Source organism: Stenotrophomonas sp. Ste86 (assembly GCF_024519465.1).
Classification (GTDB): Bacteria; Pseudomonadota; Gammaproteobacteria; order Xanthomonadales; family Xanthomonadaceae; genus Stenotrophomonas.
Map to the genome: position 1 here is coordinate 1 of NZ_JALJRW010000008.1, position 57,671 is coordinate 57,671.

General features: G+C 67.6%; 47 protein-coding genes (1 of these 47 running past the window's edge). 31 read left to right on the plus strand and 16 right to left on the minus strand.

Going from position 1 to position 57,671, the window contains the following annotated elements; translation table 11 throughout:
- Positions 1 to 121 precede the first annotated feature (121 nt).
- The 6 genes from NR101_RS09365 to NR101_RS09390 all read left to right on the plus strand — a co-directional run bounded on the left by NR101_RS09365 (position 122) and on the right by NR101_RS09390 (position 5,777).
- A protein-coding gene (locus NR101_RS09365) for an IS3 family transposase (RefSeq protein ID WP_256776599.1) occupies positions 122 to 1,356 on the plus strand; the annotation gives its coding sequence in 2 pieces (ribosomal slippage) (positions 122 to 473 and positions 473 to 1,356; 1,236 coding nt in all).
- A gap of 109 nt (positions 1,357 to 1,465) precedes the next feature.
- Positions 1,466 to 2,926, plus strand: coding sequence for a cardiolipin synthase (gene cls / locus NR101_RS09370; protein WP_256776600.1), 1,461 nt, complete (start codon positions 1,466 to 1,468; stop codon positions 2,924 to 2,926).
- 64 nt (positions 2,927 to 2,990) lie between these two features.
- Positions 2,991 to 3,248: a hypothetical protein gene (locus tag NR101_RS09375; protein ID WP_256776601.1), complete on the plus strand. Its 258-nt coding sequence runs from the start codon at positions 2,991 to 2,993 to the stop codon at positions 3,246 to 3,248.
- A 4-nt stretch (positions 3,249 to 3,252) separates the two neighbouring features.
- Positions 3,253 to 3,996, plus strand: a complete 744-nt coding sequence (locus NR101_RS09380) for a pyridoxine 5'-phosphate synthase (protein ID WP_256776602.1) — start codon at positions 3,253 to 3,255, stop codon at positions 3,994 to 3,996.
- Between the two features lie 281 nt (positions 3,997 to 4,277).
- Positions 4,278 to 5,369: a PA0069 family radical SAM protein gene (locus NR101_RS09385; RefSeq protein ID WP_256776603.1), complete on the plus strand. Its 1,092-nt coding sequence runs from the start codon at positions 4,278 to 4,280 to the stop codon at positions 5,367 to 5,369.
- A 117-nt stretch (positions 5,370 to 5,486) separates the two neighbouring features.
- Positions 5,487 to 5,777: a hypothetical protein gene (locus NR101_RS09390; RefSeq protein ID WP_256777730.1), complete on the plus strand. Its 291-nt coding sequence runs from the start codon at positions 5,487 to 5,489 to the stop codon at positions 5,775 to 5,777.
- A 124-nt stretch (positions 5,778 to 5,901) separates the two neighbouring features.
- Here NR101_RS09390 and NR101_RS09395 read toward each other — a convergent pair whose 3' ends face one another.
- From NR101_RS09395 to NR101_RS09405, 3 genes are all read right to left on the minus strand, one after another.
- Positions 5,902 to 6,612 carry a 2OG-Fe(II) oxygenase gene (locus NR101_RS09395; protein ID WP_256776605.1) on the minus strand — a complete coding sequence of 237 codons (711 nt, stop codon included), beginning with the start codon at positions 6,610 to 6,612 and terminating at the stop codon, positions 5,902 to 5,904.
- 124 nt (positions 6,613 to 6,736) lie between these two features.
- Positions 6,737 to 7,753, minus strand: coding sequence for a class 1 fructose-bisphosphatase (locus NR101_RS09400; protein ID WP_256776607.1), 1,017 nt, complete (start codon positions 7,751 to 7,753; stop codon positions 6,737 to 6,739).
- A gap of 280 nt (positions 7,754 to 8,033) precedes the next feature.
- Positions 8,034 to 9,236, minus strand: a complete 1,203-nt coding sequence (locus NR101_RS09405; RefSeq protein ID WP_256776609.1) for an amino acid aminotransferase — start codon at positions 9,234 to 9,236, stop codon at positions 8,034 to 8,036.
- A 175-nt stretch (positions 9,237 to 9,411) separates the two neighbouring features.
- Between NR101_RS09405 and NR101_RS09410 the strand changes: the two genes are divergently transcribed.
- Positions 9,412 to 11,526 (plus strand): TonB-dependent receptor, encoded by a 2,115-nt coding sequence (locus NR101_RS09410; RefSeq protein ID WP_256777731.1) that lies wholly within the window; start codon positions 9,412 to 9,414, stop codon positions 11,524 to 11,526.
- A gap of 47 nt (positions 11,527 to 11,573) precedes the next feature.
- Here NR101_RS09410 and NR101_RS09415 read toward each other — a convergent pair whose 3' ends face one another.
- The gene (locus NR101_RS09415) at positions 11,574 to 11,912 is read right to left on the minus strand and encodes a hypothetical protein (RefSeq protein WP_256776655.1); all 339 of its coding nucleotides are present in this window, start codon (positions 11,910 to 11,912) and stop codon (positions 11,574 to 11,576) included.
- A 143-nt stretch (positions 11,913 to 12,055) separates the two neighbouring features.
- On the opposite strand from NR101_RS09415, the gene NR101_RS09420 reads away from it, so the two are divergent.
- From NR101_RS09420 to ligD, 3 genes are all read left to right on the plus strand, one after another.
- Positions 12,056 to 12,454 (plus strand): hypothetical protein, encoded by a 399-nt coding sequence (locus tag NR101_RS09420; protein WP_256776611.1) that lies wholly within the window; start codon positions 12,056 to 12,058, stop codon positions 12,452 to 12,454.
- A 93-nt stretch (positions 12,455 to 12,547) separates the two neighbouring features.
- The gene (locus NR101_RS09425) at positions 12,548 to 13,480 is read left to right on the plus strand and encodes a Ku protein (RefSeq protein WP_256776612.1); all 933 of its coding nucleotides are present in this window, start codon (positions 12,548 to 12,550) and stop codon (positions 13,478 to 13,480) included.
- A 6-nt stretch (positions 13,481 to 13,486) separates the two neighbouring features.
- Positions 13,487 to 16,042 (plus strand): DNA ligase D, encoded by a 2,556-nt coding sequence (gene ligD, locus NR101_RS09430; RefSeq protein WP_256776613.1) that lies wholly within the window; start codon positions 13,487 to 13,489, stop codon positions 16,040 to 16,042.
- 77 nt (positions 16,043 to 16,119) lie between these two features.
- Here the strand turns inward: ligD and NR101_RS09435 are convergent, their stop codons facing one another.
- The 3 genes from NR101_RS09435 to NR101_RS09445 all read right to left on the minus strand — a co-directional run bounded on the left by NR101_RS09435 (position 16,120) and on the right by NR101_RS09445 (position 18,279).
- Positions 16,120 to 16,506, minus strand: coding sequence for a hypothetical protein (locus NR101_RS09435; RefSeq protein ID WP_256776614.1), 387 nt, complete (start codon positions 16,504 to 16,506; stop codon positions 16,120 to 16,122).
- A 125-nt stretch (positions 16,507 to 16,631) separates the two neighbouring features.
- Positions 16,632 to 17,270: a bifunctional 4-hydroxy-2-oxoglutarate aldolase/2-dehydro-3-deoxy-phosphogluconate aldolase gene (eda, locus tag NR101_RS09440; protein ID WP_256776615.1), complete on the minus strand. Its 639-nt coding sequence runs from the start codon at positions 17,268 to 17,270 to the stop codon at positions 16,632 to 16,634.
- Entirely contained in the window at positions 17,257 to 18,279 is a 1,023-nt protein-coding gene (locus tag NR101_RS09445; RefSeq protein WP_256776616.1) for a sugar kinase, read from the minus strand. Before NR101_RS09445 ends, eda begins: the two co-directional genes overlap by 14 nt.
- A gap of 264 nt (positions 18,280 to 18,543) precedes the next feature.
- Here NR101_RS09445 and NR101_RS09450 point away from each other — a divergent pair, with 264 nt between their 5' ends.
- Both NR101_RS09450 and NR101_RS09455 read left to right on the plus strand, forming a co-directional pair.
- The gene (locus NR101_RS09450) at positions 18,544 to 21,303 is read left to right on the plus strand and encodes a TonB-dependent receptor (protein ID WP_256776617.1); all 2,760 of its coding nucleotides are present in this window, start codon (positions 18,544 to 18,546) and stop codon (positions 21,301 to 21,303) included.
- A 264-nt stretch (positions 21,304 to 21,567) separates the two neighbouring features.
- Positions 21,568 to 25,323, plus strand: a complete 3,756-nt coding sequence (locus tag NR101_RS09455; RefSeq protein ID WP_256776651.1) for a LamG domain-containing protein — start codon at positions 21,568 to 21,570, stop codon at positions 25,321 to 25,323.
- A 360-nt stretch (positions 25,324 to 25,683) separates the two neighbouring features.
- On the opposite strand, the gene NR101_RS09460 is transcribed toward NR101_RS09455, so the two are convergent.
- The 4 genes from NR101_RS09460 to NR101_RS09475 all read right to left on the minus strand — a co-directional run bounded on the left by NR101_RS09460 (position 25,684) and on the right by NR101_RS09475 (position 29,991).
- On the minus strand, positions 25,684 to 26,523 hold the full coding sequence (locus tag NR101_RS09460) for a PhzF family phenazine biosynthesis protein (protein WP_256776618.1): 840 nt from the start codon (positions 26,521 to 26,523) through the stop codon (positions 25,684 to 25,686).
- 156 nt (positions 26,524 to 26,679) lie between these two features.
- Complete coding sequence (locus tag NR101_RS09465) at positions 26,680 to 27,270, minus strand: cysteine dioxygenase family protein (RefSeq protein ID WP_256776619.1); 591 nt, start codon at positions 27,268 to 27,270, stop codon at positions 26,680 to 26,682.
- Positions 27,271 to 27,424: 154 nt separating this feature from the next.
- Entirely contained in the window at positions 27,425 to 29,053 is a 1,629-nt protein-coding gene (locus NR101_RS09470; protein WP_256776620.1) for a carboxylesterase/lipase family protein, read from the minus strand.
- Positions 29,050 to 29,991 (minus strand): alpha/beta hydrolase, encoded by a 942-nt coding sequence (locus NR101_RS09475; RefSeq protein ID WP_256776652.1) that lies wholly within the window; start codon positions 29,989 to 29,991, stop codon positions 29,050 to 29,052. The genes NR101_RS09470 and NR101_RS09475 overlap by 4 nt, the downstream gene beginning before the upstream one ends.
- Before the next feature lie 210 nt (positions 29,992 to 30,201).
- Here NR101_RS09475 and NR101_RS09480 point away from each other — a divergent pair, with 210 nt between their 5' ends.
- The 9 genes from NR101_RS09480 to NR101_RS09520 all read left to right on the plus strand — a co-directional run bounded on the left by NR101_RS09480 (position 30,202) and on the right by NR101_RS09520 (position 39,770).
- Positions 30,202 to 31,023: a 2-keto-4-pentenoate hydratase gene (locus NR101_RS09480; protein ID WP_256776621.1), complete on the plus strand. Its 822-nt coding sequence runs from the start codon at positions 30,202 to 30,204 to the stop codon at positions 31,021 to 31,023.
- Positions 31,024 to 31,060: 37 nt separating this feature from the next.
- Complete coding sequence (locus NR101_RS09485; RefSeq protein WP_256776622.1) at positions 31,061 to 32,065, plus strand: TRAP transporter substrate-binding protein; 1,005 nt, start codon at positions 31,061 to 31,063, stop codon at positions 32,063 to 32,065.
- An 11-nt stretch (positions 32,066 to 32,076) separates the two neighbouring features.
- Complete coding sequence (locus NR101_RS09490; RefSeq protein ID WP_256776623.1) at positions 32,077 to 32,610, plus strand: TRAP transporter small permease; 534 nt, start codon at positions 32,077 to 32,079, stop codon at positions 32,608 to 32,610.
- Between the two features lie 3 nt (positions 32,611 to 32,613).
- Positions 32,614 to 33,897: a TRAP transporter large permease gene (locus tag NR101_RS09495; protein WP_256776624.1), complete on the plus strand. Its 1,284-nt coding sequence runs from the start codon at positions 32,614 to 32,616 to the stop codon at positions 33,895 to 33,897.
- Positions 33,898 to 33,961: 64 nt separating this feature from the next.
- Positions 33,962 to 35,542: a family 43 glycosylhydrolase gene (locus NR101_RS09500; RefSeq protein WP_256776625.1), complete on the plus strand. Its 1,581-nt coding sequence runs from the start codon at positions 33,962 to 33,964 to the stop codon at positions 35,540 to 35,542.
- Between the two features lie 70 nt (positions 35,543 to 35,612).
- Complete coding sequence (locus NR101_RS09505; protein WP_256776653.1) at positions 35,613 to 36,647, plus strand: LacI family DNA-binding transcriptional regulator; 1,035 nt, start codon at positions 35,613 to 35,615, stop codon at positions 36,645 to 36,647.
- 219 nt (positions 36,648 to 36,866) lie between these two features.
- Positions 36,867 to 37,715, plus strand: a complete 849-nt coding sequence (gene kduI / locus NR101_RS09510; protein WP_256776626.1) for a 5-dehydro-4-deoxy-D-glucuronate isomerase — start codon at positions 36,867 to 36,869, stop codon at positions 37,713 to 37,715.
- A 66-nt stretch (positions 37,716 to 37,781) separates the two neighbouring features.
- Positions 37,782 to 38,537, plus strand: coding sequence for a 2-dehydro-3-deoxy-D-gluconate 5-dehydrogenase KduD (kduD, locus tag NR101_RS09515; RefSeq protein WP_256776627.1), 756 nt, complete (start codon positions 37,782 to 37,784; stop codon positions 38,535 to 38,537).
- Between the two features lie 132 nt (positions 38,538 to 38,669).
- Positions 38,670 to 39,770: a GDSL-type esterase/lipase family protein gene (locus NR101_RS09520; RefSeq protein WP_256776628.1), complete on the plus strand. Its 1,101-nt coding sequence runs from the start codon at positions 38,670 to 38,672 to the stop codon at positions 39,768 to 39,770.
- Positions 39,771 to 39,800: 30 nt separating this feature from the next.
- On the opposite strand, the gene NR101_RS09525 is transcribed toward NR101_RS09520, so the two are convergent.
- Both NR101_RS09525 and phhA read right to left on the minus strand, forming a co-directional pair.
- Complete coding sequence (locus NR101_RS09525; RefSeq protein ID WP_256777732.1) at positions 39,801 to 40,508, minus strand: DUF4375 domain-containing protein; 708 nt, start codon at positions 40,506 to 40,508, stop codon at positions 39,801 to 39,803.
- Between the two features lie 102 nt (positions 40,509 to 40,610).
- Positions 40,611 to 41,507, minus strand: a complete 897-nt coding sequence (gene phhA, locus NR101_RS09530) for a phenylalanine 4-monooxygenase (protein ID WP_256776654.1) — start codon at positions 41,505 to 41,507, stop codon at positions 40,611 to 40,613.
- Positions 41,508 to 41,634: 127 nt separating this feature from the next.
- Here phhA and NR101_RS09535 point away from each other — a divergent pair, with 127 nt between their 5' ends.
- The gene (locus NR101_RS09535) at positions 41,635 to 42,117 is read left to right on the plus strand and encodes an Lrp/AsnC family transcriptional regulator (RefSeq protein ID WP_256776630.1); all 483 of its coding nucleotides are present in this window, start codon (positions 41,635 to 41,637) and stop codon (positions 42,115 to 42,117) included.
- A 275-nt stretch (positions 42,118 to 42,392) separates the two neighbouring features.
- On the opposite strand, the gene NR101_RS09540 is transcribed toward NR101_RS09535, so the two are convergent.
- Positions 42,393 to 43,391: a patatin-like phospholipase family protein gene (locus NR101_RS09540; protein WP_256776631.1), complete on the minus strand. Its 999-nt coding sequence runs from the start codon at positions 43,389 to 43,391 to the stop codon at positions 42,393 to 42,395.
- Between the two features lie 298 nt (positions 43,392 to 43,689).
- Between NR101_RS09540 and NR101_RS09545 the strand changes: the two genes are divergently transcribed.
- Entirely contained in the window at positions 43,690 to 45,957 is a 2,268-nt protein-coding gene (locus NR101_RS09545) for a TonB-dependent receptor (protein WP_256776632.1), read from the plus strand.
- A 147-nt stretch (positions 45,958 to 46,104) separates the two neighbouring features.
- Here NR101_RS09545 and NR101_RS09550 read toward each other — a convergent pair whose 3' ends face one another.
- Positions 46,105 to 46,956 (minus strand): phosphatase PAP2 family protein, encoded by an 852-nt coding sequence (locus NR101_RS09550; RefSeq protein WP_256776633.1) that lies wholly within the window; start codon positions 46,954 to 46,956, stop codon positions 46,105 to 46,107.
- A 259-nt stretch (positions 46,957 to 47,215) separates the two neighbouring features.
- Here NR101_RS09550 and NR101_RS09555 point away from each other — a divergent pair, with 259 nt between their 5' ends.
- Together NR101_RS09555 and NR101_RS09560 are read left to right on the plus strand one after the other, a co-directional pair.
- Entirely contained in the window at positions 47,216 to 48,097 is an 882-nt protein-coding gene (locus NR101_RS09555) for a hypothetical protein (protein WP_256776634.1), read from the plus strand.
- 10 nt (positions 48,098 to 48,107) lie between these two features.
- A complete protein-coding gene (locus NR101_RS09560; RefSeq protein WP_256776635.1) occupies positions 48,108 to 49,316 on the plus strand; it encodes a DUF4785 family protein in 1,209 nt (402 codons plus the stop codon).
- A 161-nt stretch (positions 49,317 to 49,477) separates the two neighbouring features.
- Here the strand turns inward: NR101_RS09560 and NR101_RS09565 are convergent, their stop codons facing one another.
- Positions 49,478 to 50,263 (minus strand): ATP-binding cassette domain-containing protein, encoded by a 786-nt coding sequence (locus NR101_RS09565; RefSeq protein WP_306175482.1) that lies wholly within the window; start codon positions 50,261 to 50,263, stop codon positions 49,478 to 49,480.
- A 194-nt stretch (positions 50,264 to 50,457) separates the two neighbouring features.
- Between NR101_RS09565 and NR101_RS09570 the strand changes: the two genes are divergently transcribed.
- The 6 genes from NR101_RS09570 to NR101_RS09595 form a co-directional block, all read left to right on the plus strand.
- Complete coding sequence (locus tag NR101_RS09570) at positions 50,458 to 51,660, plus strand: fatty acid desaturase (RefSeq protein ID WP_256776637.1); 1,203 nt, start codon at positions 50,458 to 50,460, stop codon at positions 51,658 to 51,660.
- 45 nt (positions 51,661 to 51,705) lie between these two features.
- Positions 51,706 to 52,035 (plus strand): EF-hand domain-containing protein, encoded by a 330-nt coding sequence (locus tag NR101_RS09575; RefSeq protein ID WP_256776638.1) that lies wholly within the window; start codon positions 51,706 to 51,708, stop codon positions 52,033 to 52,035.
- Positions 52,036 to 52,078: 43 nt separating this feature from the next.
- Positions 52,079 to 52,891, plus strand: coding sequence for a bifunctional DNA-formamidopyrimidine glycosylase/DNA-(apurinic or apyrimidinic site) lyase (mutM, locus tag NR101_RS09580; protein WP_256776639.1), 813 nt, complete (start codon positions 52,079 to 52,081; stop codon positions 52,889 to 52,891).
- A gap of 65 nt (positions 52,892 to 52,956) precedes the next feature.
- Positions 52,957 to 53,523, plus strand: coding sequence for an ECF-type sigma factor (locus NR101_RS09585; RefSeq protein ID WP_256776640.1), 567 nt, complete (start codon positions 52,957 to 52,959; stop codon positions 53,521 to 53,523).
- Between the two features lie 65 nt (positions 53,524 to 53,588).
- Positions 53,589 to 56,420 (plus strand): serine/threonine-protein kinase, encoded by a 2,832-nt coding sequence (locus NR101_RS09590; protein WP_256776641.1) that lies wholly within the window; start codon positions 53,589 to 53,591, stop codon positions 56,418 to 56,420.
- Positions 56,421 to 56,515: 95 nt separating this feature from the next.
- Positions 56,516 to 57,671, plus strand: the 5' portion of a protein-coding gene (locus tag NR101_RS09595) for a glucan biosynthesis protein D (RefSeq protein ID WP_256776642.1). The gene runs 446 nt beyond the window's last position; 1,156 of the gene's 1,602 nt are visible here — the first part of the coding sequence; it begins with the start codon at positions 56,516 to 56,518; the stop codon falls past the right edge of the window.

The following is a 57,671-nucleotide window of genomic DNA, read 5'->3' on the forward strand; positions in this document are numbered from 1 at the left end:
ACCACAATCTAGCTGGCCGGCCGTGCGCCTTCTCCCCTCAGATGGGAGAAGAACCTTTTTTTTGCCCCTGACCCGTCCTGAATTGGGTTGACACCTTTTCCCACAGGAAGAGGAATGTTCAATGGATTCAACACTCAGGCGCAGCCAGCGGGATTACTCGCTGGCCTTCAAATTGTCGGTGGTCGACCAGGTCGAGCGCGGGGAACTGACCTACAAAAAGGCCCAGGAGCGATACGGGATCCAAGGACGGAGCACTGTGCTTGGCTGGCTTCGCCGCCATGGTCGGCAGGACTGGTCAGGTGGTGCATCATCTGCCCCCATGACCACTTCACCCAAAAGCGCGGCGGCCAAGCCGCTGACGCCGGAACAGCAGATCAAGGCTTTGCAGGTGCAACTGCGGGAAGCCAACGAGAAAGCGCAGCTTTTCGAAGCCATCGTCGATGTTCTCAAAGAGGACTACGGGGTACGCATCGTAAAAAAGCCTTCCGGCAAGTCCTCACGCAAGGGCGCCTCCAAGGCGTAAGCGTGGCAAGGGCTTGCCGACATTTCGGCATCAGTCGGCAGGCGTACTACCAAGGTGGCTATCGCCAGCAACGGCAGTTGGCCGAGCGCGCGCGGGCGATCGCTTTAGTGGGTGGCTATCGGGCGCGTCAGCCACGCATCGGCACTCGCAAGCTGCACGGTCTGATCAGGCCGGCACTGCAGGCATCAGGGATCGCCATGGGGCGGGACCGCCTGTTTGGCGTTCTTCGTGATGCTCGGCTCCTGGTTCCGATGCGGCGGGCATATCACAAGACCACCGACAGCCATCACCGCTTCCGACGGCACCCCAACCTGCTCAAGGCTGGCGAGGGGCGCGTGGTGCCTACCGGTAGCGAACAGGTTTGGGTAGCCGACATTACCTATCTGCCGACGCAGGGAAAGTTCGTGTACTTGAGCCTGATTACCGATGCGTGGTCACGCAAGATCGTTGGCTGGAGCGTGCATGACACGTTGCAGACAGAGCAGGTCGCTCAGGCGTTGCAGATGGCGCTGAAAGGACGAAAAACGCGCCAACGTCTGGTCCACCATTCCGACCGAGGCATCCAATACTGCTCGGATTATTACCAGAAGATCCACACCACGCACGGTGTGACCTGCTCGATGACCGACGGCTACGATTGCTACCAGAATGCGCTGGCAGAACGGGTAAATGGGATCTTGAAAGGCGAATTCCTGCTGCATCGCCCTCGGGACCTGGCGCAGGCACGGCAGATGGTGGCCGAGTCGGTGGCGATCTATAACGCCGAGCGACCGCACCTGTCCCTTAAAATGCAGACGCCCGATGCAGTCCATCGGGCGTCCTTGGCCGCCTGATGGCGGCCGCTACATCCGCCATAGGTGTCAACCTATGGCAGGACGGGTCACCCGCCACTGGCCAACGCCGCGCGCCCACGGGACGCGCGCGGCCCGCTATCATCCGCGCATGCTCGCCACCTACCCTGCCCTCGCGGCCTGGCTCGACGCCGTCCCGCACCTTCGTCCGTTGCTGGTGGCGGCCTACATCCTCTACCTGCTCTGGCTGACCGGCTGGATCATGCTGCAGAAGCGCGAGCCGGTAGCCACGCTTAGCTGGATCCTGTCGATGGCCGCCCTGCCCTACCTGGGGTTGTTCATCTATTACCTGCTGGGCCCGCAGAAAGTGAAGCGGCAGCGCCTGCGTCGCGGTCGCGCGCGCTCGGGCATGGAGCACTACAGCAGCGTGTGCCCGCCCGATGCGGACTGCACCGAGCTGTCCAAGATCGCCCAGGCCACTACCGGGCTGGCGCCCAGCTCGGCCACCGAGGTGGAGTGGCTGGTCGACGGTGCGGCGACTTACCGCACATTGCTGGCGGCGGTGGCGACTGCCCAGGACCACCTGCACGTGGAGTACTACATCTTCAACCCGGACCACGCCGGTATCGCGTTGCGCGACGCGCTGGTCGAGCGCGCCCAGGCCGGCGTGCGCGTGCGCCTGCTGCTGGACGCAGTGGGTTCCTCGGGCATCCGCAAGCGCTTCCTGCAGCCGCTGCTGGACGCCGGCGGCGAGGTGGCCTGGTTCCATCCGCGGCAGCTGCTCAAGCCGTTCAAGCGGCCGTGGTTGAACATGCGCACCCACCGCAAGCTGGTGGTGATCGACGGCCGCATGGCCTTCACCGGCGGCATCAACATCACCGACGAGGAGGACGAAAGCCGTCGTCCCGACGCCTATCGCGACCTGCACATGCGCGTGGTCGGGCACGTGGTGCGCAGCCTGCAGTTGGTCTTCGTGGAGGACTGGATCTATGCCACCGGGCAGGAGCCGGCACGCTTCAACATCGCCCAGCTCTGGCCGCATGACATGCCCAGCCGCCAGGACGGGCGCATCGACGCGCAGGTGCTGGTGTCCGGGCCGGACTCGGCCTGGGAAACCATCCACCGGCTGCAGGTGGCGGCCATCCACGAGGCGCGTGAGCGGGTCTGGCTGGTGACCCCCTACTTCGTCCCCGGCGAAGCGGCCCGCATGGCGCTCACCTCGGCCGCGCTCGGCGGGTTGGACGTGCGCCTGCTGGTGCCCAAGATGAGCGATTCCTGGTTCGTCACCCAGGCCGCGCGGTCCTACTTCGACGAACTGCTGCTGGCCGGGGTGAAGATCTACGAATACGGCCCGCGCATGCTGCACACCAAGGCCTTCATCGCCGACCAGGACGTGTGCATCGTCGGCAGTGCCAACTTCGACCACCGCAGCTTCCGGCTCAACTTCGAGCTGTCGATGATGTTCGTCGATGCCGATCGCGTGGCCGCGCTGGAGCGCATTCTGGCCGCCGAGTTCGACGCCGCCGTGCGCGTGCAGAACGACCGCAAGCGCTCGCTGTGGCGGCACCGGGTGCCCGAGGCGTTCGCCCGGCTGGCCTCGCCGCTGTTGTGACCGGCCACGTGGAACCGCAGCGGCCGGCGGCGCTACACTTGCCCGGTCAACGGGGAGAATGACGATGCATTGGCTGTTCCTGCTGCTGGCGCTGGGCGCATTCGCGCTGGCGCTGAAGACGCCCCACGATGGGGTGATGCTGCTGTCCCTGCTGGGGACGCTGGTGTTCCTGCTGGTCTGGGTGCGCGGGCTGTACGTCGCGCGTTTCGGCAACCTGCAGCGCGACATCTCCAGCGTGATCGATCCCGCCGAACTGCGCCGGCTGCGCGAACTGGGCCAGGCCCGCCGCCAGGCCGCCACCGAAGATACCGACACCCCGTAGTGCCATGACCCAGCTCAGCGTCAACGTCAACAAGATCGCCGTGCTGCGCAATTCGCGCGGCGGCACCGACCCGGATGTGCTGCAGGCCGCGACGGCCTGCCTGGACGCGGGCGCGCACGGCATCACCGTGCATCCGCGCCCGGACCGCCGGCACATCCATGCCGAAGACGTTGTCGCGCTGTCGTCGCTCACCGCCCGGCGTGGCGTCGAGTTCAACATCGAAGGCAACCCGTTCGCGCCGCCACGCGAGGGCTACCCCGGCCTGCTGCCGCTGTGCGCGCAGACCCGGCCTGCCCAGGCCACCCTGGTGCCAGACGGCGACGGCCAGCTCACCTCCGACCACGGGTTCGACTTCGCCCGCGACGGGGAGCGGCTGCGCCCGCTGATCGCCGAGCTCCGGTCCTACGGTTGCCGCGTCAGCCTGTTCGTCGATGCCGGCAACCCGGATATCGCCCAGGCCGCGGCGATCGGCGCCCATCGCGTCGAGCTCTATACCGGCCCCTATGCCGAAGCACATGCCGCCGGTGACGCCAGCGCGATGCTGGCCCTGTTCGCCGATGCCGCGCGTCGTGCCCAGGCCGCCGGGCTGGGCGTGAACGCCGGCCATGACCTGTCGCAGGACAACCTACGCGACTTCCTGCAGGCCGTGCCGGACGTGCTGGAAGTCTCGATCGGCCATGCGCTGATCAGTGAGGCCTTGTATGCCGGGCTGGACGCCACGGTGAAGGGATATCTGGCGTTACTGTAAGGCGCTCACCGACCGTTGACTGGCGCCATGACCGACGATGTCCTGCCCGTGTGGCCTGTGGACAAGTTTGGGGACGAATTCGTACCTGTACCGCCAGAGGCCCGTCGTAGCGGGACTTTCGGGATATAGTGGGGTTGTGGTTAGTAATACTGCTAACCAAAGATTAACCTCTGCGGCCCGCCTGCCATGAACACCCCGCTCCCCGCCGTCCAAACCACTGTTCCCGGAAGCATCGGCCGTACGTCTCAACCCCTGAGATCGCCCGGCGATAGCCTTTGACCATGGGTATCGCGATCAAAGGCCGAGGTTCCACCACGCATCTGGCGGGCCGTTTCGAGGCCACCGTCAGCGAAGTCGTGTACGACGGTTGGGACGCCGAGGAGAGCGAGGAGTTCGCCGCGCCGCGGCTGCGTACCGAAGTGCGTGCCGAGACCGCGCGCAGCATCATCAGCCGCAACAAGTCGCCGGACGTGGGCTTCAGTCAGTCGGTCAATCCGTACCGGGGCTGCGAACACGGCTGCTCGTACTGCTTCGCGCGCCCCTCCCATGCCTACCTCAATCTGTCGCCCGGCCTGGACTTCGAGACCAAGCTGTTCGCCAAGACCAACGCGCCGCAGCTGCTGCGCAAGGAATTCTCGCGCCCGGGCTACGTGCCGCAGCCGATCGCGCTGGGCATCAACACCGATGCCTACCAGCCGATAGAGCGCAAGCTCAAACTGACCCGCCAGCTGATCGAGGTGATGCTGGAAACCCGGCATCCGTTCTCGCTGATCACCAAGAACGCATTGGTCGAGCGTGACATCGACCTGCTCGCGCCCCTTGCCGAGCAGAACCTGGTCAGCGTGCACTTCTCGGTGACCTCCCTGGACCCGCACCTGTCGGCAAAACTGGAACCGCGTGCCTCGGCACCACACGCCCGCCTGCGCGCGATGCGCCGCCTGCATGACGCCGGCATCCCGGTCGGGGTGATGGTGGCGCCGGTGATTCCCTGGATCAACGATGCCGAGCTGGAAGCGGTGCTGGAAGCCGCACGCGATGCTGGTGCATCCACCGCCGGCTACGTGCTGCTGCGCCTGCCGCTGGAAGTGGCGCCGCTGTTCCGCGACTGGCTGGACACCCACCATCCGGACCGCGCCACGCACGTGATGAGCACCATCAACCAGCTGCGCGGTGGCAAGGACTACAACAGCGAATTCGGCAGTCGCATGCGCGGCGAAGGTGTGTACGCCGACCTGCTGTCGAGCCGCTTCAAGCTGGCGCGCAAGCGGCTCGGATTCGACGCGCAGAACAGCCATTGGCCGAAGCTGGATTGCGACAAATTTTTGCGACCGTTGCCGCCGCGGGTGGATTCCCCGCAGGGCAGCCTGTTCTGACCCCACTGGACGATGGGCCCGATGCCGACCACTATCGGAAGCACCGAAGGCACGTAGGGAAAGCGGGTGAATGTTGCGGCAGTTACCACGGCGGCCAACGCGACGATCCTCGTCGTAATGAACGAGCAGCGCCGCAGGGTGCTGGCCCACTTCAACGCGCACAAGGCGCTCTCGCCCGAGCGCGCGATCGCGCGTGATGCGTTGGAACCTGCGTTGCAGGCCACGCTCGATCAGCTGCGTGCGCAGGGCATCATCAAGGATAGCGGGGATGCACTCAGCTATCTGGATGCCGATGCGCTGCTGACGTATGAGAAGAAGATGGCCAAGAGTGGACGTATCGCCGTAATGGCGATGGTGCCGGTGTTGGTTGCGGTTGCCGTTGTCGTGGCGATTACATTCTCGCGTTGAGGTTGGCCGGCTTCAGCCAGGTGTGGCAGGAGCCGGCCAGCGGCCGGCACTACCGGGGCGTGCGTCGTCTATCCAATGGGTGCGTGGCGCGGTTCAAGCAGCTGGATATGGCCCGCCGCCGCCTTCAGTTCCCGCCGAACAGCTTCTGCGCGTTCTGGAACAGCACCCAGCTGGTGGCGATGAACTTGTCGCCGCCGTGCGGACGATTGCCGCGGTGGGTGTGGGTAAACGCGGTCGGCGCGATCAGCAGGCTGCCGGTGCGTGGGGCGATCTTGCGGTCCTGGAACAGGAACTCGGTTTCGCCCTGCTCGAAATCATCGTTGAGGTAGAGCGTCCACAGCAGGTGGCGATGCAGGGTCTCGGCGGCGGGATCGCGCGGGTACAGTTCGCAATGCCAATAGGGATAACCGCCCTCGCCTGCGGCATACCATTGCAGATTGATGGCACCGGGACGCAGGCAGGTGCGGGCCAGGTCGGACAGCGTTGCATCGTCCATGCCTACGAAATCATCGGCGGCCAATCGACGTGGGCTACCGTCGCTGTCCTGGATCTGCAACATCAACGGCGAGATCAGTGCCTGTGGATAACGGCGTAGATAACTCATCACGCCGCGAAACACCGCCTGCTGCAACTGCATGTCCACATCGCGCCACGCGGCATCGCCGCTGATGCGGAGATCCTTGCTGTGCTTGAGTTCCGGGAACACACCGCTGCCTACTTCACCGGGCCGCAACTGCGCACTGGTTCGCATCCTGGCCTGGATGGCGGCACACATCCCGGCGGGGATGGCGTTGTGGATTACTTCGATGAAGTCGGGCGGAGCGTGGGCCGTCATGGGGTCATCCGTGGGCATCTGACCCCGATGGTGACCGCTGCGCTGGCCGATGTCACGCCGTTGCCATGTAGGCATTTCCCTGCCGAAAACGGGACCGGTATCGCACCGGCCCCGTGCTGCGCCCTCAGCCCTGCGCGTCGTCGTGCGCGCGGTGGTAGCGGGTGGCTTCGGCCACTTCATTGCGCGAGCCGAGGAACACCGGCACGCGCTGGTGCAGGTGGTCGGGCTGGATGTCGAGGATGCGCTCGCGCCCGGTGGTGGCCGCGCCGCCCGCCTGTTCGACCAGCAGGCCCATCGGGTTGGCTTCGTACATCAGGCGCAGCTTGCCGGCCTTGGTCGGATCCTTCTGGTCCCACGGGTAGATGAAGATGCCACCGCGGGTGAGGATGCGATGCACGTCGGCGACCATGCTGGCGATCCAGCGCATGTTGAAGTTCTTGCCGCGCGCGCCTTCCTTGCCGGCCAGCAGGTCCTGCACGTAGCCCTGCATCGGGGTTTCCCAATGGCGCTGGTTGGACATGTTGATCGCAAATTCCTGGGTCTCGGCCGGGATCTGCATGTCCGCGGTGGTCAGGACGAACTCGCCCTTCTCGCGGTCCAGGGTGAAGGCATGGGTCCCGTGGCCGACGGTGAGCACCATCTGCGTGCTGGGGCCGTAGATGCAGTAGCCGGCAGCGACCTGGCTGGTGCCGGGTTGCAGGAAGCTGTCGTCGTTGGGCTGTTCGGTGCCGGGCGGGCAACGCAGCACGGAGAAGATGGTGCCGACGGACACGTTGACGTCGATGTTGGAGCTGCCGTCGAGGGGATCGAACAGCAGCAGGAAATCGCCGCGCGGGTAGGTGTCCGGGACCGGCTGGCAGTGGTCCATTTCTTCCGAGGCGCAGGCGGCGAGGTGACCGCCCCAGGCGTTCGCTTCGAGCAGGATCTCGTTGCTGATGACGTCGAGTTTCTTCTGGGCCTCGCCCTGTACGTTGCCGGTGCCGGCTTCGCCGAGCACGCCACCGAGTGCACCCTTGCTGACGGCGATGGAGATGCTGGTGCAGGCGCGTGCGACGACGGCGATCAGCTGGCGCAGGTCGGCATTGATGCGGCCTGCGTGCTGCTCTTCGATCAGGTACCGGGTAAGCGACGAACGGGACATGGACTGTGGCTGCCAAAGACGTTTGGGGGCCATATTGTCGCCGGTCGTCCATGGCATTACGAGGCAGGCGGGGGACACCGCACCAGACCCGGTAGAGCCGAGCGATGCTCGGCTGCCTTTGGCGCAGTCTCCGGCGGGGCGAGCAGCCGAGCATGGCTCGGCTCTACCGGGGTCTGGTGGCACCGCGGCAACAGGAAGGACGTCGGCAGCGCGATGGGTACGCCGCCAACAGCAGAACGGCCGCACAAGGCGGCCGTTCTTCATTGCACTGTCGCGTGCGTCAGCCCTTGGCGACGGTCGACACGGCCTTGGCCACGTATTCCAGGTTGCCCTGGTTGAGCGCGGCCACGCAGATGCGGCCGGTGCCGACGGCGTAGATGCCGAACTCGTCGCGCAGGCGGTCCACCTGCGGGCGGGTCAGGCCGGAGTAGGAGAACATGCCGGCCTGGTCGTTGATGAAGGCGAACTCCGGCGCGCCGGCGGCGACCAGCTTGTCCACCAGGCCATGACGCAGGGCGTGGATGCGCTCGCGCATCTCGGTCAGTTCCGCTTCCCATACCTGGCGCAGTTCCACGCTGTTGAGCACGCCGGCCACCAGCGCCGCGCCGTGGTTGGACGGGCTGGAGTAGATGGTGCGGATGATGCGCTTGACCTGCGACTGCACGGCCTTGGCCGCATTCGCGTCCGGGGCCACCACCGACAGCGCGCCGATGCGCTCGCCATACAGCGAGAACGACTTGGAGTACGAGTTGGCGACCACGAAGCTGTCGATGCCGGCCTCGGCGATGATGCGCACCGCAGCGCCGTCTTCGCTGATGCCCTTGTCGAAGCCCTGGTAGGCCATGTCGATGAATGGGAACAGCTGGCGGTCCTTCAGCAGTTCGGCCACCTGCTTCCACTGCGCGACGGTGAGGTCGGCACCGGTCGGGTTGTGGCAGCACGCGTGCAGCAGCACCACCGTGCCCGGCTGCAGCTTGCCCAGGTCGGCGAGCATCGCCTCGAAGTCCACGCCGTGGGTGGCCGGGTCGAAGTAGCTGTATTCGACGACCTCGAAACCGGCGGCGCCGAATACGGCGCGGTGGTTTTCCCAGCTCGGGTTGCTGATGGCGATGGTGGCGTGCGGCAGCAGCCGGTGCAGCAGGTCCGCGCCCACGCGCAGCGCGCCGCTGCCGCCGATGGTCTGCGAGGTGGCGACGCGGCCGGCGGCCAGCAGCGGCGAATCCTTGCCGAACACCAGTTCGCGGGTGGCCTGGTTGTAGGCCGGCAGCCCGTCGATCGGCAGGTAGCCGCGCGGTTTGGCTTCGTTGGCCAACTGCTGTTCGATCTGCTTGACGGCGCGAAGCAGCGGAATGCGGCCGCTCTCGTCGTAGTAGATGCCCACACCCAGGTTGACCTTGGTCGAGCGGCTGTCGGCGTTGTATGCCTCGGTCAGGCCCAGGATCGGGTCGCCTGGGACCAGTTCCACATTTGCAAAGAAGGACACGGCGGTACTCATTCGGATGACGGAAGGGGGGAGGATGTCGCGACGCGCGGTGCGGCCGGTCCGGCCACAACCGGGCCATCGTAACAAAGCCACGCCGAGGGCGCGGCGGCCACCGTCACGTTGGCTTCCGTACCATGGCGTGCGGCGCCCCACATCGCCGAGGACCCCAGATCGCATGTTCCGCTTATCCCCGTTTGTCCCGTCCTGCGCGCTGCTTTCGGCAGTGTTGCTGCCGAACCCGGCACAGGCCGCATCCACGCCCGATCAGTCCCCCGAGGTAGCGCGGCTGCCCACGGTTCAGGTGCAGGCCGCGCGGGTGCAACAGGTGGACGATGCCGACCTGCCGGCCTCGATCAGCACGGTGTGGCTGGACGACGAGGCCAACGGCGCCCTGGCGCAGGTATCCGAGGCGCTGGGCGGCATCCCCGGCGTGGTCGCCCGCGACCGCCAGAACTACGCACAGGACACCCAGCTGTCGATCCGCGGCTTTGGCGCGCGCTCGACCTTCGGGGTGCGCGGGGTGCGGGTGCTGGTCGATGGCGTGCCGGCGACCATGCCCGACGGCCAGGGCCAGCTCTCGCATGCGAGCCTGCTCTCAGCCCAGCGCGTGGACGTGCTGCGCGGGCCGTTCTCGGCGCTGTACGGCAATTCCTCCGGCGGCGTGGTGCAGGTGTGGAGTGCCGAGGGTGCGCCGGGCGATCCCTGGCGGTTGCGACTGGATACCGGCAGCGACAACACGCTCAGCGCCGGCGCGCAGCTGCGCGGCCAGCAGGGGCCGATCCGCTACAACGTGGCCGCCAACCACTTCCGCACCGATGGCTGGCGCGAGCACAGCGCCGCGCGCCGCGAGTCGGTCAATGCGCGGTTGGGGACCGACGTGGGCGGTGGCCAGCTTGATCTGGTGCTGAACTACTTCGACTCGCCCGATGCGCAGGATCCCCTCGGGCTGAGCCGCGCGCAGGTCAATGCCGATCCGCGCCAGGCCACGGCGGTGGCCGAGCAGTACAACACGCGCAAATCCGTTCGCCAGGCCCAAGCCGGGCTGGTGTTCACCCGTACCTATGGGGCGCACACGTGGCGGGCCATGGGCTATGCCGGGCAGCGCAGCGTGGAGCAGTACCTGGCGATTCCGCCGACGCCGCAGGCCAACCCACTGCATGCCGGCGGGGTGATCGACCTGGACGGCGACTACGGCGGGGGGGACGCGCGCTGGAGCTGGCACGGTGACTGGGCCGGGCGACCCCTGGATCTGGTGATCGGCGCCAATGCCGACCGTCAGGCGCAGGATCGCCGGGGTTACGAGAATTTCGTCGGCGATCAGGTCGGCATCAAGGGCCGGCTGCGGCGCAACCAGGCCGACCGTGTCGAGAACGTGGACCAGTTTGCCCAAGCCTGGTGGCAGTGGTCACCGCGCTGGTCGCTGCTGCTCGGCGTGCGCCACAGCACGGTACGGTTCCGCTCCAACGACCACTTCATCACCGCCACCAACCCCGACGACAGCGGCTCGCGCCGCTACGACGCCACCACGCCGGTGGCCGGAATAGTGTTTCGCGCGACCGATGCCTGGCGGTTGTACGCCTCGGCCGGGCGCGGCTTCGAGACCCCCACCTTCAACGAGCTGGGCTACCGCGCCGATGGCCAGGCCGGGCTGGCGCTGGACCTGTCGGCGGCCCGCAGCCGTAACCTGGAAGTAGGCAGCAAATGGCACGCGCAGACCGGGGCAAGGCTGGAGGCGGCGCTGTTCCGCGCCGACACCGATGACGAACTGGCGGTGGCCAGCAACACCGGTGGCCGTGCCACCTACCGCAACATCGGCCGCACCCGCCGCCAGGGCCTGGAGGCAAGCTACGTGCAGCCGCTGGGCGCGCAGATGGAACTCGCGCTGGCATACACCTACCTGGAAGCGACCGTGCGCGACCCCTACGTGCTGTCCGGTGCGACCGTCGTTGCCGGTTCGAGGCTGCCCGGCGTGCCGGAGCACCAGTGGAACGCGCGCCTGCAGTACCGCCCGGGCGCGTGGCAGTGGGCGGCCGAGGTGGTGGCCTCCGGCGACACGGTGGTCAATGACCTGGCCACCGACAAAGCGGCCGGCTACGCACTGTTGAACCTCGAGGCGGCGCGCCGCTGGCAGCTGGCCCAGGGCACGTTGCGGGCCTTCGCGCGCCTGGACAACGTGCTGGACCAGCGCTACATCGGCTCGGTGATCGTCAACGACGGCAATCAGCGTTATTTCGAGCCGGGCCCGGATCGCCGGGTCAGCGTGGGCCTGCAGTGGCAGTGGGCGCCGTAAGGATCATTCAGGCGCCCGTTTGAACCGTCCCAACCGACGGTTGGCACCTACTTCGGCACCTTGGCCGGGACGAACGGCGAGGTCGGATCGCTGGCCGGGAAGGTTTCTTCCAGTGCCTGGTCCTGGTTGTCGCTGGCGTGCTGCTTGCGCTGCAGGCGCTGGTGCTCGTCTTCGCGGCGATGGTGACCGGCCGGACCTTCGCTGCCGGGGGTGAGGTCCTTGCGGTCGCGCGAGGGGGCTACCGGGGCCACCGCCACCGGCAGATGGTCCGGCTCGGGCGGCGCGGGCATGCCGGCGCCGCGGTCTTCGGCATCCTGGTTGTCATGTTTGGCGTGTTGTTCGCCAGGCACCGGGGTGCTGGCTTCGCGCAGGGGATCGCGTGGCATGGAAATAACTCCGGAACGGGAGCACTACTACAGCGCGATGGCGGTGAAGTCGCTGCGAATCCGCAGCACTGAACGGATCTGTCACGGCTGGCTAACGGGGGCGGGACTATTCCTGCCTGCCCCAGTACCGCCGGAGTCGTGTCATGCCCCGCCTGGACCGTCGTGCCGCCCCCGCGTTGTTCAGCGCCTACCCGCAGCCGCCCCGGACCACGCGCCGCGTGCGTCGCGAGCGCACCGAGGAAGCCCAGGCGGTCGCACAGGACTACCTGCAGTACATGCGCAGCGACTACGAACGGCGGCGCGGCCATGGCCACCGCAGTTGGCGCGACCTGTACCCGGCCTATGCCTTCGCGCTGACCACCCATTACGCCGATTGGCCACGCGGCAACGATGAAGACACCGCCGGTGAGCTGGCCGAGCACTGGGAGCAGATGCGCGGGCAGTCGCGGCTGGGCTGGGCGCAGGCGCGCAGCATCGTCGAGGACGCTTGGCTGGCACTGGACCACATGCCGCCGACCGCCGTGCACGGGTTGCTGCAGTAACGCGTAAAGGGCGCCTGCACGAGGCGGACACGGGCGTTTCACGTGGGCGGGGGTACAGCTTGCCGTTCTCTTCCACGCTGGAGCAGCACCGCCATGGCCCGACCGATCTGGACCGGAACCTTGTCCTTTGGGTTGCTCAATGTCCCGGTGTCGCTGATGTCCGGCGAACGCAAGGTGGACCTGCAGTTCCGCATGCTCGACTCGCGCGATCGCAAGCCGATCCGCTTCGAGCGGGTCAACGCCGATACCGGCGAAGAAGTGCCGTGGAAAGACATCGTCAAGGCCTACGAGTACGACAAGGGCAGCTACGTGGTGCTGGAAGAGGACGACATCCGCTCGGCCGCGCCGGAAAGCCATGAGGCGGTGGAGGTGGAGACCTTCGTCGACGCCTCCACCATCGACCCGCGTTACTACGAGAAGCCCTACCTGCTGGTACCGGCCAAGAAGGCCGAGAAGGGCTACGTTCTCCTGCGCGAAACCCTGCGCAAGACCGGCAAGGTCGGCATTGCGCGGGTGGTAGTGCGGACCCGCGAGTACCTGTGCGCGGTGATGCCGCACGGCGACGGGTTGGTGCTGATGATCCTGCGCTACCCGCAGGAACTGGTCGATCCGGAAGACTACAAGCTGCCCGCCGGCAGCCTGGCCGAGTACCGCATCAGCAGCAAGGAAACGGCCATGGCCGAACAACTGATCGATTCGATGTCCGGTGAGTGGAAGCCGGATGACTACCACGACGAGTTCCGCGAGCGTCTGCAGACGCTGCTGACCAAGCGGATCAAGTCCAAGGGGGGCACCACCAAGGTGGAGGATGAACCCGCGCCGCGCGAGGACGATGCCACCAACGTGGTGGACTTCATGTCGCTGCTGCAGAAGAGCCTGGATGCGAAGAAGCGCACGCCGCCGAAGAAGACGGCCGTGACGGCGGCGCCGAAGAAGTCGGCGGCGAAGAAAGCCAAACCCGCCAAAAAAGCCACGAAGGCGACCAAGAAGACCGCCACGCGCAGCACCACGCGCAAGGCCGGGTAAGCGCTGATGTCACTGCAGGAATACCGCCGCAAACGCCGCTTTGATGGCACCCCCGAACCCGATGCCGAGCGCACCGGTGCACCGGCGCGACGCCCGATCTTCGTGGTGCAGCTGCATCACGCCAGTTCCCGTCACTACGATTTCCGTCTGGAAGCCGATGGCGTACTCAAGAGCTGGGCGGTGCCGAAGGGGCCGTCGCTGCGCGTGGGCGAGAAGCGCCTGGCGGTGGAAGTGGAAGACCATCCGCTGTCCTATGCGACGTTTGAAGGCGATATCCCTAGCGGCCATTACGGCGCCGGACATGTGGATGTGTACGACCACGGCACCTGGGCGTGCGACGGCGATCCGCTCGAGGCGATCGCCGCCGGCAAGCTCGACTTCGTCCTGCACGGCGAGCGGCTCAAGGGCGGCTGGAAGCTGGTGCGTACCGCGATGAAAGGCAAGCAGCACCAGTGGCTGCTGATCAAGCGCGACGATGACGATGCACGCGATGCGGAGGCCGATGACATGCTCGATACAGCGCCTGCTCGGCGTACGACTGGCAAGCGTACTGCTGCCTCGACAACCCGCACCGGCACCGGCAAGGCAGTGAAGACGGTCGCCAAGGCGCCGGCGGCACGCAAGGCCGACGCACGTTGGCACAAGCGCGCGCTGGCGCTGCCGGAGGCACGCGACACGCCTTATCCGCAGAGCTTCAAACCACAGTTGACCGACCACCGTGCCACCGCACCGGAGGGCGATGGCTGGTTGCACGAGATCAAATGGGACGGCTACCGTCTGCTGGCCGAGGTCAGCGACGGTGTGGTGTCTTTGCGCTCGCGCGGTGGACTGAACTGGACCGATGACTTCCCCGAAGTGGTACAGGCGATTGCCGCGCTGCCGGTGCGCGACCTGCGACTGGATGGCGAGCTGGTGGTACTGGACGCGCAGGGCCGCAGCGACTTCACCGCGTTGCAGAAGGTGATTGATGGCACGGCCAGACAACCCTTGCGCTACGTGGTGTTCGACATGCCCGGTATTGCCGGCGTCGACATCAGCCGCGCGCCCTTGCTGGCCCGCAAGGCGCTGCTCAAGGACCTGATCGGCCCCGCGCCGGGCACCGTGGCCTACAGCGAGCACGTGCTCGATCATGGTCCGCAGGTGTTCGCCGCCAGTGGCGATGCGGGCTACGAGGGCATCATCAGCAAGCGGGTGGATGCGGTCTACGTCAACACGCGATCGCCGACCTGGATCAAGATCAAGCATGAAAATACCGATGAATTCCTGATCGTCGGCTACACCGAACCCAAGGGATCGCGCACCGGCTTCGGATCGCTGTTGATGGCCACCCCGGACAAGGGCGGCCTGCGCTATGTGGGCCGTGTCGGCACCGGTTTCGACGATGCGTTGCTGCGTGCGCTGACCCGCCAGCTCAGCGCGCTGGCGGTGAAAGACGCGGTGGTCGCCCTGCCCGCGCATGTGCCCTTCCCGGCGCGCAGCGTGCACTGGGTGAAACCGGTGGTGGTGGCCGAGGTTGCTTTCCGCGGCTGGGCCAAGGAAGGGTTGCTGCGCCAAGCCAGTTTCAAGCGGCTGCGCGAGGACAAGGCCGCGAAGGATCTGGGCGGTGCGGCGAAGGTGCCAGCCAAGGAAAAAAAGACCACCGCCAGCAAGATCACGACGAAGGCAGGCGCTGCGGCCAAAACGCGCGCTGTCGCCGAAAACGCTGGCGACGTGAACATCAGTCACCCCGAACGCGTGGTGTTCGCCAAGGCGAAGATCACCAAGGGCGAGGTGGCCGACTACTACCGGCAGATGGCGCGCTGGGTGCTGCCCGAAGTTGCCCGGCGGCCGCTGTCGCTGCTGCGTTGTCCGGATGGCGTGGACAAGCCGTGCTTCTTCCAGAAGCACCATGGCACGGGCTTGGGCGAGGCCGTAGGGGCCATTCCGCTGGAACAGAAGAGCGGGCGCGAAGACTACCTCTACATCGAGGACGTAACGGGCCTGCTGCAGCTGGTGCAGATGAACACGCTCGAGCTGCACCCGTGGGGTGCCACGGTGGCCGATCCCGAGCACCCGGACCGGCTGGTGTTTGATCTGGATCCCGGCGAGGGCGTCAGCTGGGCGCAGGTCAAGACCGCCGCGCGCGATGTGCGCGACCGGTTGCTGGAGACCGGGCTGCAGAGCTTTGTGCGGCTGTCCGGTGGCAAGGGCGTGCATGTGGTGGTGCCGCTGCAGCCCAGGGCCGACTGGGCGCAGGCCAAGGACTTCTGCGAGGCGTTCGCGCAGGCCATGGCCGAGCACGCGCCGGAGCGCTACGTGGCCACCATGAGCAAGGCCAAGCGTACCGGCGTGATCTTCATCGACTGGCTGCGCAACGCACGCGGTGCCACCAGTGTGTGCTCCTGGTCGCTGCGGGCGCGCCCGGGTGCGGGCGTGGCAGTGCCGTTGCGCTGGGAAGAACTGGGCCGGGTGACCGCTGCCGACGCGTTCCCGTTGGCCAAGGCGCTGCAGCGGGCGCAGCGGTTGAAGCAGGATCCGTGGGACGGAATCGATGCGGTGAAGCAGGTGCTGCCGGGCGCGTGACGCAGGGGCGCTTCATCGCCATTGCGCGGCCCGCCCGGCCCGCACTGCATGCCGCCGCGCCTCGTCGCACGCTCCCGTCAACGCGGCCGGTAGCGCGCGCCCAGCCAGATACCGGCCGCCTGGAACGGCAGCGCGATGAGCAGCACGGTGACGAACCAGAACGGGAAATCGCTGCCCAGGTCCCAGGCAGCATAGACCGACGCGGCGGCGATCACCGCCCAGACCACCCCGCCGTGCACGTAGGGCGCGTTTGGCGCGTAGCGCGCCGCGAAGGCCGTGGCGGCCACGCCGCCAAGGATCGTCCAGGCCAGGTCCCACGCCAGCCGCGCCTGCCCGCCTTCGCCCAGCCCGATCCACGGTGCGATCCAGCCGGCGGCGCCGCTGACCATGCCCAGTACGAACACTGCCACGACCACGCACAGGATGGAGAGCACGACGGTCTTGGCAAGCGACAGCGGGGACATGGGGATTCCGGAGACGACGAACGTGCGCCCATTATGGACGCACGCCATGCCTCAGACCCTGCCGGTCGGCCTCAACGACGCCCTCTGGGCCAAGCCGCGCACCGGCACCGAGCCTGCGCCCGGTGTCAGCCGACCAGCGCGGCCGAATCGCGGGCCAGCTGCTCGATCCCGGCCCAGTCGCGCGCCTGCAGCAGCGCACGCGTGGTCAGCCAGGAACCGCCCACGCACAGCACGTTGGGCAGGTGCAGGAAATCGCGCGCGGTCTGCGCGGTGATCCCACCGGTCGGGCAGAAGCGCACGTCGCCGAATGGCCCGTTCCACGCCGACAGCATTGCCGCGCCGCCGGCCTGCACCGCCGGGAAGAACTTGAAGGTATCCAGCCCGTGTTCCAGGCCGAGCACCAGCTCGGACGACGTCGCCACGCCGGGCAGGAACGGCAGGTCGGTATCGTGCGCGGCCGCATACAGGCGCGCGGTGGCGCCCGGCGATACCGCGAAACGTCCGCCCACCTGCTTGACCTGTTCCATCTGCGCGGCACTCAGTACGGTGCCAGCACCCACCACGGCATCGGGCACGGCCTCGACCATCGCCTTGATCGCGTCCATCGCCACCGGCGTGCGCAAGGTCACTTCGATCACCGGCAGGCCGCCGTTGAACAATGCGCGCGCCACCTCGACCGCGTCGTCGACGTTCTCCGGGGTGAACACCGGAATCACGGGGGCCAGCTTCAGGACTGCGCGTACGCGTGGATCAGCGCCGGACATCGAATCGCTCCTCGCCCGTGAGGGCCATGATGTCAGCCTCGCTGACAGGGTTGAAATCGCCGGGGATCGAGTGCTTCAGGCAGCCAGCAGCCAGGCCGAAGCGCACGATCGCATCCGGCGCGAAGCCGCGCATCATGCCATGCAGGATGCCGGCAGCGAAGGCGTCGCCGCCGCCGATGCGATCCACGATGCCGAGCATGTCGCGGGTCGGCGCCACCGCGCGGGTCCCATCGCGACCGAGCAGCATCGCCCCCAGCGCATGGTTGTCCACGCTGTGCGGGGTGCGCTGGGTGCAGGCCATCCACTGCAGCCGCGGAAACGCGGCGAACGCCTGCGCGGCGGCCGCATCCACGCGCTCGGCCAACTGCGCCTGCGGGAACTCCCCGCCGAGTACCACGCCGATATCGCGGTAGTCGGCGAACAGCACGTCGGCGCAGGCGAACAGCTCGCGCAGGATCCCGGCCGCATCGCCCTGCCAGCGCGCCCACAGCGACGGACGAAAATTGCCGTCGAAAGACACCTTCACCCCACGCGCGCAGGCGGCGCGCGCCGCCACCAGCGTGGCCTCGGCCATCGCCGGATTGAGCGCCGGGCTGACCCCGGACACGTGCAGCCAGTCGGCGTTGGCCAGCAGCGTGTCCCAGTCGTAATCGGCGGCACTGCTGCTGGCAAACGCCGAATCGGCGCGGTCGTAGACCACTTCGCTGGCGCGCTGCACCGCACCGGTGGTGAGGAAGTACAGGCCCATGCGCCCCGGCCGTACCTGCACATGGCCGGTGTCCACGCCGTGCCGGCGCAGCTCGCCGGCGACGAACTGGCCCAGCGGATTGGCCGGCAGCGTGCTGACCATCGCCACCGTATGTCCCAGATGGGCCAACGACACCCCGACATTGGCTTCGGCGCCCCCCGGATGCACCGCCAGCTGCGCACTCTGCAGCAGCAGCTCGCGGCCCGGTGCGCTCATGCGCAGCAACAACTCCCCAAAACAGACGACGCGACTCATGATCATGGATCCTTGTGAAAGCGAGGGCCGGTGGAACGTCGCCCAGGAAGAATGGCTAGCGGTGTCATTCTAGCCTTGCGGCGCCTGCCGTCCACCCTGGGAAATGTCGAAAGCTTTGTCCCGCAAGCCTCCAGGGGACATCGAAAATCTGTTGCGCTGCAAGATGCTCCTTCTGGAACGGGCTGTTAACGTCCGCCCTGACCAGCGGTGTCATTGCACTGACATGTCGCCGGATTGCTGTTTCATGTAGCACCTTGGGAGAGGGAAAACATGCATTCTCGAAACATCCAGAAAAAGACACCGGTTACCTTGCTTGCCCTGTCGATCTGCCTGGCGCTGAGTGGTACCGCGCTGGCTCAGGAAACGCCCACCGGCACGGCCACCGACCTGGACACCGTGACCGTCACCGGCTACCGCGCCAGCGTCGAAAAGGCCTTGGACATCAAGCGCGGCGAAGCCGGCGTGGTCGATGCGATTGTCGCCGAAGACATCGGCAAGTTCCCGGATCTCAACCTGGCCGAATCGCTGCAGCGCATTCCGGGCGTGGTCATCACCCGTGAAGCCGGCGAAGGCCGCAACATCTCCGTGCGCGGCCTCGGCCCGGATTTCACCCGGGTGCGCATCAACGGCATGGAAGCGCTGACCACCGTCGGCGCCGGCGACCAGAGCGGCGGCACCAACCGCGGCCGCGGCTTCGACTTCAATGTGTTCGCCTCGGACCTGTTCTCACAGCTGCTGGTGCGCAAGACCGCCTCGGCCGACGTGGAAGAGGGCTCGCTGGGTGCCACGGTCGACCTGCGCACCGCGCGCCCGTTCGACTACGACGGCTTCACGTTTGCCGCCAGCGGCCAGGCCAGCTACAACGCCATGGCTGAAAAGGCCGATCCGCGCGTGGCCGCACTGATCTCCAACACCTTCGCCGATGGCACCTTCGGTGCGCTGTTGTCGGTGGCCTATTCCGAGCGCCAGGCGCTGGAAGAAGGCTCCAACACCGGGCGCTGGGCCAACGGCCCGAGCAACAACAACTTCAACGCGGCCTCGCCGTTCGCCGCTGCCCGCAGCGCCGCCGTGTACCACCCGCGCTTCCCGCGCTACGTACAGATGGAACACGAGCAGAAGCGCCTGGGCGTGACCGGCACCCTGCAGTGGAAGCCCACCGACGCGACCGAAATCTCGCTGGACACCCTGTATTCCAAGATCGACGCCAAGCGCGACGAGCACTACATCGAGGCGATTTCCTTCAGCCGCGGCACCAGCACCAACCCGCGCCTGGTCGGCAAGCCGGCGATGATCGTCAAGAACGGCGCGATCGAGAACAACGCGCTGGTCTACGGTGAGTTCGACAACGTCGACATCCGCACCGAAAACCGCCATGACGAGTGGAGCACCGAGTTCAAGCAGGTCGCGTTGAACGGCCAGCACCGTTTCGGCGATGACTTCACCTTGTCCGGCAAGGTCGGCATCTCGCGCTCCAAGCACGAGAACCCGATCCAGACCACGATCATCATGGACAAGTACGACGTCGACAATTACAGCTACGACTACCGGGGCAACAGCCGGTTCCCGACGCTGAACTACGGCATCGACCCGACCAACCCGGCCGGCTGGGAACTGGCCGAAATCCGCCTGCGTCCGCAGTACGTGGACAATGACTTCGACACCGGCCAGATTGACTTCAACTGGAACATCAGCCCCAGCTTCCGCCTGAAGGGCGGCATCCTGGCCAAGAACTACACCTTCAAGACGGTCGAGATGCGCCGCGCCAGCGAGCTGGCCGTGCCCAACTTCCCCAACGGCAGCAAGATCGTGCCGGTGGACATGACCCAGCAGGAAGGCCTGAAGGGCATCACCGGCAACCCCAACAACTGGGTGGTGCCCAACCTCGATGCGATCGCCGACCAGTTCGACATCTACAGCAACAGCGGCATCTTCGCCGTCGCCCCGCGCGCCAACAACGTGCGCAGCGTGGACGAAGAGGATCGCGGCGGCTACCTGATGGGCGAGTTCTCCACCGAACTGGGCAGCATCCCGTTCTCGGGCAATTTCGGCGTGCGCTATGTGCGCACCAAGCAGACCGCCACGGGTCTGTCCACGTTGACCACCACCACGGTCTCCACCACCGCCGAGCGCACTTACGACGACACCCTGCCCTCGTTCAACCTGGTGGCCGAAATCACCCCGGACTTCCTGATCCGCCTGGGTGCGGCCAAGGTGATGAGCCGTCCGGGCCTGGGCAACCTGACCCCCGGTTCCACCGTGGCCGTCGCAGGCGCGGCGCGCACCATCGCCACCGGCAACCCGGACCTGGACCCGATCCGCGCCACCAACGTGGACCTGGGCTTCGAGTGGTACTTCGCCGAAGGCGCCATGGCCGGTGTCGGCCTGTTCTACAAGGACATCGAGACCTTCATCCAGACCACGCGCGAGACCCACCCGTACAGCTTCAGCGGTCTGCCCGACGCGCTGCTGATCGGGACCGGCGCCAGCCCGGACAGCGACTTCACCTACACCAAGCCGGTGAACACCCCGGGCGGTGAACTCAAGGGCGTGGAGGTCAACTACACCCAGCCGTTCACCTTCCTGCCGGGCAAGTGGTCCAACCTGGGCGTGCAGCTCAATTACACCTGGGTGGACTCGCAGATCCAGTACATCAATTCCAGCGGCCAGCCGGTGCTGAAGGCCGACCTGACCGGCCTGTCGCGCAACTCGTGGAATGCCACGCTGTTCTACGAAGGCAAGGTGTTCTCCGGCCGCGTCTCGGCGACCAACCGCGATGATTACCTGACCCAGGTCACCGGTACCGAAGCCGGCTTCAACCTCGATGGCTATCACGGCATGACCGGCACCACCTTCATCGATGCGTCGATCCGCTATGCGATCAACGAGAAGCTGGAGCTGAGCCTGGAAGGCATGAACCTGACCAACGAAGCCAGCGACGAGTGGGTCTACTCGCCGTCCACCGGCCAGCTGCCGCTGCAGTACACCGAGACCGGACGTCAGTTCATGCTCGGCGTGCGTTACAAGTTCTGATCCACACCAGACGGCGGCGGCGCGAGCGATCGCGCCGCCGCTGTTGCGTCGCAAGATGTTGGGGAACGTCGGCTTTGCTAGCGTGCGTTGCGTGCAGGACACGCGGCGGGGAGGCTGCGCGCCCGCACGCAGCGCACCGGCACTGCCTTCGATCCAGCTCCCCGCGCCACCGCCGTAACGTTGAGCTGTCGAAAGGAACCTGCCATGCCGCTGCACGCTGTCCGTTCGCCCCGTCGCACCCGTCTTTCGGCCAGCCTGCTGTGGATGCTGCTGGGAGGCAGCGCCGGCGCCTGGGCACAGCCGGCACCGCAGCTGCTGTTCCACGTCTCGGCCGACAACGGCTTTACCGCCGACACCGCGCAGGGCGATGCGGTCCCCAATTTCCTGGACAAGGTCAAACGCGTGCCCGATGGCGCGCGCGGATCAGCGATCCAGTGGGAAGACGACGGCGTGCTCTCGTGGAACGCGCCCGGCAACATCCAGGCCCAGCGTGGCACGCTCGGCTTCTTCTGGCGCCCCCGCTATGCGGTGGGTGAAGCGCCGTTCGTGATTTTCCGGGTCGGCTACGCCGACCACAGCAGCTGGGACATGGCCTGGCTGCGCATCGACTGGAACGGCCACGGCTTCGACGCGTTCGTCACCGACGCCAACCTGGCCCGCACGCGGGTTTCCTTCACGCTCGACCACACTCCCTCACCGCAGCAGTGGCAGCACATCGCCTTCGGTTGGGACGAGGACCACGGCGTACGCCTGTACGTCGATGGCAAGGAAGTGGCCCGCCAGGAAACCACCGCCGATTACGACGCCGCGCTCGACCAGCTCGGCTTGGCCGGGCGGGTGATGGCGCCCTACCAGGTGCAGAGCCGCTACAACTTCCTGCGTGGCAGCGACCTGGACGAGATCCGCGTCTACGACCGCCTGCTCGATCCGGCTGGCATGGCCGCGCTGGCACGCAATGCGGCACCGACCACGGCCGTGGCCGCGCCCGATCCAATGCGTGCCTGGCGCCATCGCTTCGGCTGGGACAGCGCGGCGCCACCGGCGCTGACTGCACCGACCACGCGCATCCGCAAGGTCGAGTTCGCCGATACCAAGGACCACAAGCAGTGGATGTGGAAGGCCACTGACGGCATCGCCGAGACCACCTGGCCCGGCGTGTACAACCGTTCGCGACTGCCCGGCCGCAACGACTACTTCCAGCTGCCGGACTGGAACACCTACGTCGACGGCGGGAAGCAGCTTGACCTGACCCTGCCGCCGGGTGAGACCGTCAACCGCATCGAAGTGCGCGGCGCCGCGTTCGGCACGCTCAGCCATGGCGACGACGGCCAGTCGCCGACGCCGCTGCTGCAGCGCCGCCAGGGCGTGGTGCGCAGCGTCGATGACATCCCCGCGCAGACCGGCGGCGTACTGCACTTCCGCAATACCGAACAGGAAACCCCCATCCAGGAAATCTGGGCCTACGACGTCAGTGCGGCGCCCGAGCCCGCCGGCACGGTCAAGCAGCGCTACGTCATCGACAGCCAGGCCCTGCCGGACTACCTCAACATCGCCGGCCTGCGGCGGTACATCGACGGCCGTTTCCCGGCGGCCGAACGCAGCACGGTGATGGCCTTGCCCAAGGGCGCCGGTTCGCGTCGCCGCAGTGCCGACACCCTACCCGCGCAGCCGCTGCCGATCGTGCACGTGCTGATCCCTTCCGGGGTGGCCGATGCGCCGGCCGCGCAGCCGTTGATCCGCAGCTGGGCCTACAGCTGGGAGAACATGCATGACGGCCTGGACGGCGTGGCCATCGACCTGCCCGCGCTGGACCTGCCCGCCACGATCGACGGCCTGATCCCGCTCAACCTCCGCATCAAGGACCCGATCTGGCCGGCGCGCGACATGATCGATGTGTCGGTATCGGTCAAACCGGGCGAAAAGCGCACGCTGTGGCTGGACCTGCGCGACCGCATCCTCACCGCCGACAGCCTGTGGCTGTCCATCGCCTCGGCCGCACCGGGCTTCAACGCCGCCTCGCTGGACGGTGCGGAGATCCGCATGGTCTACAAGGACCGCGAAGAAGCCAAGCAGGAGCACGTGGCCGACCGCTTCAACCAGGCGCGCGACAACTGGGGCTTTCTCGTCGAGGAGCACACCACCTCCAAGCGCCAGCGCCTGTATGCACGCGTCTATGCCGACCTGACCGATCTGCTGCGGGTCGATCCGGACCACGAACTCGGCCGGCTGTACTGGAACTACATCAGCTACAACAGCCAGGGCAAACCACCCTTCGTCGCGCCGATAGCGCCCAAGGGCGTGCCGCAGTGGGCATTCGCGCAGACCGAAGACCTCAAATACGTACGTCGCTTCGTGGACTGGTGGATCGACAACCGCCAGATCGCCTACGGCGACTTCGGTGGCGGCATCTCCGATGATTCCGACCTTACCCAGCAGTGGCCTGGGTTGGCGTTGATGGGCGTGCAGCCGGACCGGCTCAATGCCTCGCTCACCGCGCTGTCCGATGCGGTGTACCGCAATGGCATGTTCAGCAATGGCCTGAGCACCATCGAAACCGACGAGCTGCATGCCTACGAGGAAGGCATCAACACCAACAGCGCCATGCTCTACCTCAACTGGGGCGACCCGCTCACCGTCGAGCGGCTGATGGAGACGGTGAAGGCCTTCGACGAACGCATCATCCTGCCCAACCCGCAGGGCCAGCTGCTGTTCTCCAGCAACTGGTACGGCGGCAACAAGGTCTACCGCGAGCCGAACTGGCAGTGGCAGAAGCCGTACTCGTTCCCGGCGCTGCATCCGGCGTTCCTGATCGGCCAGTACAACGCCGATGCCACCAGCCGCAAGCTGGTCACCGGCCTGGCCAACAGCTACCTCGCCCACGCCTACACCGACGACAAGGGCCGCTGGACCCTGCCCAACGAAATCAGCTGGGCCACGGGCAAGACCCGCGGCGGCGAGCTCAACAACGGTTCCGGCGGTGGCGATGTCATGCACACCTTCTGGGCCGCGTGGCGCTGGAGCGGCGATGCGAAGTACCTCAAGGCGCTGGACTATCGCGTCGAGCGCGGCGGCCCGGGTGCGTTATCCAACCTGGGCGAGAACTACGTGGAGGTACTCGGCCGGGGCGGGGAGTGGAACCCGCGCCTGATCGCCGATGCCGATGCGGGCACTACCGGCTTCTCCAGCCTGATGGCGTGGCAGGCCAGTGGCGACAAGAAATACCTTGAAGCCCTGCACGCCGACGGCATCCAGGCCAAGGCGCAGCGCGAGTACATGAATACCGAGGGCCATTGGTGGTCCGACCGGGTCGAAGCGCCGAGCGAGTTCCTCCAGCGTGCACGGCTGGGCGGCATCGCGCTCAAGCGCAACCAGAGCTGGCCGGGGCACACCGTGAGCTGGCGCTTCGCCCAGCCCGATGCCGCCGAACAGGTGGCGCTGCTGGTGCACGCGCCGTCGCCGGCGCGCTTCAAGGTGATCGCCTACAACCTGGGCAAACGCGCGGTGGAGGCGGACATGACCGCCTGGAATGTCACCGCCGGGCAGTGGCGGATGACCAGCGGCATTGACCGCGATGGCGATGACCGCATCGACGGCAAGGCCAGTGTGCGTGAGCTGACGCTGGAGCGCAGCGCGTCCACGGGGCTGCGCTTTGTCCCCGGCCAGGCCCAGATGTTCGAGTTCGAGCTGGTGCAGGCCGGGCAGCCGGTCGAGCAGCGCCCGGACCTGGGCATCGGTCGCGGCGATGTGCGTGTCGATGCGGGCCAGGTGCAGGTGACCGTGCACAGCCTGGGGCATGTGGCCACCGGCGCGGGCGCGGTGCTGCTGGAAGACGCCAACGGGCGCGAGATCGCCCGCAGCGCGGTGCCGACAATGGCCGCGCCCAGTGACCTGGTGCCGAAGACCCATACGCTGCGCCTGCCGTTGCCGTCGGGAAAGCACAGCGGCCTGCGCGTGCGGGTGATGCTGGCCGATGGCGGCGCCGAGGTGACCCAGCGCAACAATGTGGTCGTGTTGGACTGACGCGCGCAACAGCGCAACAGCGCAACAGCGCAACAGCGCAACAGCGCAACAGCGCAACAGCGCAGCCCGCGGTGGGGGTCATGCCATTCCCGGGCCGCCGGGAACTACCGGCGGTCGCTCGGGGTGCGACCCTGCCGAGGCTACGTACGCCTGTCAGGGGTACCGGTCTGCGGCGGTGATGTCGGGTGATCTGGTCGAGCGTACACGCCGGTATGGAGGCCCTGCATGCCTTGATGAGGCTGCACACGCGCAAACGCGCAGCGATGCGCGCCGCCAGGGCCGCATCCCGATCGACTGCCGATGGACCTGCAACCGGTGATGTCGGCATGACCCCGAACGAAGCACGCGCCCCATCCCCGGTTACACCGTCACCGTGCCCGCGATGCAGGTCACGCAGGCCCCGCCGATCCACGGCGCATCGCCCACCCGCTCTACCTGTAGCCGCCCGGCGCGTCCCAGCACGGTGCCCTGACTGATCACGTAGCGGTCCGGTACCTGCCCTTCCTCGAGCAACCAGCGCGCGATACCTGCATTGAGGCTGCCAGTGGCCGGATCCTCCGGCGCGCCGTCGCCAGCGATGAAGGCGCGGCTCTCGAACCGTGCCGCGTCGCCGTCGTCGGCCTGCCACGGCCCGAACACCCCCACCTTCAAACCGTCCAGCTGCGTGTAGTCCGGCTGCAGCGCCAGCACCGTGGCGCGGTCACGCAGGCGCAGTGCCAGCCAACCGGTGCCGTTGTCCACCCAGCGCGCCTCCAGCACGTCCTCGGCAGCCAGCCCCAGGGCGCTGTGTACGCGATCGCGCAGCGCGGCATCGAGCGGCCCGCCGCGCAGCAGCGGCGGTGCCAGGAACGCCAGCCCGGCGTCGCTGCGGCGGATCCGCACCAGGCCGATACCGCATTCCTGCACGATCTCCTCGCCCTGGGGCGCCCCGCCCTGCGCCAACCACGCGTGGCAGCTGCCCAGGGTGGGATGGCCGGCAAATGGCAACTCTTCCAGCGTGGTAAAGATGCGCACCCGGTAGTCCGCGCGCGGGTCGGTCGGCGGCAGCACGAAGGTGGTTTCGCTGAGGTTGGTCCAGCGCGCGAACGCGGCCATGCGCGTGTCATCGATGCCGTCCGCCTCGAGTACCACCGCGAGCGGATTGCCCAGCAGCGGATCGGCACTGAACACGTTGACCTGTTGGAACGGATGGGTGGACATCGGGACCTCCGGGAGCACCACCGGATTATCCACGCCCGCCCTGGTTAGAGCCGAGCCACGCTCGGCTGCCCTTCGCAGGAGATGACAGGCCGGCACGCGAAGAGGCGCATGATGCCCCGGGTTGCGTCGTTGCCGAGCAGTGCCCGGCACGACCGATCACGCCGCGTCGGTTTCCATCACCTGCACGCGGCGCGCGTACCAGTCGCCGCCGTCGGGCTCGAACACCGCGCTGCGGGTCATTTCGCCCTGGTAGACGTGGACCGAGATCGCCAGATCCTCAGCGCTGGTGTTGCGGATGGTGTGGTACTCGTGCGGCGGGATCAGGCTGCCGGCACTGCCGCAGTCGCCGAGGATGGCCGGTTGTGCGCGGAAGCGGAAGCGCTCGCCGTCGCGCTCCAGCAGCTGGTACTGGGTGATTTCCAGCTGGCCCAGCCACACCCCTTCCACGCACCACAGGCCGCTGTGGTCGTGCAGTGGCGTGCCCTGCCCCGGCCCCCAGCTCATCGCCACGATGCTGTAGCCGTGCGCGGCGCTGCGGTACAGCTCGCGGCGTGCGTAGTGGTCTTCGATCGGGTGGTGCACACAGGCGGGCAGCTGGATGCGGCTGTCGGCGATCGCCTCGCGCAGCGCGTGGCGCAGCGTGGCGGCGATCTGGTGGGCATCATTGTGCTGTACCGCGTGATCGACGGCGGCAATCAATCGATCACGTCCGTGGAAGGGGGGAAACGGGTCGCGGAAATCGTGCATGTCCCCAGTCTAGGCGATCACGGTGAACGTCATGTTTGACGGGAATCACGACAGATCGGGTCGAATCAAGCGTAACGCCAATTAAAATCGACGAAAAAGTGCCTAAAGCCTATCAAACGAACCGCGCGCCATGTCGTATTCGGCCCGCATGCCATCACCCGAACGTACCGCGCTGGATGAAAGGCGCCTGCCGGTACAGCTCGCGCTCGCCCCCGCGTGGATCGTCGGCCTGGCGCGGGGTCCGGTCGAACAGCATCGTCTCGCGGCGATCAAGCGAGTACCTGTCCCACCGTGGCAGTCCCGCATGGTGGGGATCGCCATGCCGCGCGAACGCGATCAACGCCTCGCTCATCAATGCGGCCACCTGCCGGGCGTCATCACCATCGCCCGTGCGCGAACCCGGTCGGTCGGTGGTGTCCAATACCAGCGGAATGTCCAGCGTGTGGAAGGCACCGAACCGCCCCCCGTCCAGTGGTGAGCCCCAATCCAGCTGGTAGGCCCAGGTCGGTGCGCCTTGGCGTGCACGCGCCTCCAGTTCTTCCACCGCACCGCGCCACGAGCGCCCGGCGGTGGTCGCCGCGAAGAACACGTCCGAGGGCGTGTAGTGCGGATACAGGCGCCGGTACTCGGCGATCACGGTCGAAGGCAGTAGGTCGGTGTACTGCTCCTTCTCCAGCTTGGCCGGCAAGGTCTCCCAGGTAAGGGAGAAGTTGGCCGGGTCGTTGCCGAGGAAGGCGCGGGTTTCATCGTGGGTGTTGCCGATCACCATCGGGATGCCGGCCGACTGCGCGGCCGCCTCCGGCCAGAACGGATGTACCGGCAACACTGCGCCATCCAGCACCGGGCCGAAGTACAGGCCCGTGTCCTCCACCCGCGAGGGATCGCGGGCCCGCGTGGCTGCCAGCAGCGCCTCGGTGGACAACGCGCGCAACGCGGCCACGTCGGCCGCACCCACCGCCTGCATCGCAATCCGCGCGCGTTGGCTGGCTGCACGCGGACCAGCGGCGGTCACCTGCTGGCCGCTCATGGTCCACGCGCGCCGGAACAACCCACGCCCGGCGGGCATCGCCATCAGCGTGGCGATCTTCGCACCGCCCCCGGACTGGCCGAACACGGTGATGTTGCCGGCATCGCCGCCGAATTCGTGCGCGTGCTGGCGTACCCACTGCAGCGCCTGCACCAGGTCGAGCTGGCCGACGTTGCCCGAGCCGGCCAGGGCCGGGTCGCCGAAGGCGCCCAGGTACAGATAGCCGAACACGTTGAGCCGGTGGTTGACCGTCACCACCACCACATCGCCGCGCCGGCACAACGCGCCGCCGTCGTACAGCGGATCGCTGCCCGAGCCGTTGTTGTAGGCACCGCCGTGGATGTAGAACAGGATCGGGCGCTTGCCGCCATCGCGCAGCGCCGGCGTCCACACGTTGAGGTACAGGCAGTCTTCGCTGCCCGGACCCTCGCTGCTGCCCTGCGGCGCGGCAGGACCGTACGCACTGGCATCGCGCACGCCGCGCCACGGCAGTTCCTGCAGCGCCGGCAGGAAGCGCCGGCTGCGCGTATCGGCACCGTAGGCAACGCCGCGGAACACGTTTACCCCCTGCTCGATCTGGCCGCGCAGGCGTCCGCTGCGCACCGTCGCCAGCGGCGCGGCATCGCGGCGTGGGCCGGGGGCTGCCGCCGCGGCCGCCGACAGCAGCGGCAGGCTGCCCGCAGCGAGCATCACCGCATAGCGCGCGCTGTCGCGCAGGAAGCGGCGGCGTTGCAGATCGGCGGGCGAATCGCTCATCGGCGTGCCTCCGCGGCCTGCGTGCCTTGCGCCTGCATCCACTGCAGGGCCAGCGTGGGCCACTGCGCGGTGGTGAGCCCGGGGCGGATGCGCACGCCGAAGCCGTGCCCGCCCTGCGGGAACAGGTGCATTTCGCTGGCGACGCCGGCCCGGGTAAGCGCCTGGTAGTAGACCAGGCTGTTGTGCACCGCCACCACCTTGTCGTCCTGCGCGTGCACCAGGAAGGTCGGCGGCATGTCCGCGCGCACGTGGTCCTGCATCGAGAACTGCGCCACCCGCGCCGCATCGGGATGCTCGCCGAGCAGGCGAACGCGCGAGCCCGTGTGCGCGTGTGCCCCCATGTCGATCACCGGGTACAGCAGCAGCGCCACGTCCGGCCGCGCGCTCTGGCGGTCGATTGCATCGCGCGCCGGGTACACCGGCAGATCGAAGCCGGCGCTCAGCCGCGCCGCGACGTGGCCACCGGCGGAGAAGCCGATCACCCCGATGCGGCCCGGATCGAGCTGCCAGCGTTTCGCGCCGTCTCGAATCAGGCGCAGCGCGCGCTGTGCGTCGGCCAACGCGGCCTGGCGATCGCTGCGCCCGGCTGGCAGCCGGTAGCGCAGCACGAACAGGGTCACCCCGCCGTGCTCGACGAAGGCCGGCACCAGTGCGGTGCCTTCCTTGTCCAGCACGATGCGCTGGTAGCCGCCGCCGGGAATCACCAGCAGGGCGCTGCCGTTGGGCTGCCTGGGACGGTAGGCGACCAGATACGGGGCATCCACATCGTCGATGTAACGGTCCGGCACTGCCGGGTCGTCGCTGCGCTCGATGACATGCGGGGTGCGCGGCGCGCCGGTTTCGCCCGGCACCTGCCCGGCCGGCCACAGCGCGATGCGGTCCGGACTGCCCGGGGCGGGCTCGCTCGCCGGTACGCTGCGCTCGGCGGCGTGCAGCATCGAAGAGGAGCTGGCCAGCAGCAGCCAGGCCAGCAATGGCAACAGAACAGCGCGGGGCATCGGCAGGTGTCCTTGTGGGCGGATGGAACGGTCATCGTGCCCCAGCCGCAGCCTTCTGACGCGCTGCACATTGCCAATGACACCGGTTTACCATATACAGCTCATCCAGGCGCTGTCGATGGGCAGTGCACCATTCACCGGGAGACCCGCTTGAGCAACGATCACGGCACACACGACCTGCCAGACCAGGGGTTGGGCGAGATCGCCCACGCCTTCGTCGGCGCCCGCCAAGAGGGCCGCGCGCTGCCCGAATTCCCCGGTGAGATCCCGCCGGACCTGGTGACCGCCTATCGCGTCCAGGACCAGGCGATCGGACTGTGGGACGACCAGGTGGTCGGGTGGAAGGTCGGTTATATCGCTGCCGAGCGTCGCGACAGCTCCGGGGATGACCGCCTGCTGGGCCCGATTTTCGCACGCCGGCTCTGGAATGCTACCGGTGGAACAGTGGACATTCCGGTGTTCGTCGGCGGCTTCGGTGCGGTCGAGGCGGAGTTCGTGATCCAGCTGCTGGAAGACGCGCCGGCCGACAAGCTGCACTGGACCGCCGAGGAAGCCGAGGCGCTGCCGGCCAAGCTGTTCTACGGCGTGGAAGTGGCCAGCAGCCCGCTGGCCACCATCAACAAGCTCGGCCCGCGCGTGGTGGTGTCCGATTTCGGCAATAACAACGGTCTGGTGCTCGGCGCGGAAATCCCCGACTGGACCGCCCTGGACGACGCCGACCTGCGGGCGGAAACCCGCATCGAAGGCGAGGTGGTCGGCACCGGCGGCGCCACCCTGCTGCCGGGTGGACTGCGTACCGCCTATGCGTTCGCGCTGGCCCGTTCGGCGCAGCGCGGGCGGCCGCTCAAGGCCGGCGACCTGATCGCCAGCGGCAACGCCACCGGCATCCACGATATCGCCGTAGGCCAACAGGCACTGATCCGTTTCGCCGGCTACGGCGACATTACCTGCAGGGCCATCGCTGCCGGGTAACCGTGCAGCCATGGACAGTCCGCTTGGGAGGGCGCAGATGTTCACTCGCAGAAATTTCCTTGCCACCAGTCTGGGCGCGCTGAGCGTGCCCGTGCTGTCCGGTTGTTCGCGTCCCGGTGGCACCGAGGTCGCCGGCGCACGCCTGCTGACCGCCACCGACGTGCACGTGGCCGACTACCCCACCGTGACCGCGGTGAAGTGGATCGGCCAGCAGCTCGAGCAGAAGACCGGCGGCCGCCTCAAGCTGCGCCAGTACCACTCCGGCCAGCTTGGTCGCGAGTCCGAGGCGATCGACATGGCGCGCTTCGGCGCCATCGACATCACCCGGGTCTATTCCGGCGCGCTCAACAACGCGTTCCCGATGACCCAGGCGCTGTGCCTGCCCTACGTGTTCGAGTCGGTGGCGCACATGCGCCGCGCCCTCGATGGCGGCATTGCCGATGCGGTGCTGCGCGGTTTTGAAACCCGCGACCTGGTCGGCCTGGCCATCTACGATTCCGGCGCGCGCTGCTTCTACAACACCAAGCACCCGATCGTCGAACCCAAGGACCTGCACGGGCTGAAGTTGCGCGTGGCGTCCTCGGACATCTTCATCCAGCTGATGCGCCTGCTCGGTGCCAATCCAACCCCGATGTCGCTGGGCGACACGTTCTCGGGCATGGAGACGCACATGATCGACGGTGCGGAAAACAACATGCGCAGCTTCCACTCCAGCCGTCACTTCGAGGCCGCGCATTACTGGTCGCAGAGCGATCACTCCTATGCACCGGACGTGCTGCTGATGTCGCGCGACAGCCTCGAACAGCTCAGCCCGGCCGACCGCCAGCTGCTGCTGCAGACCGCGCGCGAATCGGTGGACGTGATGCGCCAGCAGTGGGATGCCTCGGAAAACGCCGCGCGCCAGGCCGTGGCCGACGCCGGCATCCAGTTCAACGCGGTCGACATGCCCGCTTTCCGCAAGGCCGCCGATCCGCTGTTGCAGCAGTACCTGCAGCAGCCGGAGATCGCCGCGCTCACCCGTCGCATCCGCGACTTCGCCTGAGGCCCGCCGCGATGTCCGACATGAGTTCAGAAACCACCGCCGTCACCGTCAGCGCGCCGCAACGCGTGCTCAATGCCCTCGCCGACGGCGCGATCCACATTGCCGTCCTGGCCCTGCTCGGGCTGGTGCTGGTGCAGGGCTGGCAGGTGTTTGCCCGCTACGTCATCAACGATTCGCCCAGCTGGACCGAGCCGGTCACGCTGCTGTTGCTGGCCACCGCGATGAGCCTGGGCGCGGCCACCGGCGTGCATACGCGCCGCCACTTCGGCTTCTTCCTGCTGGCCGCGAACATGGGCCCGGGCCTGCGCCGCGCGGTGGATGTGTTCGCCGCGCTGGTGGTGGCCGTGCTCGGCGTGGTCATCGCCTGGTGGGCGGCGGTGCTGCTGCTGGACGGGCTGGACATCAAGGCCGCCGGCGCCAGCCTGCCGCAGAGCATCAACTACCTGCCGCTGTGCATCGGCGGCGCATTGATGGCGATCTTCGCGGTGAACCAGATGGTGCAGGCGGTACAGCCGGCCGACGTTGTTGCAGAAGGAGACCGTTGAGTCATGGGTATCACGATCCTGTTCACTGTTTTCGCGGTACTCCTGCTGCTTGGCGTGCCGGTCGCCTTTGCCCTGGCCGCGGCCGCCCTGGCCACGCTGTGGTACCTGGACCTGCCCACGCTGGTGCTGGTCCAGCAGATTTCCGCCGGCACCGGGTCGGCGTCGCTGATCGCCATTCCACTGTTTATCTTCGCCGGCGAAATCATGATGCGCGGCGGCATCTCCGAACGCCTGATCTCGCTGGCGTCCTCGCTGGTGGGACGCATGCGCGGCGGCCTGGGCCAGGTCTCGATCCTGTCCTCGCTGTTCTTCGGCGGTGTGTCCGGCTCGGCCATCGCCGATGTATCGGCGGTGGGCGGCACGATGATTCCGCAGATGGTCAAGCGCGGCTACGACCGTGATTTCGCGGTCAATGTCAGCATCACCGCTGCGCTGGTCGCGCTGCTGGTGCCGCCGTCGCACAACCTGATCCTGTTCTCGGCTGCGGCCGGTGGCGGGTTGTCGATCGCCGATCTGTTCGCTGCCGGTATCGTGCCGGCGCTGTTGATGACGGTGGCGCTGATGGTCACCGGTTACGTGGTCGCGCGCCGTCGCGGCTACGGCGTGGAAGTGTTCCCGGGCTGGCGCGCGGTGCTGTTGCGCATGGTTTCAGCCCTGCCCGGCCTGGGCCTGGTCGCGCTGATCTTCATCGGTATCCGCGCGGGCATTTTCACCGCCGTGGAAAGCGCCGCCATTGCCGTGGTCTACGCACTGCTGGTCACCACCGTGCTGTACCGCCAACTCAACTGGCGCGAGTTCCTGGGCACGGTCACCCATGCCGCACGCAGCACCGGGGTGATCCTGTTCGTGATCGCCACCGCGGCGGTGTTCGGCTGGCTGCTGGCCTACCTGGAGGTGCCCGCAGCGGCGGTGGACTTCCTGCAGTCCTTCGCGCACAGCAAGTTCATGGTGCTGCTGATGATCGTGGTGATGCTGCTGTTGCTGGGCACCTTCATGGACCTGGCGCCGATGATCCTGATCTGCACGCCGATCTTCCTGCCGGTGGCCAAGGCGTACGGCATTGATCCGATCCACTTCGGCCTGGTGCTGGTGCTGACCGGTGGCCTGGGGCTGGTGACCCCGCCGGTGGGCTCGGTGCTGTTCATCGGCACGGCGATCGGCAAGATCAGCGTCGGCGAGAGCATGCGCTCGATCTGGCCGTTCTGGTTCGCCGCGCTGGGGGTGCTGGTGATCGTCACCTTCTTCCCCGAACTGTCGCTGTGGCTGCCGGCGCTGTTGCGCGCCTGAGCCAGGACCTCGCCGGGACGCGGCACGTACGTGCGTGTCCCCACGCTGCAACGCGGAGATGTCAATGCACCTGAGCAAGATCCTGGCCGGCCTCGCCGCCGGCCTGCTGCTGGCCACGACGGCACACGCCGCCCCGCCGCCGGCCACGCCGTGGAAGCGCGGCATCGAGAAGCAACGGCAGGCCGACCTCGGCGACGGCACCTTCCTCAACCCGGTGTTCGCCGGCGACCGCCCCGACCCGTCGGTCCTCAAGGATGGCGAGGACTACTACCTCACCCTGTCCTCGTTCGACGCCTACCCGGGGCTGCCGATCTGGCACTCGCGTGACCTGGTCAACTGGCAGCCGCTGGGCCATGCAATCACGAAGAATGTCGGGGCGATCTGGGCGCCGGACATCGTCAAGCACCAGGGCCGCTACTTCATCTACTTCCCCGCGCGCACCGCCGAGGCGCGCAGCAACTTCGTGGTGTGGGCCGACAGCATCCAGGGCCCGTGGAGCGAGCCGATCGACATCGGGCTGGGCGGGTATATCGATCCTGGTCACGCGGTGGGCGAAGACGGCAAGCGCTACCTCTTCCTCAGCGGCGGCGCTTACGTGCAGTTGGCTGATGACGGCCTGAGCGTGGTCGGCACCCCCAAGCATGTCTACGACGGCTGGAAATACCCGCAAAGCTGGGACGTGGAGGCCTATGCGCAGGAAGGGCCGAAGATCAATGTCCGCGATGGCTGGTACTACATGACCACCGCCGTCGGCGGTACCGCCGGTCCGCCGACCGGGCACATGGTGATCACCGCGCGCTCGCGTTCGATCCACGGGCCGTGGCAGAACGCGCCCAACAACCCGATCGTGCGCACGCAGTCGGCGGCCGAACCGTGGTGGTCGCGCGGCCACGCCACGGTCATCGAAGGCACCGACGGGCGCTGGTGGATGATGTACCACGGCTACGAGAACGGGTACTGGACCCTGGGCCGGCAGGCGTTGCTGGAACCGATCGAATGGACCGACGACGGCTGGTTCGTGGCCAGGGGCGGCGATCTGGGCCAACCGCTGCGCAAACCGTCGGGCACCTCGTTGGGCGCGCATGGCATGGCGTTGTCGGATGATTTCAGGGGCCCGGCCCTTGGCGCGCAGTGGTCGTTCTTCAACCCGGCCCAGGACGAGTACCGGCGCCTGGACTTCAGCGGTGACGGCCTGCTGCTGCAGGGCAAGGGCCAGACCCCGCGCGATGCCTCCCCGCTGACCGCGATCGCCGGCGATCCGGCCTACCAGTTCGAGGTCGAGATGGAGATCGCCCCCGGTGCGGTGGGCGGCGCCCTGCTCTTCTACAGCGACCGCCTGTACGCCGGCGTGGGTAGCAACGGCGAGGCCCTCGTCATGCACCGCTACGGTGAGGAGCGCCCCACCCGGCTGGCGCCCAGTGCCAAGGGCGGCAGGCTGTGGCTGCGGGTGACCAACAACCGCCACATCGTCACCCTTCACACCAGCAACGACGGCCAAACCTGGCACAAGTACCCGGTTCAGATGGAAGTCTCCGGCTACCATCACAATGTGGCCGGGAAGTTCCTCGCCCTGAAGCCGGCCCTGTATGCCGCCGGCGACGGCAAGGTGCGGTTCCGCCATTTCCGCTACCGGGCCCTGGATTGAACGGCCCGCTAGAATCCCCTGACTCATCCCCGGTTTGAACGACATGTCATTGCGCAGCAAAACCGATCCGATGCCACCGCACGGATTGACCAAGGGCAAGGCCGCTACGATCAATGACATCGCGCGCCTGTCCGGGGTATCCAAGAAGACCGTCTCGCGCATCATCAACAACTCGCCGCTGGTGCGCAAAGACACCCGCGACAAGGTCGAGGCGCTGATGCGCGAAGTGGGCTATGCGCCCGACCCGCTCGCACGCGGGCTGGCGTTCCGGCGCTCGTTCCTGATCGGCATGGTCTACGACAACCCCACCGCGCAGTACATCGTGGACATGCAGTACGGCGCGCTCGACGCGCTGCGCGGGTCCAGCTTCGAACTGGTGGTGCATCCGTGCGACTCGCGCAGCCCCGGTTACATCGAGGGCGTGCGTCGCTTCGTGCAGCAGCAGAAGCTGCACGGTGTGATCCTGGTGCCGCGCGCGTCCGAAGACCAGGCGCTGGTGGACATGCTCGACGAGATCGGCTGCCGCTTCACCCGCATCGCCTCGCTGCCGCTGGATGACACCTCGCAGATGGTGGTCACCCATGACCGCGACGGCGCCGCCGAAGCAGCCGATTACCTGCTCTCGCTCGGCCACCGCGACATCGCGCTGGTCACCGGCCCGAGCGCGTACCGCTCGGCGCACGAGCGCACCGCCGGCTTCATCGATGCCCTGGCCAAGCGCGGTATCGAACTGCCGCCGGCACGCATCGTCGAAGCCGGTTACACCTTCGAATCGGGCGTGGCCGCTGCTGAAAAACTGCTGCTCGGCAAGCAGCGCCCGACCGCCATCTTCACCGGTAACGATGAAATGGCCGCCGGTATTTACAAGGTCGCGCTGCGCGCGGGCATCAACATCCCGCGCCAGCTGTCGATCATCGGCTACGACGACAGCCCGCTGGCCTCGCGCCTGTGGCCGTCGCTGACCTCGGTGCGTCGCCACACCCGCGACACCGGGCGCACCGCTGCGGCCATGCTGATCCAGCCTGACGGCCAGGCCGCGCTGCAGATCGCCAGCGTGCGCCCGCACCTGATCGTGCGCGATTCCTGCCAGCCGCCCGAGGATTGACCCGCGCCGCGATGGCAACGACGGGCGTTAATGATGAACGCGTCGCCACGCGCCCGTGCAATCGGTTGCCGATCGCACGGCTTTTCTGACATGGACACCACGCCGGGCCCGCGCTGGCCTATCGTGCGCTGCAAAATGACACCGGTTTCCTATCTGGCTAGAATGACCGGAAATCGCGCCGGGGCCGACCCGTCGGCCCACCCCTGCTCTGGAGACGCCATGTACTGCAAGACCCACTACGCCACCCATCCCGACGCCATCAAGGGCGCCAGCAATGACGACCTGCGCGAGCTGTACCTGCTCGACGGCCTGTTCAATGCCGATGCGGTGACGCTGAAGTACACCCACTACGAGCGCTTCGTGCTCGGCGGTGCCGCCCCGGTCAATGGCCCGCTGTCGCTGCCCAGGCAGACCGAGCCGGCCTCCGCCGCCGGCCACCCGTTCCTGGAGCGTCGCGAGCTGGGCATCATCAACGTCGGCGCCGGCAGCGGCACCGTCACCGTGGATGGCACCGTGTTCACGCTCGGCCCGAAGGACGGCCTGTACGTGGCGATGGGCAGCGTCGAGGTGGTGTTCGCGTCCGATGACGCGGCTACGCCGGCGCAGTTCTACCTGGCCTCGACCCCGGCGCATGCGCGCTTCGAGACCAAGCAGCTGTCGATCAAGGACGCCGTCGCGCTGGATCGCGGCGCGCTGGAAACCAGCAACGAGCGCACCATCTACCAGTACATCGTGCCGGCGACCTGCCAGTCCTCGCAGCTGCTGCTGGGCCTGACCGTGCTCAAGCCGGGCAGCGTCTGGAATACCATGCCGCCGCACCTGCACGACCGCCGCAGCGAGGTCTATTTCTACTTCGACCTCGGCCAGAACGACCGCGTTTACCACTTCATGGGCGAGCCGGACGCGCAGCGCCACATCGTCATCCAGAACAACGAAGCGGTGGTCTCCCCGCCGTGGTCGATCCACATGGGCGCCGGCACCAGCAACTACGCCTTCATCTGGGCGATGGGCGGCGAAAACCTGGATTACACCGACATGCACGTGCTGGACATCTGCCAGCTCAAGTGACCCCGATGCGTCGCCCGCAGCGTGCGGGCGGCGCTTGTGCCGCATTGGAAAAGGACCGCATACGCAATGGCTAATCCGTTCAGTCTGGAAGGCAAGGTCGCCCTGGTCACCGGTGGCAATACCGGCCTGGGGCAGGGCATCGCGGTGGCATTGGCGCACGCCGGTGCCGACGTCGCCGTCGCCGGTATCCAGCCGCCCACCGAGACCATCGCCGCCATCACCGCCCTCGGCCGCCGCTGCCTGGCGATCGAAGCGAACCTGATCAGCATCGAGCCGGTGGAGCGGGTCATCCGCGAGACCATCGAGGGCCTCGGCGGCCTGGATATCCTGGTCAACAACGCCGGCCTGATCCGCCGCGCCGATGCCGTGGATTTCAGCGAGCAGGACTGGGATGACGTCATGAACGTCAACATCAAGTCCGCGTTCTTCATCTCGCAGGCCGCCGGCAGGCACTTCATCGCCCAAGGGCGCGGCAAGATCATCAACATCGCCTCGATGCTGTCCTTCCAGGGCGGCATCCGCGTGCCGTCCTACACTGCCAGCAAGAGCGGTATCGCCGGCATCACCCGCCTGTTGGCCAACGAGTGGGCCAGCAAGGGCATCAACGTCAACGCGATCGCGCCGGGCTACATGGCCACCGACAACACCGCCGCGCTGCGCGCCGACGAGGACCGCAACAAGTCCATCCTCGACCGCATCCCGGCGGCCCGTTGGGGCACCCCGGAAGACCTCGGCGGTACGGCGGTGTTCCTGGCTTCCAGCGCATCGGATTACGTCAACGGCGCGGTGCTGCCGGTCGACGGCGGCTGGCTCGCTCGGTAAGCGACACCATCGAACGGTACGCCCACGCGGGCAGACGATGGGCGCCCTTGGGCGCCCATCTGTCATTCGGACACCCCATCTGCCCGGTAGTGCCGGCCGCTGGCCGGCAGCTCTCCACCCAGGAGCATGACCATGTTGCGTTTGCTACTGTCCCTGTCGCTGTTGATGGCGGCCCCCAGCGCGCTGTGCGCCCCGCACCGCATCTTCATTGCCGGGGATTCCACCGCCGCCGAGTACGGCCCCGAGCGCGCGCCGCAGGCCGGCTGGGGCCAGGCCCTGCAGAGTCACCTCGATCCCGCCGCGTGGGAGGTGCGCAACCACGCCAAGGGCGGGCGCAGCACGCGCAGCTTCATCGAAGAAAAACGCCTGGACGCCATTGCCGGCGAGCTCCAGCGCGGGGACGTGCTGCTGATCCAGTTCGGCCACAACGACGCCAAGTTCGAAGATCCCACGCGCTACACCGACCCCGCCACGGCCTACCCGCAGTACCTGATGCGCTACGTCCAGCTGGCCCGCGACAAGGGTGCAACGCCGGTGCTGATCACCCCCGCGGCGCGGTTGCTGTACGACTTCGGCTCGCTGCTGGACACGCATGCGCTGTACACGCAGTCGATGAAACAGCTGGCCACGCGCGAGCAGGTGGCGTTGATCGATCTCAACGACAGTTCCACGCGCTGGATCCGCGCGCTGGGCGAGCAGGGCGCGCGTCCGTACTTCCTGTTCGTCCCGGAACAGAACAAGGCCGATGGCACCCACTTCAGCGTCGCCGGCGCCAACGCGGTGGCCTGCCTGGTGGTGCGCGACTGGGTGGCGCTGCAGCCTGAACTCAAGTCGGCGCTGAAGCGTGATATCGACTGCGAGGTGCGCAGTGCGGGGCAGGGCGGTGATGCCGCCAGCCCCTCGCGTGTCGTGCACGAGCGCGATATCGCCGTGACCCAGCCGGGGCCGCATGGTGGGGCGGGGCCGACCACCGCCTATCCCTTCTTCGCCGAGGATGACCTGCCGTTCGTGCTGCGCAAGCGCGTGCTGCACAAGGGCGCGGGCATCGGCCTGCACCCGCAGCACAAGGACGAGATCTACTACATCGTCAGCGGGCGTGGCAGCTACGTGCTGGATGGCAAGCAGTACGACGTGGCGGCAGGCGACGCGCTGCTGACCCGCACCGGTAGTCTGCACGCGCTGCAGCAGGTGGGGGACGATGACCTGGTGGTGCTGCTGGCCTATCCCCGGTAGGTACCGACCGCTGGTCGGCACCGGCCGTACTCACCGCTGCGGGCCGGCATCCGGTTCCGACCCGAAATGCAGCACGCCGAGCCTGGCCAGGTCCTCGGGGCGTGCGTAGTACGCCTCTTCAAACTGCTCCAGCGCGTCCTGCTCCGCAGGCGTCATCGCCTCGTACAGATCGCTCAACTCGGTCACCGCCGGATCATCCTCAAAACGATCCAGCAGCCCGCGCATGCCGGCCAGCGCCGCATGGGTCTGGTCCGCACCCATGGCACGCAGCCCCTGCAGGGCCAGTTGGCAGGTGGGGTCGCCCCAGTTGCACAGGAACTGCATGAAGCCGCCGTTGTTGATGTCCGCTTCCATCCGCCACAAGGCCACCAGCAGCTGGTCCTGCGCTGACAGCGCGTCCAGTCTCCAGTCCAGCGCATGCAGCCGCTGCATGGCATGGTCGTAGCGCGCATCCCACAGCAGGTCCAGCACGTAGACCATGCCGGTGGCCGACGCCGGCGACAGCGCCGGCCAGTTCGCGCCGAGGCCGTCGTCGGTCAACACCCACTGCGCACGCTGCTTCGCCGACGCCTTCTCCAGCCGCGGGTTGCGCGTGAGGAACTCAGCCACCTGCGTGCCGCTGGCCAGCTGCAGGTGTACGTGGGTGGCATCGAAGTGGATGGATTGGATGCGGAACGCGGGCAGAGGCATGGCGTTGGACAGCGGCACGGGCAGGGCCAAGACCTTAACAGAGCTCAATCCATCCCCCGGTAGAGCCGACCGTTGGTCGGCTGCTCCAGATTCATACCACCCGCGGCAATATCGCGCGAACGGCAGCCGACCAACGGTCGGCTCTACCGATCAGACGTCGCCGCCGTCTTCCCAACCTTCGCCTGTGCCCTTCTGGAACACGCGGTCGCCGTCCTGCACGTCACCGGCCGGCAGGTGTTCCTTGGCTTCCAGCGCCGCATAGATCGGGGTGAAGTCCGGCGCGGTCGCCTGCATCAGCTGCTCGAAGCTGTCGATGACGAAGTAGGTCTTCTGGAAGGTGTCGATGCGGTAGCGCGTGCGCATGATCCGCTCCAGGTCGAAGCCGATCCGGTTCGGCGCCGCCGATTCCAGCGAGTACAGCGATTCGCCCTTGGACGAGACGATGCCGGCGCCGTAGATGCGCAGGCCCTCGTCGGTGTTGATCAGGCCGAACTCCACCGTGTACCAGTACAGGCGGGTGAGGTGCTGCAGCGCTTCGGGGCCGATCGCATGCGCCTTGACGCCGCCGCGCCCGTAGGCGGCCATGTAGTCGGCGAACACCGGGTTCATCAGCAGCGGCACGTGCCCGAACAGGTCATGGAACATGTCCGGCTCGGCGATGTAATCGATCTGGTCCGGGCGACGGATCCACCAGGTCACCGGGAAGCGACGGTTGGCCAGGTGGTCGAAGAAATCCAGCTCCGGCAGCAGCCCTTCCACCCCGACCAGGGTCCAGCCGGTGGCCGCGCCCAGTACTTCGTTGAGCTGGTCGAAGCGCGGGATCATGTGCGCGCTCATGCCCATCTCGTCCTGGGCGTGCAGGAACTCCTTGCTGGCGCGGCCGTCGAGCAGCTCGCGCTGGCGCTGATACAGGGTGCTCCAGGTCGCGTGGTCGTCGGCGGTGTAAGTGTCCCAAGGCTGTTCAACCACGGCGGTGGTATAGACCGGCACGTATCCCTTGTCGGTCTGCTGGTGTTCGACACGGCGTGGGGTGGTGGCGGTTTCCATCGTGGTGGTCTCCTGGGACGTCATATGACGATGCTAGGGCAGGGGGCGCGCAAGAGGATTGCAAAGTTGCGCGGATATGCCGGATTGGCGCAATATCATTGCGTCCATCTCATGTTGCGGAGCAGCAATGGCCGGAGATACCCAGTTCGACCGCACGGATCTTCGCCTACTGGCAGAAATCCAGCAGCACGGCCGTGCCACCAACGCCGAGCTGGCCGTCCGGGTGAACCTGTCCCCGTCGGCCTGCCTGCGCCGCGTGCAGCGCCTGGAAAGCGAGGGGGTGATTGCCGGTTACGGTGCGCGGCTGGAGCCACGCCTGATCGGCCTGGGCCTGCAGGCCTTCGTCCGCGTGCAGCTGGAGAAGCACGACCAGCACGCCATCGGCGTGTTCGCCGACAGCGTCGTGGAATGGGATGAAGTGGTGGCCTGCCATGCGCTCACCGGCGACATGGACTACCTGCTGCACATCTACGTGCGCGACCTGGAGCATTTCTCCAGTTTCCTGCTCGACAAGCTGCTCAACGCGGCCGGCGTTGCCGACGTCAACTCCAGCTTCGTGCTGCGCACGGTGAAGGACTTCCGCGCGCTGCCGCTGTCGCAGCTGGAGTAATGCGGATCGCAAACGCGATCACGTGGTGTAACCGACCGGCGGTCGGTTACACGATCATTCCAACCCGGTAGAGCAGACCGTTGGTCGACTGCGCGACCACCCCAACGCGGTAGAGCCGACCGTTGGTCGACTGTGCGACCACCCCAACCCGGTAGAGTCGACCGTTGGTCGACTGTGCGACCACCCCAACCCGGTAGAGTCGACCGTTGGTCGACTGCGCGGAAACCAACATCAGGAGCAGCCGACCAACGGTCGGCTCCACCGGCGGCGGGGCGTCAGCCCTCGCACTTCTCCTTGCGCCCCATCAGACGGCCCACGCGCGAGGGTGCATCACACTTGGGCTTGGGCGGCGGCGGGGCGAGCGCGGCGGCGCGCGCGCGCTGCAACTGCTGCACCTTGGCGCGGATCTGCGGCATCACCGCCATCGCCGCTTTCTCGCCCTCCAGGATCGCGTTGTTGCGCTGGCTGAAATCGGCCGCGCCAATGTCCAGCACCTTTGGCCGGATGATGATGTCCGCGCGCGCCAGTTCCTGCTCGCCCAGGCGCTGGCCCATGATCGAGATCGACTGGTTGACGATGCCGAGCATGCCGGTGGGCGCCTTGCCGCTGGCCTTGCTGGAGATGTCCACGGCGATCACGATGTCCGCGCCGAGCTGGCGCGCGGCATCCACCGGCACCGGGCTGACCACGCCGCCATCGATGTAGTTGCCCTTGCCGATCTTCACCGGCTCGAACACGCCCGGGATACTGCTGGAGGCGCGCACCGCCTGGCCGGCGTTGCCGCGCACGAAGATCGCCCGGTCGCCGGTTTCCAGCTGGGTGGCCACCGCGGCGAACGGCTTGGCGAACTTCTCGATCGGGCGGTTGCCGACCTGGGTGTTGACGTAGTCCTGCAGCTTCTGGCCCTGCACCAGGCCGCCGGAGAACAGGCGCACATCGCGGATGCTGGTCTCGTCCAGGGCCACTGCCTTGGACTGCATCTGGAACGCGTCCATACCGCTGGCATACAGCGCACCGACCACGCTGCCGGCACTGGTGCCCGACACCACCACCGGCTCGAAGCCATTAGCCTCAAGCATCTTGATCACCCCGATATGCGCAAAACCCTTGGCCGCACCGCCACCCAGTGCGATGCCGATCTTGACCGGCTTGGCCTGCGCCACGGGCGTGGCCACCGGGGGCGGGGTCGGGCGGACCGGATCACCGCCGCAGCCGGCCAGCAGGCCGAGCAGGGCAACGGACAGCGTCAGGCGGGTACGGCGCAGTGATTTCATCGGGGGTCTGCAGGTGAATAGGCAACGGAGGGCGCCAGCATACCGAAGCCACGGCGGGCCGGGCAGGACACGGCAGCGCTTATTCAGCGCCGCGCTGGCCCAGGCGACGACGGCGCGCATCGGAGGAGGCCTGCCGCGTGTGCGCTTCTGGCAACCATCAGGGAATCTGCGAACCGCGTCCACCACAACATGGCCGAATCCTGCTAATGAATGACCGCAATTTGCGACGCTGTTGTTGTACTGCAACAATTGTCTGGTAGCGCCGGTCCACCACCCCTCCCAACACAGCCTAATCGCCATGTTCCCGAACCGCACTGCCCACGGCCGGTTTCCGTCCGTGCACCCGCTCGTCCTCGCTCTGACCGCCCTGCTGCCATTGACGGCCGCAGCCCAGGAAGCACCCGCCGCCAAGGATCCGGTCGCCCTCGATACCCTGCAGGTGACGGCCCAGCGCCGCGTGGAAAACGCCAAGGACGTGCCGGTGTCGATCTCGGCCATCCAGGGCGAGAAGCTCGATGTGCTCGGTTCGGCCGGCGACGACATCCGCTTCCTGGCCGCGCGCGTGCCCAGCCTGAACATCGAATCGTCCTACGGTCGTGCCTTCCCGCGCTTCTACATCCGCGGCCTGGGCAACACCGATTTCGATCTGAATGCCTCGCAGCCGGTGTCGCTGGTGTATGACGACGTAGTGCAAGAAAGCCCGCTGTTGAAGGGCTTCCCGCTGTTCGACCTGGCCGGCGTGGAAGTGCTGCGCGGCCCGCAGGGCACGCTCTTCGGGCGCAACACGCCGGCCGGCGTGGTCAAGTTCGATTCGGCGCGCCCGTCGCAGGACGCCGACGGTTACATCAAGGTGGCCTACGGCAGCTACAACACCTGGAACACGCAGGGCGCCTTCGGTGGCCCGCTGACCGACCGCTGGTCGGCGCGTGTGTCGGCGCTGTACCAGCGCCGCGACGACTGGGTCACCAACACCCGTGCCAACGCACCGGCGCAGGGTTTTGAAGGCTATGACGAGGCCGCCGCACGCGTGCAGTTCCTGTACGAGGGCGACGACGTGGAGGCGCTGTTCAACCTGCACAAGCGCAAGCTCAACGGCACCGCACGGCTGTTCCGCGCCAACATCATCAAGCCGGGCACCAACCAGCTGGTCGAGAACTTCGACCGCGATGAAGTGGCCACCGATGGCCAGAACTTCTCCGACCTGGAAACCTGGGGCGGCAGCGCGCGCCTGAAGTGGGACCTGGGCCGGGTGACCCTGCACTCGATCACCGGTTATGAGACCGCCGAGTCGCTCAACCATGGCGATATCGACGGGGGTTACGGCGCGGCGTTCCTTGGCGCGGGCAACTACGGTCCGGGCTTCATCCCGTTCCCGTCCGAGTCGGCCGATGGTCTGCCGCACCACCGCCAGTGGACCCAGGAATTCCGCGTGGAATCCAACGAATGGGGCCGTCTGGACTGGCAGGCCGGCGTGTTCTACTTCGATGAAGACGTCACCATCGACAGCTTCAACTACGACTCGCTGACTCCGGGCAATCCGCAGACCGGCCACGCAGTGCAGCAGCAGCGCAACAAGGCCTGGGCGGCGTTCGCCTCCGGCGATTTCGACGTGACCGAGCGCTTCAAGCTGCGCGGTGGCGTGCGTTACACGCAGGACAAGAAGGACTTCAGCGCCAGCGTGCTGCAGGCCGTGTCCGGTGGTACGCCGGTGAGCGGCCCGTACATCGCCAAGACCGATGTCGACGATGTCAGCTGGGACCTGAGCGGCGTCTACAAGATCACCGACAACCTCAACGCGTATGCGCGCGTGGCCAAGGGCTTCCGTGCACCGTCGATCCAGGGCCGGTTGGCCTTCGGTGGCGTGTCGCAGGCCGATTCGGAGAAGGTGATTTCGTACGAGGCCGGCATCAAGGCCGACCTGTTCGACCGTCGCGCGCGCCTGGGCTTCAATGTGTTCCGCTACAACGTCGACGGCCAGCAGCTGATCGCGGTGGGCGGCAGCAACAACACCGCCACCCTGCTCAACGCCGACAAGACGTTGGGCCAGGGCGTGGAGCTGGACGTCGAAGCCTACCTGACCGACCACGTCCTGCTCACCTTGGGCAGCAGCTACAACGACACCGAGATCAAGGACCGCAACCTGGCCGTGGCGATCTGCGGCGGCGGCTGCACCATCACCGACCCGACCACGGTCATCGATGGCGGCACCTACGCGCTGGTCAACGGCAACCCGTTGCCGCAGGCGCCGAAGTGGATCCACAACCTGACCCTGCGTGCCGGCTTCCCGCTCAACGATGCCAGCGAGCTGTACGTCTACACCGACTGGGCCTACCGCAGCGAGGTCAACTTCTTCCTGTACGAGTCGCCGGAGTTCCGCGGCCGCTCGTCGCTGGAAGGTGGCCTGCGCCTGGGCTACAACTGGGATTACGGCCAGTACGACGTGGCCGTGTACGGCCGCAACCTGACCGACCAGGTCCGGGTGGTCGGCGCGATCGACTTCAACAACCTCACCGGCTTCCTCAACGAGCCGCGCACGTTCGGCGTGGAGTTCACCGCGAAGTTCTGATGCAACGTCACATGTCGTGAAAATCCAGGAACGGCGCGGAGAGATCCGCGCCGTTCTTCGTTGATGGCCTCCGCCATTTCGCCGCTTCGGTAGAGCCGACCCACGGTCGGCTCTACCGGTAACGCGCTGTCCCCTGCAGGCGTCGACTCACAGCGCGCTCGCCGGCCGCACCTTCAACACCGCCTCTTCGGCAGCGCAATCCCGCGCGGAATGCAGCCCCGCCTTGCGTGCGGCGGCGATCTCCTTGCGCGCGGCCAGCAGGTCCTTGTTGAACGCGGCGTTGTCGTGCAGTCGTGCCACGGCGGCGGCGCCCATGAAGCGGCCCTCCAGGATGTCGCTCTGCCAGTGCACGTTGCACACCAGGCGGCTCTCGCCGTAGTTGCGGCCGCGCGCCTGGATGGCGTCGGCGCGATCGGGGACGATCTCGGACAGGATCAGCGCCCAGGTCCAGCCGATCGACGTGTGGCCGGACGGGTAGGAGCCATTGCCGCGCAGGTCCTTCTCGTCTTCCGGTGAGCAGGTTGGCTCGTTGTTGACCATGAACGGACGCGCGCGCTGGTAGTGCTTCTTGGCCGTGCGGGTGGCGGCACTGGCATCGATCCGGCTGCGCTCGAGCAGGCGGTACAACGCCGGGGTCTTCACTGCATCCACGTCCACGTCGATGGCGCAGGAGAACTGGTTGGCACCGGCCGGGAAGCCCAGTTCGGCGTCGCGATGGGCCTGCGCGAAGCGCGGGCTGCCGCGCAGCGCTCGGGCTTGGCGACTGACCTGTTCGTCCAGCGCGAAGCCGGCCGAACCGGCCGCCGGCGGTGCGGGCACCAGTGCCAGGCTGTCCGGCACGGCATCCGACGGCAGGTAGCCGGTCGCCTTGGTGGTCACCGAAGCTTCCACCGCCGTCGCCCCGGGCGCAGCCGTCGTCGCACAGCCTGCCAGGGTCGCCAGCAGGGCGGTGGCCAGCAGCGGGCGCAGAAGTGCAGGAGCGCGCAGGGACGAAGGCATCGGCAGGTCTCGAAGAGGGGAGAGCCGCATGATCGCAGCTTCACCTGGCCGCGACAGTGGCCGTTGGTCATGTGGCCAGATCCGGCACGGCCGGCGCTTGGATAACGGAAACCCGCTACTGGTTCACGGTTTTCAATGGAGGCGCGACATAGCTTCGCCAAAGGCGCCATCACTCGTCATATCTCTATGGATAGATGCACTACATGGCAACGCGGTAGCGCCGGTCATCAGGGGGATCACCTGCAAGGGAGCAAAACGGATGCGAAGCAACGCGGGAAGGACGGGCGGTGGACTCGCCCTGGGCTTGATGCTGGCGTGCGGGAGCGTGCACGCGGCCGATGTGGTGGGGGTGGCGTTCGTGCACGGCACCGGCAAACAGACCGATGCGCGCACGGACTACTGGCAACCGGCGATCATCGACACCGTGCGCCAGGGGCTGCCTGACAGCAGCAACTACACGGTGGTGAACTGCGATTTCGAACAATACATGTGGAAGCCCGAGGCGGCCGGCTGCCTGGCCGGGCAATTGACCAGCTTCATCAACACCCGGGGCATCACCAAGCTGGTGGTGATCACCCATTCCAACGGCGGCAACGTGGTGCGCTGGATCCTGTCCAATCCCACCTACGACAGCCGCTATCCAAAACTGATCCAGACCATCAGCAAGGTCACCGCGCTGGCGCCGTCCTCGGCCGGCACGCCGCTGGCCGATGCCGCGCTCAACGGCAACACCTTCGAGACCTCGGTGGGCTGGCTGCTGGGCTACAAGAGCGATGCCGTGCGCCAGCAGCAGGTGGGGCACATGGCCACCTACAACGCACAGAATCTGTACGGCACCGCCGGGCGGCCGGCGTTGCCGAAGACCTTCCGCGTGGTGGTCGGCTCGGACGTGGAATCGGCGGTGTGGGACAGCAACAGCTACTGCGGTGGCTACGCGCAGAACGTGGGCCTGGAGTTCACCCAGAACTGGTTGAACAGCTGCTCCGACGGGTTCCTGGAATGCAGCAGCCAGAAGGCCGCCGGCAGCCTGTGGTTCACCGACAAGGCGCGCACCAAGGGCGCCGAACCGCTGAGCCACAACCAGAGCCGCCGCGAGTGCTTCGGCCTGGGCACGATCCTGCGCAACGACCTGACCCTGTGAGGAGTACACCATGACGTCAAGACTGATGATTGCCGCCGCCGTCGCCGCGGCGATGGTGGCACTGCCCCTGCAGGCCGCACAGCCGCTGCTGCCGGCGCGCAGCAGCGACCAGGTGGCACCGCGCGTGGAAACCGCGCCGCTTTCCGGCGATGCCATCGAACGTGCGCCGGTGACCTTTGCCTGGGCGCTGGATCCGACGCAGGCATTGGCCGCCCCCGCCCCGTTCGTGGCCAGCAGCCGCAGCTACTGGGAGATGGTGGACGCCGCCACGTTGCAGCGTGGCCTGGACCTGCCGCTGACCGCGCCCGATGCGGTGATCCAGGTCAGCCCGGTACAGGGCGCGCGCGCACTGGCGCCGGAGCAGTGGGAGGTCCGCGATCCGGCCGGGGTGCTGGCGGTGGACAAGGTGGTCGACGCGCAGCAGTTGCGTGCCGCGGGCATGCGCGTGGGGCAGGGCAGCGCGATGGTGCGCACTGGCAGCAGCGCGGCGGTGGGTAACTACCGGTTGCAGAGCGCGCAGGCCCAGGGCCGCTACGTGGTGCAGGTGCTGGAACCCAACAGCACGGTTGCACTGCAACTGCAGGCCGACCGCCAGCAGGTGCTGGCCGGCGGCAGCGTGGCGCTGACCGCGCGGTTGCTCGATGACGGCGGCAGCGCCGCACTGGCCACCGGCCGGGCCGCCGCACGCGCGCTGCCGGCCGGCGGCGAGGCATTGCTGGTGGCGCCGGACGGGCGCAGCTGGCCGGTGCCGCTGGTGGCCGGCAAGGACGGCCTGCGCGCGCGCGTGACGATTCCGCAGGACATCGGCCGGGTGCAGGGCTTGTGGGAACTGCAGGCATTCGTCAGCGCCAACGGGGTGCAACGCGATGCCAAGGTCGCCTTCGCCGTGGCCCAGCCGACCGCGCGCTTCAGTGGTCAGGTCGCGGTGGACAGTGCCCGTCGTGCGGTGTCGCTGCCGCTGCAGATCGGTGCACAGGGGCGGTACGAGGCACGCGGCACGCTCTATGCCACCGGTCCGGATGGCCAGTTGCACCCGGTCGCGCAGGCGCACAGTGCGGCGTGGTTCGACAAGGTCGGCAGTGCCCAGCTGCAGTTGCCGTTCGCCAGCGTCGCACTGCCACGCGGGTATGCGGCACCGTTCGAACTGCGTGACCTGCAGTTGCAGGACCAGGGGCGGATGGCGCCGATCGAGTCGCGCGCGGTGGCGGTGAAGTTCTAGGCAAGGCGGGCGACGGAGGCGATGGCCTCCGTCGCCTTTGGTAGAGCCACGCCATGCGTGGCTGCCTTGCGTCCAGCGCCCGTGCACCCGCCAGCCACGCATGGGGTGGCTCTACCGTTCGGGGTTCGTGCACCCTGCCAGTCACGCATGGGTGCGGGCGTTTATCCGGCGAAGGCGCTCAACCTGCCTTCGTGTTCGATCACCTGGATCGGTCCGCCGAATACCTCCGTTAGCGGCGCGTCGCGCAGCAGGTCGTGCCGGCTGCCGTCGGCGAGGATCCTGCCGCCGCGCAGCAGAATCACCCGTTCGATCTCGGGGATGATCTCTTCGATGTGGTGGGTCACCAGCACCAGGGTGATGCCTTCGGCGGCCAGCCTTCGCAGGGTGGCGATCAGGTGCTGGCGGGCGATCAGGTCCAGCCCGGTCGACGGCTCGTCCAGCAGCAGCGCCTGCGGCCGGTTGACCAGCGCACGGGCGATCAGCACGCGCCGGGTTTCACCGGCCGACAGTTCGGCATAGCCGCGCTGCAGCAGCGGTAGCGCGCCGGTCAGCGTCAGGGTTTCACGCACCCGTTCGCGCATGACGTCGGTGACGTCGCGGAAGGCGGGCACCACGAAGCTGGCGAAGAAACCCGACAGCACCGCTTCTTCCACGGTCAGTCCCGGCATGTCGGCCAGGTTGCTGCTGAGGTCGCCGGTGACGATGCCCAGCTGCGCGCGCAGGCGGTCCACCTGCCAGCGGTTCTGTCCGAGCACGCGCACCGCCACGCTGCCGTCGGCATGCGCCAGCGGGTACAGCTCGCGGGTGATCAGCTTGATGAAGGACGACTTGCCACAGCCGTTGGGGCCCAGCAGCGCGGTGTGCTGGCCCTGGGCGATGCGCAGGCTGAGGTCGTGCAGAACCCGGACCTGGCCACGGATCACACAGGCGCGGTCCAGCTCGATCAGGGGGGCGTGGGTGGCGCCGGGCGCCAGGGAGGCTGCAACTGTCATGAATGCGGGGGCATGCTCACGAAGAGGGGAAACAACTGAATGACTGCGCAAAAATCGCATCAGATGGATGAAGTTTGCAACGTCAGGCCCCATCATGTCCGAAGGTGTACCCGTTTCCTTGCTGGCCGCCCGCGGCCCGGAGTCCTGCGATGCTCGATACGCTCCTCAACTTCCTGACCGGCGGCCTCGTTGGCCTCGGCTGGTGGGGCATGGCGCTGGTGCTGCTGGTGTTCACCCAGCTGACCATCTTCGCCGTCACCCTGTACCTGCATCGCAGCCAGGCGCACCGTGGCGTGGATTTCCACCCGGTCATCGCGCACTTTTTCCGCTTCTGGACTTGGCTCACCACCTCCATGATCACCAAGGAGTGGGTGGCGATCCATCGCAAGCACCACGCCAAGGTGGAAACCGACGAAGACCCGCACAGCCCGGTCACCAAGGGCATCGGCATGGTGTTCTGGCGTGGCGTGGAGCTGTACCGCGAAGCTCGCGCGATGCGTGCGGACATCGAGCAGTACGGCCGTGGCGCCCCGGACGACTGGATCGAGCGTCACCTGTACACCCCCCACGCCAACCTCGGCCCGGTCGCGTTGCTGGCCATCAACAGCCTGCTGTTCGGCCTGCCCGGTGTCGCCCTGTGGGCGATCCAGATGGCGTGGATCCCGTTCTGGGCCGCCGGTGTGGTCAACGGGCTCGGCCACTGGTGGGGCTATCGCAACTTCGAATCGGCCGATACCTCGACCAACCTGACCCCGTGGGCGTTCTGGATCGGCGGCGAAGAGCTGCACAACAACCACCATGCCTTCCCGAGCTCGGCGCGTTTCTCCATGCGCCGCTGGGAGTTCGACATCGGCTGGGCCGCCATCCGCGGCCTGCAGGCGCTGCGCCTGGCCAAGGTGCTGCGCGTGGCACCGTCCATGGACGTGCGCCCTAACATCACCGTGCCGGATGCTGAAACCCTCAAGGCCCTGTTGTCGCACCGCTTCCAGGCGATGACCGACTACCAGCGCAACGTGTTCGTCCCGGCCCTGCGCGAAGAGGCGTCGATGGCCGGCGCCAAGCTGCGCAAGCTGCTGCCGCGCCGCATGCGCCGTGGCCTGGTCAACGATGGCCGCTGGCTCAAGCCCGATTGCCGCGCCCAGCTCAGCACCTGGGTGGAACAGCGCCCGCGCATCCGCGTGCTGGTCGAGCACCGCGCGCGCCTGGCGGCCCTGCTGGAAGCGCGCGGCAACGACGCCGCCGAACGCCTCAAGCTGCTGCAGGCCTGGTGCCACGAAGCCGAGGCAAGCGGCATCGCCGCGCTGCAGGCCTATGCCGCACGCCTGAAGGGCTATGCACTGACGGCGCACTGACCGGTGCGCCGGTCTGCACCCGATGCCTGTGAAAAACGCCGCCGCGTGCGGCGTTTTTCCTGCCTGGCCCTGCTGCTCGCCGCCACCGGTGTGCAGGCACAGGTCGCCGATACCGGCAGCTACCTGCAGCGCATGGACACCGACGGTGATGGCCGTGTCAGCGTCGAGGAATACGTGCAGTGGATGATGTATGCCTTCCAGCGCATGGACCGCAACGGCGATGGCGTGCTCAGCGCTGATGAACTGCCCGGCGGCAAGGGTCCCCCGATCACCCGCGAACAGCAGCGGCAGACCCTGATCCAGCGGTTCCATAAGCAGGATGCCACTGGCGACGGGTATCTGAGTGCCAAGGAACTGGCCGCGCCGCCGCGTTGATTGCCTCGCGCCCAGTCTGTCGCCGGCTCGCTAGAATCTCCCCATGCCCGAACTCCCTGAAGTAGAAACCACCCGCCGAGGCCTGGCACCGCACCTGGAAGGCCGCCGCGTGCACGGCGTGATCCTGCGCCGCCCCGACCTGCGCTGGCCGATTCCCGATGAGATCGGGGCCCTGCTCCCCGGCCAGGCGATTGAAGGCGTGCGCCGCCGCGCCAAGTACCTGCTGCTCGATACCGCCATCGGCAGCGCCCTGCTGCACCTGGGCATGTCCGGCAGCCTGCGCGTGCTGCCCGGTGATACCCCCGTGCGTGCGCACGATCACGTCGACATCAGCCTGGACAACGGTCGCCTGCTGCGCTTCAACGACCCGCGCCGGTTCGGCAGCCTGTTGTGGCAACCGGCCGGGGAAACCCACGAACTGCTGGCCGGGCTGGGCCCGGAGCCGCTGGAGGAGGCCTTCAACGGCGATTACCTGTTCCAGCGCAGTCGGGGCCGCAAGGCGCCGGTGAAGACCTTCCTGATGGACCAGGGCATCGTGGTCGGGGTGGGCAACATCTACGCTGCCGAAAGCCTGTTCATGGCCGGAATAAACCCGCTGCGCGAGGCCGGTAAGATCTCCCGCGAGCGCTACCAGCGCCTGGCCGATGCAGTGAAGCAGATCCTGGCCTACGCCATCACCCGCGGCGGTACCACCCTGCGCGACTTCATCAATCCGGACGGGGCGCCGGGTTACTTCGAGCAGGAGCTGCTGGTCTACGGCCGTGAAGGCGAGCCCTGCCGCCAGTGCGGCCGGCTGCTGCGGCACGCCACCATCGGCCAGCGCGCCAGCGTCTGGTGCAGCCACTGCCAGCGTTGAACCCTCGCATGCCTGTCGCCTTGGCAGGGGTATAGTCCGGCCAACGTCACCGGCGGGGGTGTGCGATGGACGAGGGCCCGGATATCACCGTATGGCTGGATTCAGCCCGTGCGGGCGACCGCGCCGCGCTGGACCGGGTGCTGACCCTGCTCTACCAGGAGCTGCACAGCATGGCCCGGCGCCAGCTGGCCGGGCAGCAGGGGCGCACCCTGGATGCGACCTCGCTGGTCCACGAGTCCTACCTGAAACTGCTCGGCGCGCGCGGTACCGCCCGCTTCGAAGACCGCGCGCACTTCTTCGCCTACGCCGCCTCGGCGATGCGCAGCGTGGTGGTGGACTACGCGCGCAACCGGCTGGCGCGCAAGCGCGGCGGCGACCTCAAGCGGGTGGCGGAAATACCGGAAAACAGCAGCAGCGGCGTGCGCATGGACGAGGACCTGCTGGCACTGGACGTGGCACTGGCGCGGCTGCAGGCGGTGGATGGGCACCTGGCCAAGGTGGTGGAACTGCGTTACTTCGCCGGGCTGTCCGAGCAGGAAATCGCCGACCTCTGCCAGCGCTCCGAACGCAGCATCCGCCGCGACTGGCAGAAGGCCCGCATGTTCCTGCTGGCATCGGTGCGCGAAGACTGATCGAGGGGGCATGAAGGCCCTGCGTGGCGGCGCGGGCGGCGGTACATCGTTCGGGGAGTGGATCGATGGAAGCGGTGCGCTGGCGGCAGCTGTCGACGCTGCTGGACCAATTGCTGGAACTGCCCCCGGCCCAGCGCGAACTGCGCCTGGCCCAGCTGCGCGCGGCCGATCCGACCTTGGCCGGGGACGTGGAACGCTTGCTCGCCCACGAACGCGACAGCCAGGAGTTCATGGCCCAGCCGCTGTGGACGGCCGCGCCGGAAGACAGCCGCGTCGGGACCCTGGTTGGCCCTTACCGGCTGCTGCGGCTGCTGGGCGAGGGCGGCATGGGCGAGGTCTGGCTGGCCGCGCGTGCCGATGGCCTGTACCAGCGCCAGGTCGCGTTGAAACTGCTGCGCAGCGGCTACGCCGACTCCGGCCTGCGCCAGCGCTTCGCCCGCGAGCGCGAGATCCTGGCCCGCCTGCAGCACCCCCACCTGGCCGAACTGCTGGACGCCGGCGTGGACCTGCAGGGCCAGCCCTACCTGGCGTTGGCCTACGTCGAAGGCGAACCGATCACCGACTACTGCCAGCGCCTGCAACTGCCGCTGGAGCGTCGCCTGCCGTTGATGCTGCAGGTCTGCGAGGTGGTCAGCCACGCCCACGCCAACCTGATCGTGCACCGCGACCTGAAGCCTTCCAACATCCTGGTCACCGCCGAGGGCGAAGTGAAACTGCTCGATTTCGGCATCGCCAAGCTGCTTGATGATCAAGACGGGCGTGACCCCGCACAGCATCCGCCGACCGAAGCGCGCGCCTTCACCCTGCACTACGCCGCGCCCGAGCAGGTGCGCGGTGAACCGGTGACCACGCTCACCGATGTGTATTCGCTCGGTGTTGTGTTGTACGAGGTGATCACCGGGCGCAAACCCTACCGGCTGCGTCGACAGAGCGATGCCGAATGGGAGCGCTCGATTCTGGAGGTGGATGCGCCGCGGGCCTCGGCCGCAGTGCTGCGCGGCAGCGCCGATGCACCGCCCACGACGGCGGCGCGGCGACTGGCCCGGCGCCTGCGCGGTGATCTGGACACCGTCCTGCTCAAGGCACTGCACAAGGCACCGGCACAGCGCTATGCCTCGGTGGAAGCGCTGGCGCAGGACCTGCGACGCTTTCTGGAAGGCCGACCGATCCACGCGCGGCCGCAGCGCACCCTCTACCGCCTGCACAAGTACCTGGGCCGGCATCGCTGGGGCGTGGCGCTGGGCGTGTCATGCGCGCTGGCGCTGCTCGGCCTGGCGGGCGTAGCGCTGTGGCAGATGCAGCAGGCGCGGCGCGAGATCGTCCGCGCACAGGCCATGCAGGATTTCACCGTGAGCCTGTTCGACCGTGCCGCCAGCGTGCGCCATGGCAGCTTCGACGTGCGCCAGCTGCTGGCGACCGGGCAGCAGCGGGGCGAGGCCGAACTGGCCGACCAGCCGCTGTCGCTGGCCGACCTGGAAGGGGTGATCGGGCGGCTGCGGATCGGCATGGGCGATTACCAGCTGGCGCTGCAGACCCTGGACCGCCAACGCGCGCTGCTGCAACAGGTCGACGACGTGCCGCCGCCGCTGCAACTGGAAGCGGTGACCCAGCGCGGGCGGGCGCTGCGCATGCTGGGACGCTCGCGCGAATGCGTCACCCACATGACCCCGATGCAGGCACTGGCCGCCGAGCAGCGCACGGCGCTGCCCAGCCAGGTGGCCGAGTACCACACCCAGCTCGGCCGGTGCCAGCAGCTGCTGGGCTACCGTGCCCCGGCGCGCGCAGGCTTTGAACAGGCGCTGGCGCTGCGTCGCGAGGTCCTGCACGACCTTCCCGGCACGGCCGACAGCCTGGCCGATCTGGCTGCCCTGGACAGCGACGACGGCCGCCCGCAGGCGGCATTGGCCGGCTACCAGCAGGCCCTGCAGCTGCTGCAGGCGCGGGCCGGCGAGCGCCTGCCGCAGTTGATCGCACTGCGTCGGCATCTCGGCGAGACGCTCGCCGTGCAGGGCAACCTGGACGCGGCTGAGCAGAACCTGCATATCGCCTGGGCCGACGCGGTCAGCCTATATGGTCCGGACCATCCCGAGACGCTGTCGATCCGGCGCCTGCGTGGGGTGCTGGCGATGCAGCGCGGCGATCTGCAGCAGTCCACCGCGCTGCTGCACCAGGTGCACACGCTGACCCGACGCGCCTTGGGCGAGCAGCACCGGGACACCGGCTTGAGCTGGCATGCGCTGGGCCGCCTCGCCCTGGAGCGTGGCGACAGCAGCGCAGCGGTCGCCGACTTCGAGCGTGCCGTGGCCATCTGGCGCCAACCGGACTGCATCGGCCTGTTGCCGCAGGGTCTGTACGACTACGGCACCGCGCTGGCGCAGGCCGGGCGCTGGCAGGCCGCGCTCGCGGCGTTGCACGAGGGCCGCCAGTGGCAGGCTGCGCAGCGCGGCGACCATGCACCTTCGGTGCAGCGCGCCGACCGGCTCATGGCCGAGGTCACCAGCGCGTACGGCGACCCGCACCAGGCCGGTGAGCAGTTGGCACGGCTGATGCGGCGCAGCGCGCAGGGCGGGCCGGAAGCGGCCACCCAGCAGCAGGCGCTGCAGTTGGCCTGGGGCCGCAACCTGGTCCGCATGGGCCAGGACGTGGAAGCGCGGCGCGCGCTGCAGCAGGTAGCCGATGGCACCGCGCCCGATCCGGCCAGCATCGAACTGCGCTGGCAGGCACGCACCACCCTGGCCGCGCTGCACTGCACGCAGGCGCCGTGGCGCGGCCGCGAGGCCCTGCTGCAGCTACAGACCGAGGTGCAGGCGCAACGTCCGCAGGGCGGCGCCGTGCTGCGCGGTATCGACCAGGCCCTCCGGGCCTGCGCTGCGCCGGCGCTGGCGTCGCTGCGGTGAGCGGCGGGTTTGCTGAACGTCACGCCGCGACCACCTCGGCGAATTAACGTTCCTCTGCCTATGATGGCCGGCCCTTTCCTGCCAGCGCTGCCTGCATGCAACGTCGCGACTTCATCCGCAATGCCTCCCTGGCCCTGGCCGCGATCGGCTTCCCCGCGTTGCCGGCCTGTGCCGCACAGGGCAACCAGCTCGGGCTGCGCCGGCTCGGCCAGCCGCAGCCGTTCGATTTCGCCACCCTCAAGGGCCAGGCGCGCGCGCTGTCGCAGGCCGCCTACCAGAGCCACAAGCGCACCCTGCCCGGGCCGCTGGAAGCGCTGGACTGGGACCAGTACCAGTCGATCAGCTATCGCCAGGACCACGCCTTGTGGGCCGACAAGCCCGGCAAGTACCAGGCCAAGTTCTTCCACCTGGGCCTGTACTTCCATTCGCCGGTGCGCATGTATGACGTGGTCGATGGCACCGCGCAGGAGCTGGCCTACGATCCGGCGGCGTTCAATTACGGCAAGAGCGGATTGACGGGCAGCCACCTGCCGGCCGACCTCGGCTTTGCCGGCTTCCGCCTCAACACCCGCCAGGACACCGACCGCGACTTCGCCGCGTTCCTGGGCGCCAGCTACTTCCGTGCGGTCGGCAAGGAAGGCCAGTACGGCCAGTCCGCACGTGGCCTGGCGATCGACACCGGGATGGGCAAGCCGGAGGAATTCCCGGACTTCATCGCCTACTACCTGGAACAGCCGGCGGCAGACTCCAACACCCTGGTGGTGTATGCGCTGCTGGATTCGCCCAGCGTGGCCGGCGCCTACCGCTTCGCGATCACCAACGGCGATGTGCTGCTGATGGACATCGACTGCGCGCTGTACCCGCGCAAGGCGATCGAGCGGCTCGGCATCGCCCCGTGCACCAGCATGTACCAGGTCGGCGAGAACGATCGCCGCATGGACTGGGACTGGCGCCCGGAAATCCACGATACCGACGGCCTGTCGATGTGGACCGGCGGCGGCGAGTGGATCTGGCGTCCGCTGTGCAACCCGCACAACCTGCGCTTCAACATGTTCGTGGACAACAACCCGCGCGGCTTCGGTCTGCTCCAGCGTGACCGCAACTTCGACCATTACCAGGACGACGGCGTCTTCTACGAGAAGCGCCCGTGCCTGTGGGTGGAGCCGAAGGGGCAGTGGGGCAAGGGCTCGGTGCAGCTGGTCGAGATCCCCACCGTCGATGAAACCTTCGACAACATCGTGGCGTTCTGGA

What these genes read in the sequence shown, in the direction of transcription:
- cls (WP_256776600.1), top strand. Translation starts at nt 1,466, where the DNA reads ATGCTCGCCACCTACCCTGCCCTCGCGGCCTGGCTCGACGCCGTCCCG.
- NR101_RS09375 (WP_256776601.1), top strand. Translation starts at nt 2,991, where the DNA reads ATGCATTGGCTGTTCCTGCTGCTGGCGCTGGGCGCATTCGCGCTGGCG.
- NR101_RS09380 (WP_256776602.1), top strand. Translation starts at nt 3,253, where the DNA reads ATGACCCAGCTCAGCGTCAACGTCAACAAGATCGCCGTGCTGCGCAAT.
- NR101_RS09385 (WP_256776603.1), top strand. Translation starts at nt 4,278, where the DNA reads ATGGGTATCGCGATCAAAGGCCGAGGTTCCACCACGCATCTGGCGGGC.
- NR101_RS09390 (WP_256777730.1), top strand. Translation starts at nt 5,487, where the DNA reads ATGAACGAGCAGCGCCGCAGGGTGCTGGCCCACTTCAACGCGCACAAG.
- NR101_RS09395 (WP_256776605.1), bottom strand. Translation starts at nt 6,612, where the DNA reads ATGACGGCCCACGCTCCGCCCGACTTCATCGAAGTAATCCACAACGCC.
- NR101_RS09400 (WP_256776607.1), bottom strand. Translation starts at nt 7,753, where the DNA reads ATGTCCCGTTCGTCGCTTACCCGGTACCTGATCGAAGAGCAGCACGCA.
- NR101_RS09410 (WP_256777731.1), top strand. Translation starts at nt 9,412, where the DNA reads ATGTTCCGCTTATCCCCGTTTGTCCCGTCCTGCGCGCTGCTTTCGGCA.
- NR101_RS09415 (WP_256776655.1), bottom strand. Translation starts at nt 11,912, where the DNA reads ATGCCACGCGATCCCCTGCGCGAAGCCAGCACCCCGGTGCCTGGCGAA.
- NR101_RS09420 (WP_256776611.1), top strand. Translation starts at nt 12,056, where the DNA reads ATGCCCCGCCTGGACCGTCGTGCCGCCCCCGCGTTGTTCAGCGCCTAC.
- NR101_RS09425 (WP_256776612.1), top strand. Translation starts at nt 12,548, where the DNA reads ATGGCCCGACCGATCTGGACCGGAACCTTGTCCTTTGGGTTGCTCAAT.
- ligD (WP_256776613.1), top strand. Translation starts at nt 13,487, where the DNA reads ATGTCACTGCAGGAATACCGCCGCAAACGCCGCTTTGATGGCACCCCC.
- NR101_RS09435 (WP_256776614.1), bottom strand. Translation starts at nt 16,506, where the DNA reads ATGTCCCCGCTGTCGCTTGCCAAGACCGTCGTGCTCTCCATCCTGTGC.
- eda (WP_256776615.1), bottom strand. Translation starts at nt 17,270, where the DNA reads ATGTCCGGCGCTGATCCACGCGTACGCGCAGTCCTGAAGCTGGCCCCC.
- NR101_RS09445 (WP_256776616.1), bottom strand. Translation starts at nt 18,279, where the DNA reads ATGATCATGAGTCGCGTCGTCTGTTTTGGGGAGTTGTTGCTGCGCATG.
- NR101_RS09450 (WP_256776617.1), top strand. Translation starts at nt 18,544, where the DNA reads ATGCATTCTCGAAACATCCAGAAAAAGACACCGGTTACCTTGCTTGCC.
- NR101_RS09455 (WP_256776651.1), top strand. Translation starts at nt 21,568, where the DNA reads ATGCTGCTGGGAGGCAGCGCCGGCGCCTGGGCACAGCCGGCACCGCAG.
- NR101_RS09460 (WP_256776618.1), bottom strand. Translation starts at nt 26,523, where the DNA reads ATGTCCACCCATCCGTTCCAACAGGTCAACGTGTTCAGTGCCGATCCG.
- NR101_RS09465 (WP_256776619.1), bottom strand. Translation starts at nt 27,270, where the DNA reads ATGCACGATTTCCGCGACCCGTTTCCCCCCTTCCACGGACGTGATCGA.
- NR101_RS09470 (WP_256776620.1), bottom strand. Translation starts at nt 29,053, where the DNA reads ATGAGCGATTCGCCCGCCGATCTGCAACGCCGCCGCTTCCTGCGCGAC.
- NR101_RS09475 (WP_256776652.1), bottom strand. Translation starts at nt 29,991, where the DNA reads ATGCTGCACGCCGCCGAGCGCAGCGTACCGGCGAGCGAGCCCGCCCCG.
- NR101_RS09485 (WP_256776622.1), top strand. Translation starts at nt 31,061, where the DNA reads ATGTTCACTCGCAGAAATTTCCTTGCCACCAGTCTGGGCGCGCTGAGC.
- NR101_RS09490 (WP_256776623.1), top strand. Translation starts at nt 32,077, where the DNA reads ATGTCCGACATGAGTTCAGAAACCACCGCCGTCACCGTCAGCGCGCCG.
- NR101_RS09495 (WP_256776624.1), top strand. Translation starts at nt 32,614, where the DNA reads ATGGGTATCACGATCCTGTTCACTGTTTTCGCGGTACTCCTGCTGCTT.
- NR101_RS09500 (WP_256776625.1), top strand. Translation starts at nt 33,962, where the DNA reads ATGCACCTGAGCAAGATCCTGGCCGGCCTCGCCGCCGGCCTGCTGCTG.
- NR101_RS09505 (WP_256776653.1), top strand. Translation starts at nt 35,613, where the DNA reads ATGCCACCGCACGGATTGACCAAGGGCAAGGCCGCTACGATCAATGAC.
- kduI (WP_256776626.1), top strand. Translation starts at nt 36,867, where the DNA reads ATGTACTGCAAGACCCACTACGCCACCCATCCCGACGCCATCAAGGGC.
- kduD (WP_256776627.1), top strand. Translation starts at nt 37,782, where the DNA reads ATGGCTAATCCGTTCAGTCTGGAAGGCAAGGTCGCCCTGGTCACCGGT.
- NR101_RS09520 (WP_256776628.1), top strand. Translation starts at nt 38,670, where the DNA reads ATGTTGCGTTTGCTACTGTCCCTGTCGCTGTTGATGGCGGCCCCCAGC.
- phhA (WP_256776654.1), bottom strand. Translation starts at nt 41,507, where the DNA reads ATGGAAACCGCCACCACCCCACGCCGTGTCGAACACCAGCAGACCGAC.
- NR101_RS09535 (WP_256776630.1), top strand. Translation starts at nt 41,635, where the DNA reads ATGGCCGGAGATACCCAGTTCGACCGCACGGATCTTCGCCTACTGGCA.
- NR101_RS09540 (WP_256776631.1), bottom strand. Translation starts at nt 43,391, where the DNA reads ATGAAATCACTGCGCCGTACCCGCCTGACGCTGTCCGTTGCCCTGCTC.
- NR101_RS09545 (WP_256776632.1), top strand. Translation starts at nt 43,690, where the DNA reads ATGTTCCCGAACCGCACTGCCCACGGCCGGTTTCCGTCCGTGCACCCG.
- NR101_RS09550 (WP_256776633.1), bottom strand. Translation starts at nt 46,956, where the DNA reads ATGCCTTCGTCCCTGCGCGCTCCTGCACTTCTGCGCCCGCTGCTGGCC.
- NR101_RS09555 (WP_256776634.1), top strand. Translation starts at nt 47,216, where the DNA reads ATGCGAAGCAACGCGGGAAGGACGGGCGGTGGACTCGCCCTGGGCTTG.
- NR101_RS09560 (WP_256776635.1), top strand. Translation starts at nt 48,108, where the DNA reads ATGACGTCAAGACTGATGATTGCCGCCGCCGTCGCCGCGGCGATGGTG.
- NR101_RS09570 (WP_256776637.1), top strand. Translation starts at nt 50,458, where the DNA reads ATGCTCGATACGCTCCTCAACTTCCTGACCGGCGGCCTCGTTGGCCTC.
- mutM (WP_256776639.1), top strand. Translation starts at nt 52,079, where the DNA reads ATGCCCGAACTCCCTGAAGTAGAAACCACCCGCCGAGGCCTGGCACCG.
- NR101_RS09585 (WP_256776640.1), top strand. Translation starts at nt 52,957, where the DNA reads ATGGACGAGGGCCCGGATATCACCGTATGGCTGGATTCAGCCCGTGCG.
- NR101_RS09590 (WP_256776641.1), top strand. Translation starts at nt 53,589, where the DNA reads ATGGAAGCGGTGCGCTGGCGGCAGCTGTCGACGCTGCTGGACCAATTG.